The sequence below is a fragment of the Arthrobacter sp. GW460-12-1-14-TSB2 genome, assembly GCF_059423525.1.
The window spans coordinates 54727-112397 of sequence record NZ_JBWKYC010000009.1; the positions used below are offsets into that span (position 1 = coordinate 54727).

Genomic DNA, 57671 nt, shown 5'->3' on the forward strand with positions numbered 1-57671 from the left:
GTGGCGCCCTACGGCATCCCCGTGGCCAAGGGCAGCGAATTTACGCCGGCCCTCCAGAAGGCGCTGCAGACGCTGATCGACGACGGCACCTACACCAAGATCCTGTCCAAGTGGGGAGTGGAAGCCGGCGGAATCAAAACGGCGGACCTCAACGTGGCAGCCAAGGGGTGATACAGCATGAGCGAGCCGGAATCCGGCCGGATGATTGAGGCGGACCCCGCCAGGAATGCGGACCCCGGCAGGAAGCCGGATCCCGCCAGGAAGCCGCGGGCCGGCAGGGCAGGGGACGACGACGGCGCGCCGCCGGAAGCGATCGTGGCCATCCCGCTGCGCCACCCCTGGCGGAATGTGGTGGCGGTGCTCCTCATCATCGGGCTGGCAGTCTTTGTGCTGGATGCCGCCCAGCGCCCGGACTACGGCTGGGCGGACGTGGGCAAGTACATCTTCGACCGCCGGATCAGCCAGGCTGCGTGGGTCACGCTGTGGCTGACCATCTACGCGATGATCGGCGCGATCGTGATCGGGCTGCTGCTGGCGATCATGCGGCTTTCGCCCAACCCTGTGCTGAAGAGCATCGCCTGGCTGTACATCTGGATTTTCCGCGGAACCCCGGTGTACGTGCAGCTGGTGTTCTGGGGCATCGTGGCGCTCATCTATCCGGTATTCACGCTGGGCATCCCGTTCATGGACCCGTGGGTCACCATCCCGAATGAGGTGTTCACCAACCTCTTCATCACCGCGGTGATCGGGTTGGCCCTCAACGAGGCCGCCTATATGTCCGAGATTGTGCGGGCCGGGCTGCTGTCAGTGGACGAGGGGCAGGCGGAGGCGTCGACGGCGCTGGCCATGTCCTGGGGGCAGACCATGCGGTACGTGGTGGTTCCGCAGGCCATGAAGATCATCATTCCGCCCACCGGCAACGAGGTGATCTCGATGCTCAAGACCACCTCGCTGGTGGCGGCGATCCCGTTGAGCGTTGACCTCTACGGGGTGTCCCGCGGTATCTCCGCCGTGACGTTCACGCCTGTGCCGCTGCTGATTGTGGCTTCGCTCTGGTATCTGCTCTTCACCTCAGTGCTGATGGTGGGCCAGCACTTCATTGAAAAACGGTTCTCGCGGGGAACCGGACGCGCCAAGACGGGCAAGGAAGGCACGACGCCGGAACCGGCACCTGCCGCGCTTCCCGGCGGCCCCGGCGTTCCCGGCGGGCCGCTCGGCAATGACTTTGGAGGAAAAGGATGACGGACGCGCCGATGGTGCTCGCGGAGAAGGTCTCCAAGAATTTCGGCACCAATAGGGTGCTGCGCGGAATCAACCTCAAGGTCAATCCGGGGGAGGTTCTCTGCATGGTGGGACCCAGCGGTTCGGGCAAGTCGACGTTCCTGCGCTGCATCAACCATCTGGAACGGGTTGACGGCGGCCGGCTCTCGGTGGACGGCCAGCTGGTTGGCTACCGCCAGAAGGGGGACAAGCTCTACGAACTGAAGCTCAAGGAAGCAGCCTTCCAGCGCCAGGAAATCGGGATGGTGTTCCAGCGGTTCAACCTGTTTCCGCACCTGACCGCGGTGGAGAACATCATTCTGGCCCCCATGCGGGTCAAAGGCATTTCCAAGGCTAAAGCCACCGCGCGGGCCAAGGAACTGCTGGAGCGCGTGGGACTGGCGGACAAGGGCGATGCCTATCCGGCGCACCTGTCCGGCGGCCAACAGCAGCGCGTGGCCATCGCCCGCGCACTGGCCATGGACCCGAAGCTGATGCTCTTCGATGAGCCCACCAGTGCCCTGGACCCGGAACTGGTGGGCGAGGTGCTGGACGTCATGAAGGAACTGGCCAAGAGCGGCATGACCATGATCGTGGTGACCCACGAGATGGGGTTCGCCCGGGAAGTGGCGGACACCCTGGTCTTCATGGATGAAGGCGTGGTGGTGGAGGCCGGGCCGCCCCGGCAGGTCCTCAGCGATCCACAGCATGAAAGGACCAAGGCGTTCCTGTCCAAGGTCCTCTGACAGCGTTTTGTAGCCTTCCTGCTCGAACAGCACCGTGATCGTGTCCTCCTCATGCGGCGTCGTCGTAATCCTCTGCGTAGCCGAGCATCATCTCGATAACGTGCGCAGGTCATTGAGGAGGGCGGGCAGCGGTGGGAAAATGGTCGGAGCACCGCACGTGAGCCGCAGTGGCTCCTCTCGACAGTTCGGCACGCTTGCCGGGCACCTGGGTTTGGCCGTTTCGTGGAAGGGCCGCAGCTATGACCGTTCAACGCCCGAAAAAGCGCCGCCTCCGCGTCACGGACGTCAACGTCGTTCACCATCCCACCCTGAGGAAGGCGCTGGGCGGCACCATCGTCGGCAACACCATGGAGTGGTACGACGTCGGGGTGTTCGGTTATCTGATCACCACCATGGGCCCGGTGTTCCTGCCCGAAGCGGACAAGGCCGTGCAGAACCTTTTCCTGCTGGGTACCTTCGGCGCCACGTTTATTGCCCGGCCCCTGGGCGGCGTCTTCTTCGGCTGGCTGGGTGACAAGATTGGCCGCCAGAAGGTGCTGGCCATGACCCTGATGCTGATGGCGGCCGCGACGTTCGCCGTCGGCCTCCTCCCGGGCTACGCGGTGCTAGGCATCTGGGCCGCCGTCCTGCTTGTGGTCACCAAACTGGTGCAGGGCTTCTCCACCGGCGGCGAGTACTCCGGAGCCACCACGTTCGTGTGTGAGCATTCCCCGGACAAGCGCCGCGGCTTCTTCGCCAGTTTCCTGGACATGGGCAGCTACCTGGGCTTTGCCCTGGGAGCGGCGCTGGTCTCGGTCCTGCAGCTGACCCTGGGCCAGGACCAGATGGAGGATTGGGGCTGGCGCATTCCCTTCCTGATCGCCGGTCCGCTCGGCATTGTGGGGATTTACTTCCGGATGAAGATCGAGGAATCGCCCGTGTTCCAGGCAACCCTGGAAGCGGAACAGGAATCAGCCCGGCACCCTGAGACGGGGGAGGTGCTCGGCGCCATGGGCCCGGCAGGAATTTTCAGGGCCTACTGGCGCAGGATCGTGCTGGCCATGATCCTCGTGGCGGCCGCCAATACGGTGGGCTACGCGCTCACCTCCTACATGCCGACGTACCTGACCAGCAACAAGGGGTACGACGAGATCCACGGAACGCTGCTCACCATCCCTGTCCTGGTGGTCATGTCGCTGTGCATCCCGCTCACCGGCCATCTCTCGGACAGGATCGGACGCCGCCCCGTGCTGTGGATCGGCGCGGTCAGCACCGTGGTCCTGGCCATCCCCGCGTTCAGCCTGATCGCGGTGGGAACCGTCCCGGCCACCCTCGCGGGCCTGGCCCTGGTGGCCTTCCCCGTCACGTTCTACGTGGCCAACCTCGCGTCTGCCTTGCCGGCACTGTTCCCCACGGCCCACCGTTACGGGGCCATGGGCATCGCCTACAACTTCGCCGTCGCCATCTTCGGCGGCACCACCCCGTTCATCATTGCCTCCCTCATCCAGGCGACCGGCAATGACATGATGCCCGCCTACTACCTGATGGCCACCTCGGCGATCGCCGTGGTCACCATCTACTTCCTGCCGGAATCCGCCCGCCGGCACCTGCCCGGGTCGATGCCCAGCGTGGACTCGGACGAGGCAGCCCGCGAGCTGGTGGCCACCCAGGACGAGAACCCGCTGCTGGACATGGACACTTTGCCTTTTGACAGCAGCTACGAGGCTGCGCGGGCGTCGCACGCGGGCCACACGGGAACGACGCCGGGCGGTTGAGCTGAGGGGACTATATGGCCATGCGGGGACTTTCGACTCTTCCCCGCACGGGCCGCGCAGGCGAGGGTTGGACGCATGCAGGAACCCAGCGCCGAACCTCAGGGCCGGCGGGACCGGAGCAATGACGATCCGTTCCTCCGGTATGCCAGACGCTTCGACCGGCCGATCGGCGACGTTCCGGACGCGCTGCGTTCCTCCCGTGCCGCCCCCGCTGACATTGCCCGCACGCTGGGCCTGCCCGCGGCAGCGGTCGAAGGTCCGGCAACCTTCTTCGCCGACTTCACCGCGACCCGCGGAGCCCGCCACGTCCGGGTCTGCGCAGCGGCAGCCTGCTTCGCGGCCACCGCTGGAACGCACGTCGCGGAGGTAGAGGCGGCACTCGGAGTGCACGCCGGGAGCCGGAGCGAGGACGGCTCCGTCTCGCTCCAGGCAGTGCGCTGCCTGGGCTACTGCTTCTCCGGTCCCGCAGCCCTGGACGGCGTCGACGCGCTGGCCGGGCCCGGCCTGGCAGCACAACTGAGTGGATCCGCCCCGCGGACGGCCCCGCCCATCCCGGTGGCCTGCGACACCCGAGCCCCTGTGGTGACCGCCGGGCTACTCGGAGGCTCACAGCCGTGGTCGGTATGGCCCGGCGTCGCTGCCTCGGCAAACCCCGAGGACGTTCTGGCCGAAGTCGAGGCCGCGCAACTGCGGGGACGGGGCGGGGCAGGATTCCGTGCCGCCGCCAAATGGCGGGCCGCGCTTGAGCACCCTGCGCCCCGGGTGGTGGTGGCCAACGGTGACGAGGGGGACCCCGGGTCCTATGCCGACCGGCTGCTCATGGAGGAGGACCCGCACCGTGTGCTTGAGGGCCTGGCCCTGGCCTGCTTCGCCGTCGGTGCGGCCACCGGCATCGTGTTTGTCCGCTCGGAGTATCCTCGCGCGGCCGCCCGGCTGCGGGAGGCCGTGGCGCAGGCGCGCACCGCCGGGCATCTCGGCCCGGACGCGGCGGGCAGTGGTTTCAGCCTGGGCCTGCACGTGGTTGAAGGTGCAGGCTCTTACGTCTCCGGTGAGGAAACGGCCCTGCTGAACGGGCTCGCGGGACTGCGCGGCGTCGTGCGTTCCAGGCCGCCGTTCCCCACCGGCCGCGGACTCCACGGCCGGCCTACTGTGGTCAACAACGTGGAAACGCTGAGTGCTGTTCCGTGGATCGTTCAGCATGGCGGAGCGGCGTACGCCGCCTTGGGGACCGCGGACGAGGCCGGTACCGTGCTCGCGTGCCTGTCGGAGAGGTTCCGTCGGCCCGGCGCCTACGAGGTGGAGATCGGCACGCCGGTCCGGCGGATCGTCGATGACCTCGGGGGCGGGCTTCGCGACGGGGCGACACTGCGGGCCCTTCAAATCGGCGGGCCCCTGGGCGGCTTCCTCGGCCCCGAAGACCTCGACATTCCGCTCAGCGATGACGCGCTGTCCAAGCACGGGGCAGCCCTCGGCCACGCAGGGATCGTCGGCTTCGATGACAGGCTCACAGGCGGGCAGGTGCTGCAGAACCTGTGGGACTTTGCCGCGGAAGAGAGTTGCGGACAGTGCTCGCCCTGCCGGGTAGGGTCGTGGCGCGGCCGTGGCTTGGCGGAGCGGCCGGATGGCCCTGCCGTCAGCCGTGAGCGCGGCGAGGTGCTGCGCACCATGGCGGCGGGCAGCCTGTGCGCCTTCGGCCGGCGGGTGCCGGCGGCGGTGCAAAGCCTCGCCCGCGTGTACGGGCTGGCGGGGTGGACGCCATGAAGCTCCAGGTTGACGGCCGCGAGGTCGAGGTCCCGGCCGGAGCCACACTGCTCGAGGCTGTGCGGGCGGCCGGCCTCGCCCTTCCAACGTTGTGCCATGACGACCGGCTCAGCACCGTGGCCTCCTGCCGGACGTGCCTGGTGGACATCTCCGGCCGGGGCCCGGCCGCCGCCTGCAGCACCCCGGCCGAGGACGGGCTGCGCATCGGCGTTGAGACGTCCCGGGAGATCCGGCGTGATGCCCTGCAGGCCATCGTCGCGGGGCTGCCGGCCCGGGCGCTGGATGTTCCGGCCGACCGCAGCGAACTGGCCAGGCAATGCGCCGAGTACGGGGTGGCTGCCGCCGCTGGTTCCGTCCTGCCGCCGGAGCGCGGCGTTGACCACTCCCATCCGTACGTCAAGCTCGACCGAGATCTTTGTATTGCCTGCGGCCGGTGCGTGCGCGCCTGCGCGGAAATCCAGGGCACATTCGCCCTCACGCTGGTGGGCCGCGGAGCCGGGACGGTGGTGGCGCCCGGGACGGGCGGTCCCTGGGCGGAATCCGATTGCGTCTCGTGCGGGGCGTGCGTGGACACCTGCCCCACCGCGGCACTGTCTGAACCCGGGCTGCTGAATCTGCTGCCGATCGAACGGCAGACCCTAACCACGTGCGGCTACTGCGGCGTCGGCTGCAGCCTCGAGGTCTCCACCCGCGACAACGAGATCATGACCATCCGGCCCGCCGGTGAGGGCTCGGTGAACCGTGGACACGCCTGTGTCAAGGGACGGTTTGCCCACGGGTTCCTCGGTTCCGCCGAACGCCTGACAACCCCGCTGATCCGCCGGAACGGGACGCTCGCCCCGGCCACCTGGGACGAGGCCGCCGGGTACGTGGCCGCAAGGCTCACCGGGATCCGGGACGCGGACCCGGACGGATTCGCCGTGATCTCCTCGGCCCGGGCCACCAATGAGGAGAACTACCTGGCCCAGAAGTTCGCCCGGGCCGTCATGGGGACCAACAATGTGGACAACTGCTCCCGGCTCTGCCATGCCCCCTCCGCGGCCGGTCTGGCCGCCACGTTCGGCCTGGGCGGCGGGACGAACCCGTTCGACGACCTGGACCGGAGTGACGCGATCCTCCTGGTCGGCGCGAACCCGACGGCCGCCCACCCGGTGGTGGGCTCCCGCATCTTCCAGCGGGTCATGGACGGCGGCCGCCTGGTGGTGGTTGATCCCCGGTTAACCTCGCTGGCCCGGCACGCGGACGTCCACCTTAGGCCCCGGCCGGGAACCAACGTGGCTGTGTTCAACGGCCTGGCGCACGTCCTGGTCCGGGAGGGGCTGGTGGACGAGGCCTTCCTTGACGCGCACACCAGCGGCTACGGGGAGCTGCTGGGGCTGCTCGGGGACTACCCGCCGGAGCGCGTAGCCGGGATCTCCGGTGTCCCGGCAGACGATCTGGTGCGGGCCGCCGTCGTGTACGGGCAAGCAGTGGCTCCGGCCATTTTCTACGGCCTCGGCGTGACCGAACACCGGCACGGAACGGACGGTGTCCGGACCTTGTCCAACCTGGCACTCCTGCGTGGCGCCGTGGGGCCGGGCACCGGCGGAGGGGTGAACCCGCTGCGCGGGCAGAACAACGTCCAGGGCGCCTCGGACATGGGGGCGCTGCCCGACCTGCTGCCCGGGTACCAGAAGGTCCTGGACCCTGCAGCGCGTGCCCGGTGCACCGAGGCCTGGCGGGCCGATGTGCCCCCGCGGCCCGGGCTGCGCATCCCGCAGATGTTTGCGGCCGCCCGCGGCGGGACATTGAAGGCGCTGTGGGTCATCGGCGAGGATGTGCTCACCACCGACCCGGACAGCACGTCGGTGCGGGCGGCACTGGCGGCCTGCCCGCTGGTGATCTGCAACGATTTGTTCCTCTCCGCGACGGCTGCCGCCGCGGACGTCGTCTTCCCGGTGGCCGCGTGGCTGGAAAAGGACGGCACGTTCGTCAATTTCGACCGGCGCTTCCAACGGGTCCGGGAGGCGGTGGCGCCCCCTGCCGGTGTCCGCACCGACTTCGCGGTGCTGCACGCCGTCGCGGCCCGGATGGGGGCGGACCTTGGGTGCGCCACACCGGCGGAGGCTATGGCGGAATGCGCGTCGCTGGCGCCGCTTTTTGGTGGTATCTCGCACCCGCGTCTGGACCGGGAGGGGCCGCTGCACTGGCCGTGCGGATCCGTCGATTCCCCCGGGACGCCACGCCTTTACCAGGACCGCTTCGCCACGCCGGACGGCCTGGCGCACCTGGCCGCCAGGCCCTACCTACCTCCGGGCGAGCAATGCGACGCGGACTTCCCGTTTTTGCTGATCACCGGGCGCCGGGCAGAGCACTACAATTCCGGCAGTATGACCCGCCGCACCGACAACCTGCGCCTGCTCGCCCGGGAGACGGTCGACGTCGAACGCGGGGACGCTGCTGCACTGGGACTGCACGACGGCGACTTCGTCCGGTTGGGCAGCCGGCACGGGACGGCCATCCTGCAGGCCAGGATCACGGACGAGGTGGAACCGGGCCAGGTCTTCGCTGGCTTCCACTTCCCTGGTGCCGCGGTCAACGGTCTCACCTCCCCGGTGGAGGATGAGGTCACGGGGTGCCCCGAATACAAGCTGACTGCGGTCCGCCTGTCCGGAGCCGCTGACGGCGTCCACACGGCAGGCGGTCACTAGTCCGAGGACAGCCCAACTGTCTTCCCGTCCGCCGGCGTCACCCTGATCCTCGCGATGCGGAGCCGGTCCATCGCCAGGACCGTCAGCACGTGGCCCGGCACCTCCACCCGGTCCCCAACCCGCGGCAGCCGGCCCAGGCGGTCGATTACGAACCCGGCCACTGTCTCGTAGTGTCCTTCCGGGAGGGCGATGCCGGACGCCGTCGCGAACTCCTGGAGGATCAGGCCGCCGTCGACGTCGAGGGAACCGTCGGCCAGGGTGACGCGGTCCTCGTGGTCGGCGCCGGTGTCGTACTCGTCGTAGATTTCGCCCACCAGTTCCTCCACCAGGTCCTCCAGGGTGACGATGCCGTCCGTGCCGCCGTACTCGTCCACTACCAGCGCTATGTGATGGCCAAGCCGGCGCATCCGGGACAGGGTGGGCAGCACCCTGTTCGTCCCGGGAAGCGGGAGGATCTCGCGGACGATGTCCTTCACCAGGCCCCGGTCAAAATCACCCTCACGGGGCATCAGGTCACGGATGTGGACGAAGCCGAGGACGTCGTCCGGAGTCCGGCCGATGACGGGAAAACGTGAAAACGGGCCGTCCCGCACCATGCTGCGTGCGTCCGCAATAGTCATGGTGCCGTCGATGAAGGTCACCTCGGTGCGGGGGCGCATGACCTCCTGCAGCGTGCGGTCCCCGGCGCCGAAGACGTCGCTCAGGATGTTGCGGCTGTGTTCTTCCAGCATGTCGCTCTCCGCCACCATGTCCCAGAGTTCCTCGGAGCTGACGCTTTCCTGTTTGGCGTGGGGATCACCGCCGAACAGCCGCACCAGTGCATCGGTGGACACGGACAGCAGCCAGATGACCGGGCGCATGATCTGTGAGAGGACGATCAGCGGCGGGGCGAGGACCTTCGTGAAGCCGACGGCGCTCTGCATGGCAAGCCGCTTGGGCACCAGTTCGCCCAGCACCAGGGAAAGATAGGCCACCAGCAGCGTCATGCCGATGAAGGCCGCCGGTTGGGCAGCGGCGCCGAAGCCCGCGCCTTCCAGGATGGGCTCGACGTCGGGCGCAATGGTGGACGCGCCGTAGGCGGCGGAGAAGAAGCCGGACAGGGTCACGCCGATCTGGACAGTGGACAGGAACCGGTTGGGGTTCCGGGCCAGTTCGGCGGTCCGGGGCCCGCCTTTCCCTGACTTTTCGATCTGGCGCACCTGGCTCTCGCGCAACGAAACGAGCGCCATCTCGGTACCGGCAAAGACGCCGCCCAGCAGCACAAAAAAGAGGACCAACAGGAAATTGACCAACGTGACGCTGTCCATGACCCGACCCTACCGAACAGCGCCTTTATCTGACCGGCCCCGTCACGTCGCCAGCGTCAGCAGCTTCCCGTCCGTCACGGCCTGGCGGGACAGCGTTTTGTAGCCCTCCTGCTCGAACAGCACCGTGATCGTGTCCTCCTCATGCCGCATCACCAGGCCCGGCCCCCATTCCTTATGCACAACTGAGGCCTGGAGCGGAAAAGGGTCACCGCCCGCGGCGGCCGCGGCGGCGTCGTCGTAATCCTCTGCGTAGGCGGAGCCGTCGCTGCAGGTATCGCAGTTGCCGCACGGCTCGGGGAGGTCCTCGCCGAAGTAGCCCAGCAGGAACTGGCGCCGGCAGGCGTCCGTCTCGGCGTAGGCGCGCATCATCTCGATGCGGGAGCGGTCCACCCGCTGGCGTGCTTCGGCATGTTCGACGGCGCGTTCCACCACCGCGGGCAGCTTGGCGCCCGCGTCCAGCCGGACGCCGCGCTTGCCGGTGCGGATGGCGCGGGTTTCCTGCAGCTGGTTCAGCACTCCGGTGAGCCGCCGCGGGGAGAAGCCGGTCTGCTCGGTGAGGGCCTTCTGCTTGACCGGCCCGCCGGCGGCGCGGAGTGCCTCAAGGACAGTCATGAGCGATTCCTCGTCCGGGGTGTGGGTGCCGAAGAATGTGCGCAGGCCCAGGTCCTCGGAGCGGTAGTGGAGGACGGCGGCGGCCTCTTGCCCGTCTCGCCCGGAGCGGCCGATCTCCTGGTAGTAGCTGTCCAGCGAATCAGGGATGTCCGCGTGGATGACGAAGCGGACGTTGGGTTTGTCGATGCCCATGCCGAAGGCGGTGGTCGCCACCACCACGTCGAGCCCGTCGTCGAGGAACTGCTCGTGGACGCGGTCGCGCTCGCTCTGTTTCCGGCCGGCGTGGTACGCGTCGGCGCGCAGGCCCAGGGCGGTGAGTTTGGCGGCGTAGGCCTCGGTGTCCTTGCGGGTGGCCGCGTACAGGAGTCCGGGACGCTTGAGCTCGGCCACCTGCGTGATCACGGCCCGGCGCTTGTCCTTGTCTTTGTGGTGGCGGATGACCTCCAGCCGGATGTTGGGCCGGTCGAAGCCGTGCACCAGGACCAAGGGGTCTTTCATGCGCAGGCGCTGCTGGATTTCGTCGCGCACCGGGGGAGAAGCGGTGGCGGTGAGGCCGACGACGGGCGGGTTGCCCAGCTGCTCGCGGACCTCGCCGAGGCGCAGGTAGTCGGGGCGGAAGTCGTGGCCCCAGGAGGAAACGCAGTGTGCCTCGTCCACCACGAACAGCGGGACGTCCAGGGCCGCGAGCCGTTCGACGGTTTCGGGCTTGGCGAGCTGTTCGGGGGCGAGGAAGACGAAAACGGCGTCGCCGTTCTCTGCGGCTTTCCAGGCGTCGTTGATTTGGGCATCGCTGTGGCCGGAGTTGATGGCGACGGCGGCCTTCCCGCCGAGCGTTTCCAGCAGGCCGTCCAGCTGGTCCTCCTGCAGGGCGATGAGCGGGGAAACCACGACGGCGGGACCGCGCCCTGGGCCGTTTCGGTGCAGTTGGAGTGCGGCCACCTGGTAGATGGCGGACTTGCCGTAGCCGGTGGGCATCACGGCGAGCACATCCCGGCCGGACACGAGGGCTCGCATTCCGGCCAGCTGGCCGGCGCGGAGGCAGGCGAGTCCGAAGGTGTCGGCCGCGAGCTGGCGGAGGCCGGCGTCGGGATCCGCGGTGGTGTCGGTGCCCGGGACGGTGTCGGTGGGGACTGTGTCAGTGGGGACTGCGGGGGCAGGGGCCTCGGTCATGATGGCAGCTCCGTGGGTGCGATCCGGCGGCCGGGCGTCTTCAGCCGAGGGTGCCAGCATAACGCTTGCCCATTGAGGAGGGCGGCCAGGCGCCGTCGATCCCGGTGTTCCTTCTGATCTCGGCCGGAACCGCCCGGCCACGCTCACGGGGCTCGGATGAGGCAGCCCGCGAGTTGGTGGCCACCCAGGACGGGAACCCGTTGCTGGACATGGACACAATGCCGTTCGACAGCAGTTACGAGGCTGCGCGGGCGTCTCACGTGGGACATGCGGGGACGACGCCGGGCGGGTAACGCGCGGGGCACCGTCGTCATCGCCGGGCGGCTACTGCGCCGCTTGGCTGGTGGTCACCACCTTGGTCCACGGTCCGGCGGGCGGCGAGTCCACGAACCGCCAGGACACGTGGTCGTTGTCGCCGTCGAGGTCGGCAAAGCCGAGGCAACCGTTCAGGGCCGGCGATACATCCATTCCTGCCCCCTGGGAGGCGTCTCCGCTGAACTGCGTGTTGGCAGGGCGGGCGTTGTTGCTGCCGAAGACGTAGCCGGCGTCGTGGTAAAGCGAGCCGCTGGACGGTCCGGCGTCCTCGATCTGCCCGTAGCAAACGTTCCCGTTCGGGCCCGTGAGCTGGACCCAGCGGTTCTTCATGTAGCTGTAATTGCTGTTGGCGCAGTTGTTTACCCCGGAGGTGGCGTTGTCCGCGGCGGCCCACGGGATGTCCGTGCAGCGGCGGGCGAAGGCAGTGGGGTCGTTCACGTCGTCGTACGGCAGGTCCAGGTAAAACGGGTTCTGCTTCGGCGTGGGCTGCCTGGTGGGGAAGTACCCGTTCGCCGCGGTCCGGCGTTCCGTAGTGCAGACGAAGGTAGCAGCCGTAGTCCCGGAGCTCACACCGTCGCAGCCGCCGTAACTGCTGCCCGGGCACGCCGACGCTGTGGATGGCGTCAGGTAGGGCTTGACCCCGGTGTGGCGGTACGCCCACTGGGAATCGTAGGTGGAACAGACCTGCGACCCGTCCGAGACGCTGGCGTTGAAAATCTCGCCCACCCAGAACGTGGTGGCGACGATGTTCGTGTGGACCGGGTATTTGCCGCTATTGGCCAACGACGCCGACGACGGCTGGCCGATGCCACTGCCGGCGGACCACGTGAGCGACCCGCCCTGGAAGTCCTGCCGGATGCTGCCCGCACCGTTCGCGTACTCGTTGCTGACGGGGTAGCCGAGCTTCCCGTTTTCCCAACCTTGCGCGGCCCACGCGGTGCCGATCGCGCCGGTGGTGGGGTGGGCACCGGTGGCCGGGGACCAATGGATCTGGCCGCGCTCGTAGGCCTGGTACGCGCCGCCGCCGGTGAGGCCTGTGGCTTCGTTGCTGACGGGGTAGCCGAGCTTCCCGTTTTCCCAACCTTGCGCGGCCCACGCGGTACCGATCGCGCCGGTGGTGGGGTGGGCGCCGGTTGCAGGGGACCAATGGATCTGGCCGCGCTGGTAGGTCTGGTACGCGCCGCCGCCTGCCAGTCCCTTGGCCTCGTTGGAGGCAGGGTAGGCCAATGGCCCGTTTTCCCAGCCCTGCGCTTCCCACGCGGTACCGATGGCCCCAGTGGAGATGTGGGCGCCTGTGGCTGGGGACCAGTGGATCTTGCCGTACTGGTAGTTCTGGTAACAGCCGCCGTTGGCGAGGCCGCAGAGGACGGCGGAGGTCGCCGGGCCGAGGCCGGAGCCGATGGCCGCCGACTGGATGTCCGCTGTGGCCGCTGGGGGAACGCTGGTTGCGGCAGGTGCCTGCAGCTTCGGGGCTTGGGGATGTGCGGCCTGTGCGCCCGTGGCCGGCAGCAGCACGAGTGTTGAAAATACCGCCACCAGGGCGCGCGCGGCGAACCTGCTCCGGACTGACGTGGGAGTGCGGCTAATCATTGACGGTCATCTCGTGTCGCCTGGACTTCCCGGCCCGGCCCCGGTGCGGTGGCAACACTGGGAATCGTGTTGGGCCCGCCCGAGGCAGATCTCCCGCTGTGGCGCATGACACACCTAGGCGCTAATGATGGCCATGTTACCAAAGTGACTAAATAACTATTACGGTGCTTCTGTGCGGGATGTTATGGCGTCATGAATTTTCAGTTCGGGTCATTCCGTGAGCTGGGGCCTTGGGAAGGGACCGACTGGCACCGGGAGTGACCGGGTCCTAGACCAAGGTGCTGAGGGCTGAACCGTAGCTGGGACGCTAATTTAGGTCCGGGTTCCCCGGCCGCCGGTGCCTGTGGTGCAACTCGTAGCTGTCGAACACATCGGCGGACGTGGTTCCTGCATGGCCGAATTTGCCGCGAAGGACGTCGGCGAGTCCGTCCAGGGCCGCGTGGAGCATCCGTCCGGCGAACTGGAGTTCAGGGCTCTCGCTGCTCTGGGCCTGGGATGCCAGCTCCTGGGCGTAGGCCACCGTGGCGGGTAAGGAGCCGCGCTGCTCGATTTCGCGGAAGTAGTAGGTTTCATGGAACGCGAGCAGGTCTATGCTCACCGAAGCCACGTTTCCGGCAATTGACTCCAGCAGCCCGGCTGCGTGACCGGGATCCAGTGCCAGCACACCTGCCGGACCTGCGGCCTCCCGGAACAGGGTCAGCTGGTGGGCAAGCGCCCGGCGGCGGTTCAGGGCCGGGAACGTCTGCAGGATCCAGGTGACCGTTGCTGTCAGCAAGCCGAAACCGGTGACGGCTTGGAGGGCAACAACCAGCCTTAGCACCGGATGCGCTGCCACGATGTCGCCGAACCCCACGGTGGAAAGCGTGACCAGGGAGATGTAGAGGGCTTCGGCAAAGTCGGCCCGGAGCGGAACCCCGGCTCCGTAAACAAAACCGTCGGTTAGATGGGGCAGGTAAAGCAGGGCCCACCCGATGGCCGCCAAGGCCGCCCAGGTGCCAATGACTGCGGCCATCGCCAAGGGCGCTGCGATGAAGGAGCCCCGCCCCCGCAGTTTTCTCGAGACAAGCCAGAATCCGCGCATGATCGCCCGGCCCAGAGGACCGGAACCATGCGGGTAAAGGAGCGTGCGAAAGACGTCGACGAGCATCAGTAGAACCAGCCCGGCGCCCAGAACCGTCCAGAGCGTGTCCTCGATGTCCATGGCCTCATCTTAGGGGCGAGTGCTTCCTGAGGAGCAGTTTGCATGCAACCATCAAAGTGCCGGCAACCCGTGCAGCGGCGGAGGCTTCGGGGTGGCCACCGGGTCCGAATGGATGGCGGTCATCCTCAGCGTCGTCAACGGCGTCATCCTGGCGGTGGCCGTGTTCGCCGTGCGCTGGCTGTATCCCGCCCGGAACCGTGCCCTCATTGCCCTGGCGGCCGGGGCACTTTTCGGCCTGCTGGGTGCCGCGATCACCCACGGGTAGTCACCCCGGCAGCGCACCGCCGTCGGGAATTACGACGGCGGTGCGCTGCTTTGCCGCGGGCCCGGGCTCAGCAGCTAGATGGGGCTGCCGAACTCCCGGATCGTAATGCCGGTGAAGCTGGCCGGGCCGCCGTCGGCGTAGAACGAGATCCCGGTGTCGCCGTCGGCGAAATGAACTTGCTGTGAGAGCACCGTGTGACCGCCGTTCACGAACACTTCGACGCTCTGTGTGTCGACGAAGATGCGCAGGTGCACCGATCGCGCGTTGGCGTCGATGGGCGCGGCAGCACGGGTGTAAGGCGCGAGCGCGTAGCGGCTCTGGTCCGAGGGTGCGCGGTCGACATACAGCTCGTCGCCGTACTTGCCAACGTTCGTGTGGCGCAGGCCGTCTGGGGAGCGGCCTACCGAGACCCCAACGTTCGCAGCCGCGTCCCAGAAGATGTCGAGTTCGAGCTCGTAGGCGCGCCCCCTCCATGGCAGCACGGAGCTGCCGTTGACCGTGCGGTTTGGGAGTGTGGTGGTCGCGGTGACGTAGCCCGAAAGCGCTTCGACTGGGGTGCTGAGCAAGCTGTACCAGCCGCCGGATTGGCGCTCCAGCCGCAGTTCCCGCACGATCGAGTTCTGCCCGTTGTACCCGTCGGACGCATCGGTGGGCACGTCGCGGGCCGCATACTTCCAGTTGTTCATCCAGGCGATGGCGAGGCGCTTTGTTTCCGGCGCCTGGACCGACGGCCACGTCACGGCGGCGTACCAGTCCCAGCCCCAGTCGAGCCACTGCGGTGTGAGGTTGCCGGCAATGAACGCTGTGCCGTTCCAGGTGCCCGTCCAATACGCATAAGTCATCGGCAGGCTCACACTGTAGGCATCCATGCTCGCGCCGAGCACGCAATGCCGTGTACCGTCGCCGGCGGTCATCTCGAACAAATCGGGGCACTCGATCCCGCCGAGGGCATGGTTCGGGTAGTCGAAGTTTGATTTCCACTGCCAGTCCCGCAGGTTCGGCGAGGTGTAGAACGCCGCGTAGCGCGCCCGGCCGATCACGCACACCCATTCGGTGCGAACCGCGTCCCAGTGGATTTTGGGGTCGCGGAACCACTCTGCGTTTTCGATCTCTGCGGGTGTGGTGGCCGTGCGGCCGTCGGTGTTGACGATCACCGGGTCGGGGAGGGCCGTGAAGGTGTAGCCGCCGTCGGCGGACCAGTAGAGGTACTGCTCCTGGTACTTGCGGATTCCGCCGGTCGGTTGTGTTGCGAGTGCGATCACCGCTCCGGCGCCGAAGCCGGCGGTGTTGTCGGCGTCGACGACGGCGGATCCGGACCACACCGGGAAATCGGGCTGCAAGGGCATGACCGTGCCGTGATGGGTGAACGACACGCCATCGCTGGTGGTCGCATGGTCCCATCCGCCCGGGCCGTTATTCTGCCCGGAGTGCAGGTAGTAAAGCTGGTGGGCGCCGTTGGTATAGACGGGGCGCTGCGGGTCGCACAGCCAGCCGGACGGGGGAGTCATATGAAAGACGGCCCGCAGGGATGACCGGGCGTGCGCTGCAGCGGGGACGGCGCTGCCGGCGAAAAGCGTAAGGGCTCCGATGCCTGCGCCGTGCAGGGCAGAGCGTCGTGAAATGTGGTGCGTCATCAGGTGGTTCCTCTCAACGTTGAGGGGCGCGGACTCTTACCGGCTACGCAGACGATAGTGCGATTCACAGATAGTGGTCAAGCGTTTAATCAAAATGAGTTTGGGGCTGGCCCGGAGCGAAGCGGGTTGCCGTCGGACGAAAAAATAAACATTGCTAAAACGCTTGATCACCGCGAATAATGACGCTAAGTTCATGGTGATCAAACGCTTTAGCAGAATGGACATCAGCGCAGATGAAACGCTCAGTCTTCTTCCAGCCCACCGATGGATGGGTTGGTGACCTCATCCCCTTCGAGAAGGACGGAGAGTTCTGGCTCTTCTACCTCCACGAAGTACGCTCGGACCCGAAACCGGGCACGTCATGGAACCTCGTCACCACCAAGGACCTCACGCAGTTCGAGGACCACGGCGTTGCCCTGCAGCACGGCGCCGAGGACGACCTGGACTTCAATGCCTACACGGGCAGCGTCGTCGTCGATGAAACCGGCATCCACCACCTGTTCTACACCGGGCAAAACCCGCGCAACCTGGGAGCGGACGGTGCACCCCTCCAGTTGGTCATGCACGCCACGAGCACCGACGGAATGCAGACCTGGACCAAGCATCCCGAACTCACCTTCGGCGCTCCCGATGGCTTCGAGTCCGGGGACTGGCGGGATCCGTTCGTGTTCCGGGATGAAAGCAATGGCCGGTGGAGGATGCTGCTGGCGGCCCGGCACTCCACCGGACCGGAACGGCGCCGCGGCGTCATTGCCCAGTGCGTCTCCACGGACCTGATGACCTGGGAGTATTCGGAACCTTTCTGGGATCCGCGCCGGTACATCACGCACGAATGCCCGGACGTCTTCGCCTGGGGCGGCTGGTGGTACATGGTCTACTCCGAGTTCTCCGAATCATTTACCACGCGGTACCGCATGGCCAAGAGCCCCGACGGGCCGTGGACCGTCCCGGACCTGGACAGCATCGACGGCCGGGCTTTCTACGCCTCAAAGACTGCCGAACGCGACGGCCGACGCTTCTTCTTCGGCTGGATCGCCAGCAAGGAAGGCAACACCGACGACGGGCCCTGGCAGTGGGCCGGCACCATGTCCGTCCTGGAAGCCCGCCAAAACCCGGACGGGACACTCGCGTTCAGCTTCGCTGACGAACTCGTGGACAGTTTCTGGGACGACGTCGCCGTTTCACTGACGAGCGGGCTGCCCACACGGCTGGACGTGCCGGACGGGTACACCGCCGTCGTATCCGAGGAAGAACTGCCCAGCCAGTTCTATGCCAAGGCTGTGCTGGACATCGCCCCCGACACCACCGAATGCGGGCTGCTGTTGCGTTCCAGCCAGGACGGGGACCACTCGTACGTTCTGCGCCTGGAACCGAAACGTGGCCGGCTCGTCTTCGACCGCTGGCCCCGGGCCATCACCGGAGACGCCCAATGGCACGTGTCGGGGGACGTTCCGTTCGACATTGAACTGGAGCGCCCCTGTGATCTCAGCCCCGGCCAGCACACCCTGGAGGTCATCGTCGACGGCGACCTGTGCGTCGCCGTCCTCGACCGGCAGGTGGCGCTCAGCACCCGGATCTACGACCTGCCCACGGGACGGATCGGGCTTTTCGCCGGCGAAGGATCCATCACCGTCACCGAGCTTGAAATACGCCAGCGCACCGACAACTGACCATCCCCACCCCAACCTCTGTTCCAATCAAGGGAGATTGCCGCAATGAAAAAACTATTCCGTGCTGCCGCCGTCGCAGCCGCCGCAGCCCTGGCTTTGTCAGCCTGCGCCGGCGTAGGAGCCTCCAGCGACCCGGCCAATGTCAGCCCCACCGGGGAGATCAAACCCCGTGAAATCTCGTGGCTGCTGTCACGTCCCGCCGACGGGGCAGTCATCAACATCATGAAGAAGCTCGCCGACGACTATGCCAAGGACCACCCGGGCTTCGCACTGAACCTCATCACCACCCCGGACCGGCCCTCCTACATCCAGAAGCTGGAGACCCTGGCCGCGGCCAACAAGCTCCCGGAGCTCTTCGACACGGACGCCACGCCCTTCGCCCAGCAGCTGGCAAAGCAGGGCAAAATGGTTGACGCCGAGAAGCTCCTGAAGTCACTGGACATCTACGATGACTACCGGCCCGGGGCCCTGGACTACCAGCGCTTTGACGACGGGTCCTTGTACATGATCCCGTTCCAGTTCGAGCTGGAATATTTCTGGTACAACAAGGCACTGCTGGAAAAGGCCGGCGTCACGGTGCCGAAGTCCCTCGACGACCTCCCGGCAATGTGCACGGCGCTGCGTAGTGCGGGGATTACGCCGATCGCCATTGACGGGCAGGACCAGTGGCCGCTGGAACGCTACGTGGCCTATCAGCCGTTCCGGGAAGCCGGTCCGGAGTTCGTCCAGAAGCTGAAGAAGGGCGAGGCGACGTTCGCCGATCCCGCCGGGCAGAAGACCGTTGAATGGATGGCCGGGCTCGGCAAGGCCAAGTGCTTCCAGGATGGCTTCTCCGCCCAGGGGTACTCCGACGCGCAGAACCAGTTCACGTCCGGCCAGGCGGCGATGTACAACATCGGCACGTGGGAGCTGCCAAGCCTGGCTACCGACAAACTGAACTCCGCAGTCCGGGACGACATCGACTTCTTCACCCTGCCAACCACAGACGGTTCGGTGACGTCGGCCAACGAGTTCGTCTCCCCGTCCGGCATCGGAATGGCGGTCAACTCCAAGACCTACGATCCGCTGGTGAGCGACTTCCTGAAGTTTGCCCTGGAGAAGTACCCGGCCGAGTACGCGGCCACCGGTGCACTCTCACCCACCACCAACGTGCAGACGACGGTCCCGGCCAACGCCACCCCGCTGTATAAGAAGGCGCTGGAAACGGCGGACACCCTCGGGGCAAAGCAGGCCATGCCGTGGGACACCCAGCTGGACCCCACCACCAACGGCAGGCTCCAGCAGGAACTCGTGCTCCTGGTGCAGGGCAACATCACGCCTGAGCAATTCACCAGCACCATGGACAGCACCATCAAGCAGAACGCCCCCAAGTTCTTCAAGTAAACCGCAGCGGCGGGGGGCCGGAAGGCCCCCCGCCCGAAAGGCCCAGCCATGCTTCCCAACAGGTCAAGGACCTCAGTCCTGGTTTTCCTGCTTCCACCATTGCTGCTCTACTGCGCAGCGGTACTCTTCCCGATTCTTCAGTCGTTGTTCCTCAGCTTCTTCTCCTGGAACGGCATCAGCGACATGGAGTTCGTCGGGCTGGATAACTACGTCCGGATGCTTACCGCCGATGACATCTTCTGGCGTTCGTTCTTCAACGCGCTCCTGTACCTGGCCATCTGCCTGGTCCTGCAGCTCGGCGGCGCCCTGGCCGTAGCCAGCCTGCTCACGTCCCTGCGCCGGGGACGGGAGCTCATCAAGACCCTGTACCTGCTGCCCGCCGTGATCTCCACGGTGGCGATCGCGTTCCTCTTCGTGCGCATCTACTCCATCGACCCCGTGGGACTGCTCAACCAGCTGCTGCATTGGATCGGGCTCGGCAGCTTCGAACGCGCGTGGCTGTCTGACGTCAACACGGTGCTCGCTGCGGTCTCCGCTCCCGAGGGCTGGCGGTTCACGGGGCTGTACATGCTCATCATCTACGCCGCGCTGATCGCCGTTCCCAAGGAACTGGAGGAAGCTGCGGTGCTGGACGGCGCCTCAAAGTGGACGCTCTTTACGAAGATCCGTTTCCCTTACATCCGGCCGGTGTGGATCACGACGACCATCATGGCCACCACCTACGGCCTGCGCGGCTTCGACATCCCCTACCTCATGACCAACGGCGGCCCGGGCCAGTCCTCTGAACTGCTCACCACGTACATGTACAAAACGGCGTTCACCAGTACCGACTTCGGGTACGCCAGCACCATCTCCGTGTTCATCGTGATCGAGTGCCTGGTCGCCGTCGGCCTCATCCTGTTCATGCTCAAGCGGAAGGCAGACTCATGATCACCCAAACGGCCCCGGCTACTCCACCCACCGCCGTCGTTCCCCCAAAGCCCGCCATCACAAGGCGACGCCGGAAGCCCAGCCTGTACCGGACCCTGTCGCGGGTGCTGATCATGCTGATCGTGATCGTCCAGGTCTACCCTCTCGCCTGGCTGTTCCTGACCAGCCTGCGCACCGAGCACGACTTCGCCACCGGTGACCCGTTCGCACTGCCGAGCTCGCTGACGTGGGAGAACTATGCGCGGGCGTTCGAAACGGGCGATCTTGGCAGGAACATCCTGAACAGCTTCATCGTCACGATGGGTGCCAACGTCCTGATCGTCCTGTTTGGCATGATGGCCGCCTACGCCATCCAGGTCCTTGGTTTCCGCCTGAGCAAGTTTGTCCGCGGGCTGTTCCTGATCGGAATCATTGTTCCCGTCCAGATCGCCCTGGTTCCGCTGTTCATCGACTACTCAACGGTGAACCTGCTGGACACCTACCAGTCGATGATCATCCCCCTGGCCGGCTTCGCGCTGCCCATGTCCATCTACCTGTTCTCCTCGTTCTTCGAGTACATCCCGCGCGAAACCTACGAAGCCGCCTCCCTTGACGGCGCCGGCCCGTACCGGATCTTCGGACTGATCACGCTGCCGCTGTCGCTGAATACCGTGGTCACCGTGGTGCTGGTCAACAGCATCTTCATCTGGAATGACTTCATCTTCGCCAACACGTTCGTCCTCTCCGAGGATCTGAAGACAATCCCCTTGGGCCTGCAGAACTACATCGGTGCCATGGGCAAGGTGGATTGGACTGCCACCTTCGCTGCTGTGTGCGTCACCATCACGCCCCTGCTCCTGGTCTTCCTTGTACTCAACAAGGCCATGATCCAAGGCTTGGAAAGCGGGGCGACGAAGGGATGACGGCTATGGCAGATGGATATACTCCTGATGGAGGACAGATGATTTCGAAGGAGAAAGACTCAGGCAACGCGGCCACCCCCGACGTTCCTGTGAGTAAAAGCCGTGCCCAGCCGGTGACTCTCCGCGAAGTTGCTGAAGCAGCCGGTGTGTCCACTGCCACGGTGTCTCTTGTGATCAACAAGAAGAAGAACGCCCGCATTGCAGAGCAGACGCGCCAGCGCGTCAAGGATGCGATCCGGCAGCTCGGGTACCGCCCCAACGCCATGGCGAAGACGCTGGTCAGCGGCACCTCACGGTTCATCGGGCTCGTGGCCGATGGTGTGGCTACGACGCCGTTCGCGGGTCAGATCATCCATGGGGCGCAGGACGAAGCCTGGAAACACGGCTATGCGCTGCTGATCGCCAACACCGAGGGTAACCGCGATCTGGAAACGGATGCGATCGCCATGATGCTGGAGTACAAGGTGCGCGGCATCCTGTACTCGACGTGGTTCCACCGTCCCACTGTCGTGCCGGAAACACTGCGCGAGGCGGACTTCGTCCTGGTCAACTGCTTCTCGCCGGAGCCCGGCGCTGCCCGTGCTGTTGTGCCCGACGAAGAGCAAGGCGGGCGGTCCGCGACGGAAATCCTGCTCCGCGGCGGCCACCGGCGCATCGCCTTCATCAACGCCACCACCCCCGCGCCCGCCAGGGACGGACGGCTTCAGGGTTACAAGGATGCGCTGGAGGCTGCCGGCATTCCGTTCGACCCGGAGTTGGTGCTGGAAGCCTATCCGGACCAGGAAGGCGGATACGGCGCCACCGAAGAGTTGCTCAAGCGCAACGTCGCCGCTGTGTACTGCTACAACGACCGGATGGCCATGGGGCTTTACGACGGCCTGCGGGAAAACGGGCTCTCCATTCCGGATGACATGGCTGTCGTGGGTTTTGACAACCAGGAAGTTATCGCCGCCCACCTTCGGCCTCCGCTGTCCACAGTGTCCCTGCCCCACTACGAACTCGGGGCGGCAGGAGTCCGCATGCTGCTGGGCCTTGACGAGGCCTCCAACGACGCCGCCGTGAAGATCATGTGCCCCGTCGTTGAACGGGCATCCGTGGCTGTGCATTCGCCGGCTTAGGTTGCCGGGGCGCCGGGTACGGCGTAGAGAGATAAAGTACGACGGCGGCACCCGGGTTGGGTGCCGCCGTCCCGCTCACACTGAGGCGCGAAGCCTGTTGAATGCCAGCGCAGCCAGGAACCGTGCCTGATCCGGCAGCACACCGTCGTCAAAAATCGCCCGCGCCGAATGGATCGGTGCCCAGTCTTTCGGGTCCATGTCCGGTGAGCCTGCGCCCAAGTGACCGAACGCTCCCGGGACCTGCAGGAGAACGCAGGAGAAGTCCTCGGAGCCGGCCTTCGGATGGGCGAGGAGTTCAAAACGGTCCTGCCCGTAGAGCGAGGCGGCTGTTTGCTCCCAGAACATGGCCTCTTCGTTGTGGTTGATGGTGGCAGGCAGCTTGGGCGTGAAAGAAACATTCGCCGTGAGCTGGTGTGCCTCGGCAAGCCCTCGAAGCATGTCCGGAAGTTCCTGCTGCAGGCGCTTTCCCACGGCCGGGCTGAAGGACCGCACTCCAGCCGTGAAGGCAGCGGTGTCGGGAATGATGTTTGCCGCCGTTCCACCGTGGAACTTTCCTACGGTGAGGATCACGGGATCGAAAACGTTGAACCTGCGCGTCACGAAGGTCTGCAGGGCGCCTACCATTTCGGCTGCAACTTGCACAGGATCAAGCGTCTGGAAGGGGCGCGATCCGTGTCCTCCCCGTCCCAGGACTTCCACCTGCAGTTCGCCCATCGCCGCCATGTACGGACCCGGTCGAGTGGTGAACAGGCCCGCCGGGGCGTCGGAGGCCATATGGACGCCGTAGGCCGCGATAGGACGCGGGCCCGCCGCGTCCAGGACACCTTCGGCGATCATGATCTCGGCGCCGCCGTGCCCCTCCTCGCCCGGCTGGAACATGAAAATGACATCGCCGGGGAGCTGGTCCTTGACGGCGTGCAGGAGTCGGGCGGCCCCGATGAGTCCCGCGGTGTGCAGGTCGTGCCCGCAGGCGTGCATGGCACCGTTGGCGGAGGCGAAGGACACCCCGGTCTTCTCGGTGATGGGGAGTCCGTCCATGTCGCCGCGCAGGAGGACTGACGGTCTCGCAATGCCGGGTTCGGTGGGAAGTCCGCCGCGCAGCACGGCGACTACCGATGTGGAGTTACTGCCGAGGGTGATCTCGAGGTCCATGCCGCGCAGGGCTTCGAGTACGCGGCCCTGGGTGCGTGGCAGTTCCAGTCCGAGTTCGGGATCGGCGTGCATCTCCCGCCGGAACGCAACCAGGTCGCCGGCCAGCGATGTGTCTCGCCCTAGCGCCGCTCCGATGACATCTGTGGGCGTGGGTGTAGCAATGGTGCTGGTCATGGGGATATTCTCCGGTCTGATCTTGACGCTGATCGATCTACAGGAAGCGCGCCAGGAAGCTGCGCGTCCGTTCGTGTTGCGGGTTGCCGATCACTTGCTCAGGCGTCCCCTGCTCCACCACCACGCCGCCGTCCATGAAGACCACCCGGTCGGCCGCCTCGCGGGCGAAGCTGATCTCGTGGGTGACCACCACCATGGTCAGGCCGGTGGCTGAGAGTTCGCGCATGGTAGCGAGAACCTCGCCGACCAGTTCCGGGTCCAAGGCGGAGGTGGGCTCATCGAACAGCATGAGCTTGGGGCGCATTGCGAGTGCACGTGCGATGGCCACTCGCTGCTGTTGGCCGCCGGAGAGCTGTCGGGGATATGCGTCTTCCTTGCCCGCCAGGTTGACCTGCGCCAGCAGCTTCCTGGCTCGCCCTGTCGCCTCGGCCCGGGATTCCTTTTTGATGCCCACGGGGGCTTCAATGATGTTTTGCAGAACGGTCATGTGGGCGAAGAGGTTGAACTGCTGGAACACCATACCGATGTCCTGGCGTCGGCGGGCTACCTGGCTTGGTGCAAGTTCGTGGAGCCGGCCGTGCTTGACCTCGAAGCCCACATCTTTGCCGTCCACCAGGATCCGGCCGCCGTTCAGGTCCTCCAGCAGGTTGATGCACCGCAGGAAAGTGGACTTGCCGGATCCTGAGGGGCCCAGGATGACCACGGTTTCACCTTGGGTGACTTCCAGGTCGATGCCGGAGAGGACCTCGGTGTGGCCGAAACTCTTCCGCACACCCTTCGCGACGAGGACCGGGCCGTTGGTCAGGGCTGCTGTTTCATTGGGGGCTGTAGCTGTCTGGGTCACAGTGTTTCTCCATGGTCTTTGGCGGGAGCCTGCACGCTTCCAGCGGCGGGGACAGCTGCGGGCTTTGCAGGACGCTTGAACCCGCCGGTGAGGAACTGGAAGAACCCCGGTTCGTCTCGCTTGGAACTGCGGGAATAGTGCCGTTCGATAAAGGACTGGCCGATGTTGAGCAACGTGGTCAGGACGAGGTACCAGATCACGGAGACAAGCAGCAGCGGAATGGTTTCGAACGTCCGGTTGTAGATGGACTGCGCGGTGTAGAACAGGTCCGCCATCGCGATGACGCTTACCAGCGAGGTTGCCTTCAACATGCTGATGACCTGGTTGCCCGTGGGCGGAATGATGAACCTCATGGCCTGGGGAAGGATCACCCGCCGCATGACCCGGTAGTTGGTCATTCCCACTGAATAGCCGGCTTCCCGCTGGCCGGGGTCGACTGAAAGCAGTCCGCCACGCACAATTTCTGCCATGTAGGCGGCCTCGTGGAGGCCCAGGCCGAGGATTGCCACGAGCATCGGGGTGACAACGCTGTTGGTTTCCGTGGACCACATCGGCGGTGCGAACGGGATGCCGAAGGAGAGCTCAGGAACCAGAGCCGAGAGGTTGTAGAAGAAGATCAGCTGGACCAGGAGGGGTGTTCCGCGGAAGAACCAGATGTAGCCTGCTGCGAAGCCACTCAAGACCGGGTTTTTGGAGATGCGGCAGATGGCCAGGAGGACGCCGAGGACGGTGCCCAGGAGCATCGCCACCACGGTGAGTCCGAGCGTCATGAGCAGTCCCTTGAAGATGACGTCGGAGAAGAGGTACTTGCCAACCGTTCCCCATGCGAACCGCTCGTTGGTGATGAACAGCTGGAGCAGTTGGGCTGCGAGGATGGCGATGATGCCGACGGCGACGAGTCGCCAGGGGTGTTTGCGGCGGGAAGCCTGGGAAACGTCGAGCTGGGGTTCGGTCACGGGGGACGCTTTTGTCAGTGTCGTCATCAGGAGACACCCAGATTCAGTCCGGGCTCGTCAATCATGTTGCCCTCGAGCTTGTGGTCTTTCATGATCTTTTCGTAGGTGCCGTTTTCATACAGGATGTTGAAGGCCTTGAGGAGCACGTCAGCCATCGGTGAGTCAACGGGTACAACCGCGCCCTGGAAGAGGTCGTTGAAGCCGTTCTTTTGGCCGGTCCCGGTCAGCTCGAGGGCGCCGTTGGCCTGCTCCACGAAATAAGTCAGCGGTGCCTGGGACGAGAAGAAGGCATCGGCGCGGCTGGACTGTACGGACAGGATCGCGGTGGGCTGGTCTTTATAGGACTGCACGTCGATGGCGGGGTTTCCGGCGGCGGTGCATTTCTCCGAGTGGGCCTTGATGACCTTCTCGGCTGAACCGCTGGCCATCACGGCGATTTTCTTTCCACACGTCGATTCGAGGTCCGAAATTCCCGCAGGGTTTCCCTTCCTGACAGCGAAGACCACGTATTCCTGGACCCAGTCAACGAACGTTCCCTGTTTCTGGCGCTCTTTGAAATCGCCCACGGGGCCGAGGTCCACGTCATAGCGGTTCGCGGCCATTCCGCCCAGGACGCTGGCAAGGCCATCCACGGTGACGTGTTCGATCTCTACGCCCAGCAGCTCTCCCATGGCGTCGGAGATATCCGCTGTGGCGCCGTCCATTTCACCGTTGGCTCCGACCACTGTGTACGGGGGGAAGGACCCGTTGTTGACGGCCACGATCTTCTTGGCCGCCTTGATCTTTTCGGGCAGGGCATCATGCAGTTCCTGGTTGAAGGCCTGCGGTGCAGCTGAGCTTTCAGAGGAACCGGTGGTCGAGCCTGCCGGGCTGGAGTCGACGGCACACCCGGTCAGGGCGAAGGCGACGACGGCGGCTGCGGCACCGAGTTTGCTTGATGTTTTCATTTTCATACCTGTCTGCCGTGGGGGATTCATGGGAGTAAACGGGCGGCACGGAGGGTTGCCGCCGGAGGTTGGTCAGGACAAAACGTCGGAGGGTTCGGGCTTGAAGGGGAAGAGGGCATCATCGGCCAGATGGCTTGCCAGCAGACCCTGCGCGATCATCTCGGTCTGGAGGCCATTGATCATAGGTTGGTTGTGTTTCCAGCCGGTTGCCATCCAGTTAGCACCAAACACCCGGGTGGTCTCCGCCAGGGCTTCGTTCTGCCAGGGCGTGATGTCCTGGAGTTTCCCTCGGCGGCTGTCGCTCAGGATCCGGGAGGACTCGAAAAGGTCCACCAGTTCCTGCGCCGCCCCCGGGTTTGCCTCGAGGACGCGGGTTTGAACGGCCAGCAGGTGGATCCCGGGTACATAGCCCGTTGACCGGTAGTAGTCCTCTTCCGCGGCGCGGGAGTCCCGGAACAAAGTGCGCAAAGGAGAGCCGGGCTCGTAGAATCCTGCCGGCATGAAGGGCGTCATAATGGCGTCCAGCGCCCCGCGGAGGAGCATGTCCACCATGGGTTCCTCGTTTTCACACGGCTGCACATTGTCCGGGACCGCGATGGCGCCGATCCGGTCCTGGATGGGGTGGCCTGCGGTGAGCCGGCCGACGCGCCATTCGGCGTCCTCGATGCCGACACCCGCTTGGCGGAGGATGGCCCGGGTCCAGGTGTTGCCGGTGTCCACCCAGCCTGTCAGCCCTATCCGGGCGCCGCGGAGGTCCGCCGCCGATTCAAAGGGCGATTCGGTCCGGGTGATGATGCACCGGTGCCGGAACCCGCGCATGATGAAGACGGGCAGGGCGGTGACCGAAAAGTCGCCGGCTGCGCGGGCCCTGATGTAGCGGCTGAACGAGGTTTCGCCGCCGTCGAGCCCTGGCTCGGACCAGAGGTCCGGGGTGATCTCCCGGCGCTCAAATGCATAGCGTTCCTGGGGCACATCGCCCAAGGCCAACGGGATGACGTGATCCCAATTCCGGGTGGCCAACTGAATTCGTTTCACTGAAGTTCCTAACTGCGATCTCTGCTGCCGACCAGACCGGTTGTGATGTGGGCTACGGACAACACCGTATGTTCAGTTGCAGAAACTGCACAAGAGGGTATATGTTACTGAACATAACTAGGGGGTTGGGATGGAATCTGTAGAGGTGACCGCCGAAGGAACACACCTGTCGGCGGCGTGGCTCAGCGCCCAAATTTCGGAGGCGTCGGCCACGGGCATAGCCACCACTGTCACGCAGCTGATCCGGGCAGGCGAGGTGGCAGCCGGAGTCCAGCTCCCAACGGTCCGGGCCCTGGCGGCCCGGCTGGCGGTGAGCCCTGGAACGGTCTCCGCGGCGTGGAACATTCTCCGAAAGCAGCGGGTGATTGAGGGATCCGGACGGCAGGGGATCCGTGTCCTCGAGCGTCCTGCCCTGCTCGCCCCGCAGAGGTTTGAGAATGTCTCCAGGTACTGGCAGGGGGACGTGCTGGACCTGACGCTGGCCGCGCCGGATCCCCTTCTGCTCCCCGATCTGGCGGCAGCCATAGCCAACGCGGGCCCTGATCCGGACATGAATTCCTACCGCCGGCCCGGGATCACCCCGGCACTGGTGGACGCCGTGAAGCCCGGCTGGGGCTGGGAACCCGACAGCTGGCTCGCTGTGAACGGCGGCTACGAAGGCATTCTCCTGCTCGTGTCGTCCAGCATCCTGCCGGGGCAGCACGTCGCGGTGGCGGACCCGGCCACCCCTCGGCTGTTGGACATCCTTGAGCTGGCCGGCGTCGTGGTTGTTCCCGTGGCGACGGACGCGGACGGTCCCGTCCCGGAGTCTCTGAAACAGGCCCTCACCAAGAACCCTGTCGCGTTCATCTACGAACCGTGCGCAAACTCCCGGTCGGGCACGAACATGACGCCCGCGCGTCGGGACCTGGTTGCTGAGGTATTGCGGGAATCCAAAGTGCTCATCATCGAGGATGACGGCTTGGGCGATCTTGCCGTAGGCCCTTATGCCGGCATGGGTGCACTTCTTCCGGCGCAGACGGTGCAAGTCCGCAGTTACTCCAAGTCCCACGGGCCAGATCTCCGGATTGCCGTTATCGGTGGTCCCGCCGAGCCGCTGGAGAGGGCCAGGCTGTACAGGCAGTTTGGGGCGGGCTGGACCAGCCGGATCCTGCAGAACGCGCTTGCATGGATGCTGACCAGCGAAGCCGTCAAGGCGCAGGTACAGCATGCGCGCAACGAATACGCCAAGCGCCGGACGCACATAGCTTCGCTGCTCGCCGACCGCGGCGTAACGGTGGAAAGCCACGACGACGGGCTGGCGCTATGGGTGCCGGTGCTGAATGAACAGCAGGCGCTGCTGGTATTGGCCTCGCACGGCGTGGCAGCGGGCGGCGCCTCAGGCGGCGCCATCCGGGGCGGCCAACCTCAGAGCATCCGCCTGGCCATAGGCCGGCAATTGGAGCATCCTGAGGAAGTCGCCGACCTGTATGCCATGGCGTCCCGCGCCATCTAGGCCCACCGGCGGCCCGCCGGCGTCGGGAGTTCCGACGGCGGCACCCGGTTTGGGCGGCGAATTCACCTTGGTCCGCCCACGCTAAGTTTGACGGGCGGCCAGGACTTCCTTGATCCGGGTCAGGTAGGGCCTCATTAGGGTTTCCCACCATTGGTCGGGGTCCTCTGCAAGCACTTCGTTTGCAGGGAGTTCAATGACTGTTCCAAGAGTGAGAGTGCATCCAGTTGAGGTCGGTTCCAGGCGATAGGTCGAGCGACTATTCATCTCGCCCGGCGATATGGGCCTCGTCGTTGCCCACCGTGGGCTCTCTTCACCGATGACCTCGATGATGGAAACCGAACCGTCGCGGCGAATGAAGCACTGCTGTTCCCCGACGCCAATAGGTGTCCCCGGCACTGTGAAGGCCCGCTGTGCGTCAGAGAGCAACACGGCGCTCTCGGCCGGTCGGATCAGCGACCAAACAGTGTCGGCATCATGTTCGTAGGATTCAGAGGCGTGCGCGCTGTAGGTCTTGGTGTGTCCGGCCGTGCCAGCGGCCTCCGCATTCCGGGCACACTGCACAGCCCGCTTGTGTCTGTGGTTGACCACACCGGAGGCGATGAGGAGCGTCACCAACATGGCGGTTGCGGTCAAGATGATGCCGAGCCCTAGCTCCGGCCTGCCGTAGTAGCTGATCACTGAGGCGAGCACGGCGATGGACAGGTAGCCAGCACCGAAGAGGACGTTGTGGAGGACCTTGATGAACGTGATCACGTGGTCATTATCAACTGCGTCCGCCTTTGGCTGTGAGAAGCCGCTACCGCGCGGCGGAGTCCGGCACCGAACCCGCCGAGTCCACCGAACCCGCCGGACCCCAGGAGGCGAGGAAGGCGAGGCCCGCGGCCACCGCGGCGCTGAGTACCACTGCGCCCAGCCAGAGCGAGACGGGCCAGCGGATCGCGTCCGTCACCGCGAACGCCACGAGCTGTCCCGTCCACAGGACAGCCGCGATTCCTCCCATGACCGCCGGCAGCCGCCTGCGCAGCCAGGTTGCCGGAAGCCGGGCCAGCAACAGGTCAGAGACGACGGCGGCAATAGTGGCGCCAGCGGCTCCAGCAATCGAATACGTGTGGAAGCCCAGCATCGCGACGGGCAGCCATGCTGCAGCGGCCACCAGCAGGGTGACAACCCCGCGGACCGGACGCCTCGCCGCGGAGAGCGTGAAGAGCAACGGGGCGATGATCAGCAAGGTGGTCAGCAGGTAGCTGGCCAGGGTGACGACCACAGGCATCTCCGACTGGACCCGCCCGGGGCTGCCGAACGGCGTCGGAACAAAGAGGGCCGTTGGCCCCGGCCGGACGAAGGCGGAGACGTAGATGAGGAAGAACGCACCCAGCCCGGTCATAAGTACGACGGCGAACAGCGCCGCCGGGGTCAGGGCCGGGTGGTCGTCGGGGCCGGCTGAGTGACTCGCCCGGGCGCTCCGGACCGCGGTGCCGAGGATGAGGAAGAGGCTGAAGCCCAGGAGCAGGTGGGTGGGGCTGACCAGGGCGTCCAGCGAGACCTCGATGCCCAGGAGCTCGTGCCACAGCAGGTCCAGACCGCCGGCGATGGCAAAGAGGATGAGCCCCGTCACAGTTCCCCGGTAGCCGGGCGGGATGGACTGCACCAGCGGCTGCCCCGGTGTCCGGTTCCGCCGGATCACGACGGCGGTCCACGCCGCCGTCGCCAGCATGCCGGAGTAGAGGGCGGCGTGCCACGGGGTGAAGAACGTCTCCAGGCTGGGCAGGTTCAGGTGCGCCCAGCCGTCCAGGAAGACGGCCAGCACCAGCCACAGGCCCAGGAGTTCGGTGACCAGGTCGCGGCGTCCGCCGGTCCTGGTGTTGCGCGCGATTTCAAGCATCGTTGGCCACTTCCACGAAGGTGTTCGGTGAGGGATGGTGCCCTTACGGCACGAGCACGATTTTTCCCGTGGCAGCCGAGGACTCCAGCATTTCGTGAGCGCGACGGGCATCGGACAGCGGCAGGCGCTCAGCCACGACCGGGTGGATCTCGCTGCGACGGAGCATCTCGAGCAGGACGCGGAAGTCCTCCCGGAACCAGTCCTGGTGGCGGATGCGCAGCTTCTGGATCCGGTAGGAGAGCACCCGCCGCCGGGGCGAGAGCAGGCCCCAGAGCGCGACGCTGATGGTGGCCGCCCACCACTCGACCCACCCCCGCCAGCTCTTCCGCCCGCGAACCAGGGTGGAATAATGCCCGAACACGACGAGCCTCCCACCGGGTCGCAGCGTGCGGAAGGAGCGTAGCGACAGGGCGCCGCCAAGCCCGTCAAGGGCAACGTCGACGCCTTCGCCGGTCAATTCGCGCACCAGCGTGACGAAATCCTCGCGCTGGTAGTCGATCGCAACCGCGCCGAGCCGCTCCACGGCGGGGCGGTCGCTGGCTGAAGCGGTGCCGTAGAGGCGAAGACCGGCCAGCGTTCCCAGCTCGAGGACTGCGGTGCCGACCCTGCCGGCTGCGCCGTGCACGAGCAAAGTTTCCCCGCTCTTGGCCATTGCCACGCGGTGAATCAGCTGGTAGGCGGTCATATAGGGGAAGACGAGGCTCACAACCTCCGCCGGGTCGAGGTCCTCGGGCACTTCCACCGCGTACGCCTCGGGCACGCAGACAAGCTCCGCGTTCGCGCCCCATACGGTCAGTGCTCCGACGCGTTGTCCCCCACGCAGCCTGTTGCAGCCCTCGCCCAGCTGGTCGACGACACCGACCAGTTCGTAGCCGGGCGTGAACGGCGGCTTCGGGACGCCGAAATAGGTGCCGGCGCGCAGTTGGGAGTCAGTGAATGACACGCCGGACGCCAGAACCCTGATCCGAACCTCGCCCGGACCCGGCCGGGGATCGTCGGCGTCCACCACCTTCAGGACCTCTGGACCGCCGAAATGGTCGACGACGACACGCTTCATGCGGCCAGCGTACGCCCGGCGCTGGTGGTCAGGTCAGGGACTTTGGTCCGGTCTCGGAAAGGAATATCCGGAGGAGCTGAAGTGAGGGCCCGGCGTCTAAACCTGGGATGTTCTGGCAGTAGCAGGTCGCTTCCACAGCGCGACCGCGAGGACAGCTACCCAGAGCAGGAACGCTCCAATGCTGATTCTTTCGCCGATGCCCAGCACGAGATTCGGTCCCGGGGCCGCCATGAAGGCAACTATGCCCATCACCGCGGAAACAGCGAGCGAGGCGATGGAGTACGCGCGCATTCGGCCGTGGAACCCCGCAGCCACGAAGCACATTGCCGAAACCATAAGGGCGAGCTGGACGTTGGTGGCGAGGATATGCATGGGAATGGAAGCATCGTCCCCCAGCGTCAGCGGGTAGAGGGCGCCCACGATGTTCCACAGCCCGTACCCGATGAGCAGGCCGCCGCCGATGCGCAGGGCGCGGTTGCCGCGTACGGAGTTCCAGACGCCCACCCCGAACGCGGTAAACAGCACAGTGTAGAGCCACGTGAAGGGCACCAGGACGTCCCGGCCGGGGGATCCGACGGCGAACAGTTCGCTCACCATCTGTTCGGTGCGGCGGTATCCGTCCCACGCAGACGCGGCCACGACGTCGGTGGCGACCACGTAGAGCAGCGAAGACAGCGCTCCTGCCGCGAGAAGGGCCTTGCGAGTGACGTCACGGCGCTGGCTTTCCTGCGTCGCGGCCCGCCCGCGCACCGGGAGCCGGTGCTTGTCGATTGACATGTCCGGATGTCCTCAGTGCCCGCGGTCTGGCAAGGCTCGGTGCAGGGGCCCGCGGGCGTCCGCCCCAGCGCCTTTCTGTTTAAAGCTTTAGGCCGGTTGCCGCAGGTTGATAGGGCCGAACGGCCTTGCCCTTCGCCCGTAAGTACCGACACATGCCCCGGGGTGGCTGGTATAGGCTCCCTTGGGACCTGAACAGGCATTGCTTGGGACCGCAACAAGCATCAACTGCAAAGGGTGGGGAATACCTTGGATCTGCTGGGCGGCCTGAGCCGCGACGAACTTCGCACTTTTTCTTGGATTGCGGCCGCCGTCTTCGCACTTGTGGCCGGCCTCTGGCGTTGGCGCAGACTCCATTGGACTGCGCTTGGTGCCGTCCTGCTCTTCGCGGCCCTCAATGCGGGTGCCGGGATCTACGTCCTGAACACCTTCCGTGATTCGCGCTGGTCGGCGGGGGGAGAACCGCCGTTGAGCGCTCCGTCGTTTTCCGAGACGCCTATCGTGGGGCAGTACTTTGGCCCCCTGGACTCCGCCCTGCAGGGAATGGTCGGTGGGGTGAACGATTTCCTGGCATTCAAGCAGGCGCTTCCCGTAGCCCTGGACTTCCTTGCCGTGTCCGGCTGGGCCCTGCTGCTCTCGTTCCCGCTTGCCGTTCTCGCCGCGGTCATCAGTTTCGCCATGGCCAGGCGCCGGGCGGCGGAATTCGAAAAATACCGTACCAAAGTTGACCTGCTCGAAGATGAGCTTGAGCAGGTCAAGCGGCAGATCTCTGCAGCGGCGGGCGGCGGCCACGGCACACCTGTATCCTGACAATGTAGGTTGAAGGGCCCCAGTGGCCATCGACCAAGCTCAGTTCGTGGCCGGATGACGGCCGGAAACTTGGGCCGTGGCCTTGGACGTCGTGGAATCACCGCCGCAATCGTCAGTCGCCGATCGGCTCCTCTGACGCTTGGAATGGATCTTTATCACTACCGACACGCCAGCTCCCGCGGGAATCCCGACGTCGGTCCTCAACCACTCGCGCGCAGCTGCGGTGGATGAGCGTGCCCTCGTGACCTGGGTTGAGGCTGGTGAGAGCATGAGCGCGCGATGGCGTTCGGCGAACGGCAGGCCGGCGCCGACGCGCGTCGAAGTGGTCTCCGACTCCCTCACGGCCGATCAGGCGAACCGGATGGCGTCACAGGGGATCGCGATGCTCTGGCATGGTGACTTCCACAACGCACGGCAGATCCTCAACGCCCTGGACCGCCGGGTAAGCGCCGGAAAGAAGACCGCAGGCACTCCGGCCGATAAGTTCTATCGGCACCGCCAGTCCCGCTCGCACCGTGCACGCGTTCTCGGCCTGCTGCTGATTCCTCTTGATCCGGGCCCGGTGGTGCCGCTGCGCCGCGCACCGGACATCCGGCAGGCCGCCGCTGAAGCGTACGGCGAAATCGGCGAAAATTCCGTTGTGTCCCTGCACGAGCTTGTCGGGGCAATTGGCGCCCACGAGTGGCGGCGGAATGGCGTCCACGTCGATGCGCTGCAGGGCCGCATCCACCCGCACTATGGCACGTTCTTCCCCACCCGGAGTGAGTATGTGGATCTCGTGGCCGCCGCTGCGCTGCCCTCTGACACGCTGGCGTTCGACGTCGGAACCGGCACCGGGGTGCTCGCTGCGGTCCTCGCGCGCCGTGGTGTCCACCGTGTGGTGGCGACGGACAATGAACCGCGCGCAATCGCCTGCGCCGCTGAGAATTTCCGCAACCTCGGAGTCCAGGACCGTGCTGAGGCCGTCCTGGCCGACATGTTCCCGCCCGGACGGGCGCCGCTGATCGTGTGCAACCCGCCCTGGATTCCGGCCACGCCGCATTCCAGCCTGGACAGCGCAGTCTACGACCCCGGGAGCCGGATGCTGTTCCGCTTCCTGAACGAACTCTCCGACCATCTTGAGCCGGGCGGGGAGGGCTGGCTGGTCCTCTCCGACCTGGCCGAGCACCTTGGCCTGCGGTCGCGTGGGGATCTGCTGGCCGCCATCGAGGCGGCCGGGCTGAAGGTGACGGAGCGGCTGGACACTAAGCCAACGCATCCGAAGGCGTCGGACCGGGACGATCCCCTGTTCGAGGCGCGCGCGGCCGAGGTCACGTCGCTGTGGCGGCTAGTTCCCCGATAGTCAGAACCTTCCGCCGTCGGGGCATCACGACGGCGGCCCGCCCGCGGCGCCCGGTCCGTCGAACAGCGCGCTGGTGCTGCTCTGGGGCACCACCACGTGGACGGCGTTGCGCTGGACGGTGAAGTCGGCTGGCGTGACCGTCGCGATTTCGCCGTCGAGGTTTACCGGCAGCGGCTGGTCGGTGACCAGCCGGACGTGCCGGCTGGTCAGGTGGTACACCTTGTCGTGTTCGATGAAGCTGCCGTCCTTGAGCAGCCGCGCGATGCTCACGTGCTCCCGGAGCGGGCCCGCCAGGATGGCGTAGATGTCCAGGAGGTGGTCATCGATCCCTGCGGTGGGGGAGACCGTGTTGCCGCCGCCGTAATGCCGGCCGTTGCCGACGGCCACCTGAAGCAGGTTGTCCAGTTCCATCGGCTCGTGGTCCCCCTCGGGGAACTCGAGACGGGCCCGGAACGGCTTGTGCCGGGCATAGGCCCGAAGCGTGGCGATGCTGTACGCCAATGGCCCGATGTACCGCTTCAAGCGGGGGCTCAGAGCCTCCGTCACAGCTACCGACAGGCCCACGGACGCGACGTTGAGGAACGGCTCACCGTTGGCCCGGCCGAGGTCGATGTCCACCACCTTTCCCTCGGCGACGGTGGCGCACGCCTCGGCAAGGTTGTTCGGTATCTCCAGCGTCCGGGCGAAGTCGTTGGCGGTGCCCAGCGGAAGAACTCCGAGCACCACGCTGGTGCCGGCAACCCGACCGGCGGCGTAGGACACGGTCCCGTCGCCGCCGCCCACAACCACCAGGTCGTGCCCGTCCGCAAGCACGCGGTCAAACGTCTCGGCCAGATCACCCCCGGACAGCACTGGGTGCACGGCGGAGACGGGCACACCTGCCTTGCGCATGGCGTCCACCGCAAGTTCGTGTGCCGTCCCTCGGCGTGATCCGGCGTTGATCACCACGGCGGCAGAGCGGGCGTCCCGGGCAGCTTTCATGTTGGACATGCTAGGTCGTGGACCTGAGGGTTTCCTATGGCGACGGCGCCGTTCTTGGAATCCGTGTTAAGGCGCTACTCGTAATCGTCGTTGTCGGGGCGGTTGAAAGCTGGCCTGCGTGTTCTGGGATTATCGCCCAATAATTGGGTTAGTGTCGCGACAAGATAGCCATGTCCTGACGAGGGAGAACCTACTTGGAAACTTCATTCACCGCGTCCAGTTCAATTGTTGGAAAGCTCCTTGAGGAAATTTCGTGGGAGAAAGCCAGGGACTATAGAGCCGGCGGGCAGGGGCGCGAAAATGTCTTAACCGCGGAGGTGCTTGTCGGCCTGGACTTCTTGCCCAGGACCCACTTCCTCGGCGCTGTCATCCAAGCGGCGCAAGGTGCCGATGACGCCCGGAAGAAACTTGTCTCAGAAGCCGAGGAACTGCAGATGCACTTTCTGCCGGGGGATTTTAGCCCCGGTGCAGACGGTCACAAGGCCAAATTGGTGGTCCAGCCCGACGCCATCTTTGAGACCCCTACGACATACACGCTGGTTGAAGCCAAACGAATACGATATGGCAGTTTTCAGCCCGAACAACTGGCCCGGGAATACGTCACTCTTATGTCCAAAGCCGGTACCGCTACGCCCATTCTCTTCCTCTTGGGTGTTACCCCGCCCGTTCGGGTCAAAGGCAACGGCCAACTAGGAATTGCCGAAGCTGTGGGACGTTTCCTCAGCCCCGTTTAGGAGCGGGTGGGCGATCAAACACTTCCCTCTGAGTCCGAACTTATGGCGCGCATACCGGAGGTCTTCTGCTGGCTATCTTGGCCGGAACTGGACCGATGTATCCGCGAAGCGGCGAACGCGTATGTGAGTGGCCATGATTCTGGAGATGCTTCCGTCCGGCGCATCGCCTCCTTTATCCAGAACGCGGTCGCCTGGCATGCGTGATTCTTTCGCGGCTCGCCAGAACTAGCTACCCCGCCACCGCCGCCTTAGCCGCTTGCGAGGCCGCCATCCACTCGCTCAGCCACGGGGCCCGGACGCTCGACGTGATCCGGCAGTCGGCCACGAAGGTTCCCTTGGCGCCGGCGTCGATCCAGTCCTGAAGGGCGGAAAGGTCCGCCAGTGAGCGGATGATCGCGGACTCAGCCCCCAAAGCGCGGGCGACGCCGCTGAAGTCCACCTCGGGGATCAGCATGGGCTTTTCGGTCAGGCCCTTGGAGCCGTACTGGTGGATCTCCGCTCCGTAGGCGGCATCGTTGTAGATAACGACGACGGCGCTGCTTGCCGCGCCAATCAGCGATTCGAGGTCGGACAGGCCCATCAGGAAACCGCCGTCGCCGGAGGCCAGCACCAAGGTACGGCCGTCCTCCACTGCGCGGGCTGCCCCGACGGCGCTGGCAAGCCCCAGCCCGATGGTCTGGAAGGCCGTGCCCACCATCACCAGGTCCTGCGGCCGCGGGATGTTCCAGTACATGGGGGCCCAGCCGAGGAAGTGCCCGCCGTCCTGGACCACGGTGCGGCGCTCCGGCAACACGGCGTCCAACGCGACGGCAAGGGCGCGCGGGTCCAGCCGGCCATCCGCGGTCTCGTCGGAGCCGGGATGGTGGGCCGGTCCTTCGGCCAGACGCTTGCGCGCTTGCGCCCGCCACGCTTCTGCTGAAGCCTCGCCGTCCAGCAGTTGGAGGATGCGTCCGGCGGCGGACTTGGCGTCTGCGCTGACGAACAGGTCCACCCGCGGGTGCGTGGGCTGCAGGGCGGAGTCGATCTGGATGACAGTGCTGTCCAGGCCGAGCAGGTGCCCGAACCGCAGGGTGAAGGGGCTCAGGCTGGCCCCGGCCACGAGGACCACATCCGCTTCGCCCATGAGCCCGGCGGCGGTGTCCGTGCCGAAGCCGCCCGCCACGCCGAGGTACCCATCGCCCTGGAGCAGGTTGAGCGCCAGGGCGGTTCCGGCGGTCAGCGCGCCCAGCCGGTCGGCAAGCTCCCGGAGCTCCGGGCCGGCGCCTGCGAGGTGTGCACCGCGGCCGGCGAGGATCAGCGGCCGCTTTGCCCCGGCGAGCAGGCGGGCCACCTGCCCGAGGCCGGTGCCGCCGTCGTCCGTTACCTGGGGTGCCAGCGGCGCCGGAAGCTCTTCATCTGCCGCCTCGAGTGCCGCGAGGTCGTACGGAATGGCAATCACGACGGCGGTGCGCCTGGTGAGTGCGTACTCCACCGCCTGCCGGGTGATGGAGCCCGCGGCGTCGCGGGTGACGGTGAAGGTGGCCGCGCCGAGGCCTGCGGCGATGGCTGCCTGGTCCACGTCCTGGGGCCGGGCGCCGGTGCTCGGAGCATCCCCGGTGACCAGCACCACCGGGATCTGCGCCTGGACCGCCTCGGCCAGGGCGGTGAGCGCGTTGGTGTAGCCGGGGCCGTAGGTGGTGGTGCCGGCTGCGAGGCGTCCGGACGCACGGTAGTAGGCGTCGGCCGCGGCGATGGCGGCGCCCTCGTGCCGGACGGGGGAGAAGCGGAGGCCCAGCTTCTCCGCGGCGTCCAGGAAGTAGACGTTTCCGTTGCCCATGACACCAAAGAGATCGGTGAGGTAGCTGCTGAGAACCTGCGCCACGCGGCCTGAGACGGTAAGAGTAGTCATGCAGGAATCTTGTGGGCTAAGTCACGGATCGGCAAGAGAGTGTGTTTTGGCTGGGATATTTGGCAGCCAGAGCTAGCTCAGAGTGAAAATTTGCACGCTTGTGGCGTGTGTCACCCGTATCTAGTTGGAAGGGCGGGATTCCTGCTCGGAGAGTCGGGCCAGGAGGCCGTCGTACCGCGGCGGCATGAGTTCCAGCACGGAAATGGCGGTGCTGGTTCGCTGGATCCCCTCGATTTCCAGGATCTCGTTGGTGATGCGGTAGAGATCGGCCGTACTGCGTGCCACCACCTTGGCCATGAGGTCCGCGTCCCCGGTGGTGGCGTGCACCTCGATGACTTCCGGTATCGCGGCCAGGCCGTCTTCCACCGCACCTGTCCGGGTCTGGCTGATGGACAGCGAGAGGAAGGCCATCAGGTCATAGCCCAGCGCGGCGGGATCCAGCCTCCGGCTGAAGGAGCGGAGGGCGCCGCTGCGCTCGAGCCGTGCCAGCCGGGCGTGGACCGTGTTCCGTGCGACGCCGAGCGTGCGGGAGAGTGCCAGGGCGCTGGCTTCCGGATCCTTGTCGAGGGCCAGAATGATCCTGCCGTCGAGGGAATCCAGGGTGCGAGGGGTCGGGATGGTCATATTTTCACCACAGTTACTAGAAGTTGAGCAGAAGTCCCAATGGCTTGAGGGTATCTTGCATTGTGGGGCGGGTCACAACCATGATCGGTCCTCATGACCAGTGATCAGCTCCTGACCGCACCGGACACCGCGCTCCCCACCCTTCGCGGCGCTGTGGCCGGACTTCCGTCCTACGTCCCGGGCCGCCGCGGCGCCGGCGCAGACATCGCAGCCCTTGCCAGCAACGAAAGCCACTACGCTCCGCTGCCTGCTGCCGCGGCTGCGGTGGCAGAAGCGGCCGGCACCATGAACCGCTACCCGGACAGTGCCGCCGTCGAACTCCGCGAACGGCTCGCCGGGCACCTGGGCGTCACCGCCGCGGAGGTCGCGGTGGGGCCCGGCAGTGTGGGCGTCCTCCAGCAGATCATCACCGGACTGTGCGACGCTGGCGATGAAGTGATCTTCGCCTGGCGCTCCTTCGAGGCGTACCCCATCCTGGTTGAGCTGGCAGGCGCCCGGCCGGTCCGCATCCCGCTGGACGACGCCGAGGGCCACGACCTCGGCGCCATGGCCGCGGCCGTCACTGACCGCACCAAGGTGATCCTGCTCTGCACCCCCAACAACCCCACCGGCGTGCCGATCAGCCACGAGCGCATCGTGGCCTTCCTGCAATCCGTCCGTTCGGACATCCTCGTGGTGATCGACGAGGCCTACGTGGAGTACGCCGAAGCGGGCAGCGGCCCCGATTCCCTGGCGCTCTACCGCCAGTACCCGAACGTCTGCGTCCTCCGCACCTTCTCGAAGGCCTACGGACTGGCCGGCCTGCGCGTGGGCTACGCCGTGGCTGCGCCGGCCATCGCCGAGGGTCTGCGCCGCACCGCCCTTCCCTTCGCCGTGAGCGGGATGGCCCAGAAGGCGGCCATCGCGTCGCTGGACGCGGGGGAGGAAATGGAAGCCCGGGTCGCCGCCGTCAGGCAGGAGCGCGCCCGAATGGCCGCGCAGCTCGAAGCCCAGGGCTGGAAACTGCAGCCGAGCCAGGGCAATTTCCTATGGATCCGCGCGGATGACAGCCTCCGGGCGAGGCTGGTGGACGCGTTCGACCGCGCAGACATCCTGGTCCGGGCGTACCAGGGCGACGGCGTGCGGATCACCGTTGCCGATCCCGCCTCCAACGACCGCGTGCTCCGGCTCCTCGAAGCCCACGCAGCCTGACAACCGACTGACCTTTTACCAACCCGTTCCACCTACAACCAGAGGAATTCCCATGGAACAACAGACAAAGACGTCTGCCCGCGCCCTCGGCGCGGCCCTTAAACCCCGCCAGCTCACCATGATGGGCCTGGGAAGCGCCATCGGCGCCGGCCTGTTCATCGGCTCCGGTGCGGGCATTCAGGCTGCCGGCCCGGCGGTGCTGATCTCCTACCTCGTGGCCGGCACCCTCATCATCCTGGTGATGTGGGCCCTCGGCGAGATGGCCGCCGCCAACCCGGACAGCGGCGCGTTCTCCGTCTACACCGCCAAGGCCTACGGGCCGGTGGCTGGTGCCACCGTGGGTTGGCTCTGGTGGCTGCAGCTCGTGGTGGTCATCGCGGCCGAGGCGCTCGGTGCGGCAGGCCTGCTGGCCACCATCTTCCCGGCCCTGCCGGTGTGGCTGATGGCCTTCGTGTTCATCGTGGTGCTCACCGCCGTGAACCTCACCAGCGTGAAGAACTTCGGCGAGTTCGAGTTCTGGTTTGCGCTGCTCAAGGTGGCGGCCATCATCGGGTTCCTCCTGGTGGGCGCTGCCCTGCTCTTCGGCTGGCTTCCGGGCGTCCAGTCGCCGGGCCTGACCAACTTCACGGGTACCGGATTCGCACCCAGCGGTTTTGCCGGGATCGCCACGGCACTCTTCGTGGTGGCCTTCGCGTTCGGCGGCACCGAGATCGTGTCCGTGGCCGCAGCCGAGACCGCGGAACCCGCCCGCAGCGTGAAGAAGGCAGTCCGGACCGTGCTGTGGCGCATCCTGGTGTTCTACATCGGTGCGATCTTCGTGATCGCGGCAGTGGTTCCCGTGGGTTCGGCGGGGCTGAAGAGCCCGTTCGCAGCGGTGCTGGATGCGGCCGGCATGCCCGGTGCGGCCACCGCCATCACCCTTGTGGCCGTCGCAGCGCTGCTCTCCGCACTCAACGCCAACCTCTACGGTGCTTCCCGGATGGCGTACTCCCTTGCTGAGCGCGGTGAAGCGCCGCGCCTGCTTGCCTCCGTGTCCAAGGCCCGGGTTCCGGTTGTCGCAGTCCTGGCCAGCGTCGCCTTCGGTGTAGTCACAGTTGTGCTGGAGCTGGCTTTCCCAGAAAAGGTCCTTCCCGTCCTGCTTAACATCGTGGGCTCGACGTGCCTGCTGGTGTGGACATCCGCGCTCCTGGCCCAGCTCGCGCTGCGCCTCCGCGCCGACCGCGAGGGGACGGATCTTCCCCTGAGGATGCCCGGCTTCCCGTGGCTCACGGGCTTTGGTCTGGTGATCCTCGCTGCGATCTTCACGGTGGGCTTCATCGGTGAGGATTCCCGTCCCCAGCTCCTGAGCACGTTTGCGCTCGTAGCTCTTCTGGCGGTGGCGTGTTGGGTGCACCACCGGAACGGGAAGGTTTCGCCCATGGTCGAATCGACTAGCGAAGCCAAGCAGCGGGTGCTCGTCGACTGAACCAAGCGCAGCGAGTCACTTCGTGGGTTCGCTGCACGCATAGGGCGCGTCCGGCTTTGGCCGGGCGCGCCCTTCGCCATGCATACCGCGTTCTGTGAGATCTGCTGTTACTCACTTGACTCCACGCGAGTTCTCCAGATGGCTGCGGAGGCTAGCAAGTGTTATCCCGCGCTCCCGATCAACCAGCCAGAACTTCCAACCATTGGTGGCGCCTCCTCTTAGTCGCTTGGCCGCGCCCGACGGCGTTTCAAAGGGAACTCCCTGCACCAAAATGGAGCCATCGGCAAGAACGGTGGCCGATTCCGTCGCTTCTGTTCCTCGGGTGTAAATTTCTTGCCCAGCCGCAAGCAAGCCTGCCTTTATTAGATCCGCTACGGACACATCATGGACGACATCTCCACCGAACTCGCCCTTGCTTACGCCAAGGGCTCGCTCGGGTACGGGCCAGATAGTGAAAATGTCTTCAAGTAAGGCTGATGTCCTTTTGTCGATCGAATGTTCATGCCACCCGTCGGCGCCGAGCAGCCTGAGCTGCTGATTCATAAGCAAGACGCTGTGCTCATTAAGTGCTTCTAGCTTGCCCCCGGGCCCAGCCCACGAGCCGTTGGAAACTTTGCTATTCAAACCGCCTGCCACCAAGGTCAGGTTGCCAAGCCGATGGATGTGCTTGTCCCGTTCCATTTGCTTTAGGACGTCGTCGCCGACGCCCCAGTTACGACGCCAGCTCTGCGGCAACAGGTGCTCAATGGAGTGCACTCCTCGGTGGACCCTGCCCTCTGCGAATGACGATCTCGACGTCCCGTAGCCTCTGTAACGATCTTCTACGGATTCCAGCACCATCTGCAGGAGTGATCTCCTGAATCTCCGGTAGACGGGGGCATCAAGAAGCTCGACTCTCAGATCCTTGTCGGACGGCCAAGCCAGGTTCGGTGCGCTTGACTCCGTAAGTATGTCGGTGAGTACGTCTCCTGCGAAGTCACGTGAGGAATCCTCGAGTCTGGTAATCAGCGCCGCCACGAATTGACCGATGCCGGCATTCCCCGACCGCATAAGCGCACGTCTGACGAGCCAGCTCTCTAGGGAGACCAGAAACCGAGTGAGCTGTGCGTGCGGGATCGGGGCCTTCCGAGGGTCTAAGGCCCATATGAGGAGTGGTCCAGCGCTTTGTGTTCCCAATACCGAAGTTCTGTAGGCCAAGAGTTCTAGCCGGTTCAGATCGCTCGATTTGTCCTCGGCTGCTTCCGTCCAGGACCGGTAGGCAACCGCACACGAGTCGACGTGAGAAAGCATGTCTAAGGTCGCGTGGCCCGACTTTTGGTCCGCAAACTGCTTAAACTTCCGAAAGACCTCGCCGATTGGCACCTCTGACCCCGTTTGGGAGATGAGCCATTGGCTTAGGTAGATGGAGATTCGGGGAGTTGAAACGCGCCCTACGCTTACTTCCTTCTCCCAGAAGGCCGTTTCGAAGTGCGCCCAGTACTTCTGATACATAGATTCAGTCTCCGGCTGGTCGAGATCGAGCCGCTGAAAGACGAAATTTTTGATGAGGTCGGCTCCGGTGAGCGGCGTGCCGCGTGCGTTCAGGGTCTCAAAGATCTGCTGGGAGTCTTCGTTATGCTCTAGCTCGATCGCCACGAGAGTGAGTTTGTGGATTAGAGTTCGCGTGAGAATTTTGGCCCGTTCCATCGCGTTTCCGAGCTCAAGCCAGGAACGAATCCGTTCTAAGAAAAAGGAATGCCCCGCGGTCAATAGACCGTGTGAACCAGCTGTTACCGACACCGACACCGACGGTTCTACTTCTCCAGCTGTGATGATGGCCAGATATTCTTGCTGGTCCCGGGTCGTGGGGGTCAATTTGTATCTGTCAGCCGGTCCTAAGAAGGTTTCGCTGTTTCGAAAATGAGCTCTGAGATACTCGGCCTCTTGAATCCCATACTCACTGATAGCGCGGAACGCGGCGTGGAAGATTAATTGGAGCGTAGTCAGACGCTGCTGCCCGTCAATGACTGATCGCGTTTGGACCGCTGCGGCTCCCGAGACCTTTTGCAAGACGACCGCACCCATAAAGTGCGGTTCGACGCCGTCGCCTTCTGCTGCAACTCTGCCAGTTAGCCTTTCAATGTCTTCCCATAATGGTGCCCATTGTTTTTCTTCATTCCACACATAAGGTCGTTGAAAGAGCGGCACGAGGATACGCTGACCAGCCTGAAATACTTCCTGAAGGTTCTTAACATTCGTGTCCATATAGACCTCTCTTCAGATCAAGTTTCAGCGCATCTTCCGGGTTCTGGCTTCGGAACAACGGTGTCCTGCACTCTTGAGGTTAGCGGCGAAACCGTGGGATGGGCCTCAAGCCGTGACGGTCAGCGATTCCAGAGCTGAGCCCGGTATTCGCTGATGAGCTGAGCTTCTAGCTGAAGAGCTTGAGCTCTTGTCTCGACCGTCTGCCAACGAACCTCGAGACCTGCGTGATCAATTGCTGAGCGGGCCGCGGCCTTTGCCCTCATGGGTCTACCCGCAAGAGCTTCATCTAGGCGTGCTTGGAGCCACTTCGGATCCTCCAGGGCTCTGTCAAACGCATGTTCTCCCAAACCGGAACCGGCTCCTTTGCCGCTGGCGTAAATGGCTAGGCGGCCACGTAGGCCGTTGCCTTTCCGTTCTCCTGCCATCCCAATATAAACGGGGCCGCGCTGGGGCTCTTCTGCAATCCGGAACATGTAAACGCCGGGGAATCGCGGTGCGACTTTGAGGGAATCGTCAAACGGGATCCACTCGGACCAAGTGCCATGAGTGGTGTTAACGACTGCACGGGCGAGAGCGGGTCGAAGACTGGGTCTTTCAACTGTTGGCCGATGGGTTGGATTGGGTGGGTCAGCGAGAGGTGCCAGCGGTTTCGGTATATGCAGTCCGCGCTGGGCGGCGAGTTGTTCAACGTAACTCGGCCTGAGAAACCAGTTTCCTCCATGCTGGTGAGGAATCTGCCGGGCACCTGGAGGCCGTTCGTCACGGAGCCTTTGTCGTAATGTTTTCGGATTCATTCCAATATTGGCAGCAGCTTCTTCAGCGCTGATTATGAAGTCGTCCACGGTGCCATCTTGCCGTACATGCTTGCTTTTTATCGCGAGGCACGGGGACGATTGAGCGACGCATAGGGCAGGCCACGTGCTAGAGGTTGCTTCATTCCTCCATGGGGGACTATGGCCTTCCGCCCTCCGCAAGCCCCATGAACATCGTCCGATGAAGCACGTCCACGTGCTTGCGCGAGACCTCCACTGCTTCCTGGACGTCACCGTTACGCAGGGCCGCCACCAAGGCCACATGGTCGCAGTTCGATTTGTGCAGCAGTTCGATCGGGTAGGGGATGAAGTAGGCGTAGAGCTCAGTCAGCGTCTCGTGGTACGCCTCGACGGCGGTGCCCAGCCCCGATGCGGTTCCCACCAGCTGATGGAACTGCTCGTCTGCCTGGTGGTAGTCGGACCAGTCCGAGGACTCGGCCATGTCGCGGGTCAGCCGCTCGAGCTCATTCAGCTGTTCGGCCGTGGCGTTGAGCGTCGCATAGTGCGTCACAGCGCATTCGAACAGCAGCCTCCGGTCCACCAACCGGTTCACAGCCTGGGACTCGGCCGGTGACGCCGAGAGCTCGGCCAGCACGCTCTGCGGAGGCTCGTCCGCCACGAAGGTTCCGCCCGCCCGGCCGCGACGGCGGACCACCACGCCCTGCTCCGCCAGGCTCGCTAGCGCGCGACGAGCCGTGATCGGGCTGACGGAGAGACCGAGCGCCACGTCCTCCTGGTCGGGGAGACGCTCACCTGGTTTCAGTAGGCCCAGCGAAATCGCCATGCCGATGCGCAGTCGGACGGCGTCGATGGCACTGCGGCGGTCGATGCCGGCCAGCCTGCCGGCACCGATGGGCGAAGAGCCGGCGGTGTCCTCCAACTGACGTGTCATATCCGCTACTTTACGGCCCATACCCACCCCTTCCCATAATTGGATCATTCTGATCTAATATAACTCAGATCACATCCCCAACGTGGAGATAACCATGCAACGCACTCTTCCCCTCATCGCAGCCCAGGCCCGGCCGCGGCTCATCGGTGAACCCGTCTCTGCCTTCGCGGACGAGGCAAAAGCCGCCCTCGCCGTCCAGCCCCACAGCCGGCTGGTGGTCTTCCCCGAGCTGCATCTCTTCGGCGACGGGGAGCCTGACCAGCAGCGCACCGAAATGCTCCAGGCCTCGGCCGAACCGCTGGACGGTCCCCGGGTCAAAGAGCTCCGGCAGATCGCCGCGGACCTCGGCATCTGGCTGGTACCGGGCAGTGTGTGCGAACGCGGCCCGGAGGGGCAGCTGTTCAACACCCAGCTGGTCCTGTCCCCGGAGGGAGAGCTCGCCGGCTACTACCGGAAGGTCTTCCCCTGGCGCCCGTTCGAGCCCTACGACCCCGGCGACCGGTTCACCACGGTGGACCTGGCCGGCATCGGCAGGGTGGGCCTGAACATCTGCTACGACGCGTGGTTCCCGGAGGTGTCCCGCCAGCTCGCCTGGATGGGCGCTGAAGTCATCCTCAACGTCGTCAAAACCACGACGCCGGACCGCCGGCAGGAGCTGGTGCTCGCCAAGGCCAACGCCATCGTGAACCAGGTCTTTGTGGTCAGCGTCAACTGTGCCGGCCCCACCGGCAAGGGCCTGAGCATCATCGTGGACCCCGAGGGAAACACCCTGGCCTTGGCCCCCGACGACGCACCGGTGCTTCTCACCGCGGAACTGGACCTTGCCGCCGTCGAGCACGTCAGAACGCATGGAACCGAAAACCTCAACCGCCCCTGGTCCCAGTTCCGCGACGGCGAGGACGCCGTCGAACTGCCCGTCTACCAGGGCCGCATCAGCCCGGCCACCTGGGCTCCCCAGTCCTTCAACGCCTAAGGAAACACCGTGACAACAACACTTACCCGCACGCTGAAACTGCCCAGCCTGGTCCTGTTCGGCCTGGCGTACCTGACCCCGCTGATCGTCCTGGGGATCTTCGGCATCATCGCCGAAACCACCGGCGGGGCTTCCCCGTCCGCGTACCTGGTGGCGCTCGTCGCCATGCTTTTTACGGCCCACAGCTACGGCCGGATGGCCGTCGCGTACCCCGTCGCCGGTTCCGCCTACACGTACGTCCGCCAATCCATCGATCCCCGGGTGGGCTTCTTGGTGGGCTGGGCCATCCTGCTGGACTACCTGTTCCTGCCCATGGTCATCTGGCTGATCGGCGGCTCGTACCTGACGGCGCAGTTCCCCGGCATCCCCATCGGGGTCTGGATCGTGGGCTTCATCCTCATCACCACGCTGCTGAACATCCTGGGCATCAAGGTGGCGGACAAGGCCAACTACGTGCTGATGGCGTTCCAGCTGCTGGTCATCGTGTTTTTTGTGGCGCTGTCCATCGGCAATGTGGTGTCCACCCAGGGCGCCGGCGGCCTGGCCAGCACCCAGCCGTTCTTCAACGACACCTCCAGCTTCGCCACCATCTCCGCCGGTGCCGCCATCGCCGCGTACTCGTTCCTTGGCTTCGACGCCGTCACCACCCTCACCGAGGAGACCATCGAACCTCGGAAGAACATGCCCCGCGCCATCATGCTCATCGCCCTGATCGGCGGCGGCATCTTCGTGACCGTGTCCTACGTGACCCAGCTGGTCCACCCCGGCGGGGTGTTCGAGGACTCGGCCTCCGCGGCCAGCTCCATCGCCCTGCAGATCGGCGGGCAGCTGTTCGGGGCCGTGTTCCTCGCCGGCCTGGTGGTGGCGCAGTTCGCCTCCGGCCTCGCCGCGCAGGCCAGTGCCTCCCGCCTGCTGTACGCGATGGGCCGGGACTCGGTCCTGCCCAAGGCCGTCTTTGGCCGGCTCAGCGCCAAGTTCCACACCCCGGTGGTGAACCTGATCGTCACCGGCATCATCGGGCTCATCGCGATCTTCCTGGACGTGGCCACCTCCACCTCGTTCATCAACTTCGGCGCCTTCACCGCCTTCACACTGGTGAATGCCTCGGTGGTGTTCCACTACGTGCGCCAGCGCCGTGCGGGGCACCAGCTGAACCCCGTGTCCTACGTGGTGGTCCCGGTGGTGGGAGCCATCATCTGCGCCTACCTGCTCTCCCAGCTGGACAGCAACGCGATTACGCTGGGACTGTCCTGGCTGGTGCTGGGCATCGTGGTCCTGGCCCTGATCACGCGCGGCTTCAAGGCGCCACCGCCGGAAATGACGGCCACGGAAAAGGCGACCGTTGAGGCGGCCGCCTGAGCTGGATGCATGAGTTTGGGCTGCCGCCCGAGCGGGGCCGGCTGACACAAGGGAAGGAATAGCCGTGAGGATAGCGCTCGGGCAGCTGGAGTCGGGTACCGACATCCAGGCCAACCTCGCTGTGATCGACCGGTTCGCCGCCGAGGCCGCGCTCGACGGCGCCACCCTGGTCGCCTTCCCGGAATACGCCACCTACGAGAAAAAGAAGGTGGACGCCACATTCCCCGAGGTGGCCGAGCCACTGGACGGCCCCGTCTGCCAGGAGCTCGCCGCCACCGCCCGCCGCCACCGCATCGCGCTGGTGGCGGGCGTGGTGGAAACCTCGAACGAGCCGGGCAAGGCGTACAACACGCTGGTGGCGTTCGGGCCGGAGGGTAAGCGGCTGGCCGTCTACCGGAAGATCCACCTCTTCGATGCGCAGGGTTTCGGGGAGTCGACATTCATCAAGCCTGGCCCGTCCACCAGCCCCGTGGTGTTCGAACACGGGGGAGCGCGGTTCGGCCTGATGACGTGTTACGACCTGCGGTTCCCGGAGCTGGCCAGGTCACTGGCCGACGCCGGCGCGAAGGTGCTGCTGGTCTGCTCGTCATGGGTGCCGGGCACCCACAAGACAGAGCAGTGGCTGGCCCTGAATGCGGCGCGCGCCATCGAGAACAGCGTGTACGTGGCCGGGGTGTGCCAGGCCCCGCCTGTTTCGGTCGGGCGGAGCGTGCTGGTGGACCCGATGGGGGTGGTGGAAGCTGATCTTGGTCTGGAGCCTGGGGTGCGGGCGGTGGACGTGTCGCTTGAGACGGTGACTCGGGTTCGGGAGTTGTTCCCGATGTTCCGGCAGCGGCGGCTGTAGTCCAGGACCCCTGCGCTACTGCGTGGTCCCGTATGCGTCGAGCAGCTTCAGGCTCCGTTCCTCCATTAGGGTGCTCAGGGGGTGGGGTGGCCGGCGATGATTCCGTCCACGCCCAGGTCCATCCGGCGCGCCATGTCCGCGGTGGTGTTCACGGTCCACGGGATGACGGGCAGCCCAGTGCGTAGGCTCCGGGATCATCGCGGCGTTGTCCACTTCGAGGGTGGTGACGTAGCGTGAGGCAGTTTCGCAACGCGACCTAGGACTCCTCAATCCATTGCCCTGGCCACCGCGGTGCGACTGCAGGTCGAATGACCCGTTGCGCTCGTTCACCTTCAGGTCGGATGTGGAGGGCGCTGGTCACGTTCGTCGACGACGACGGCGAGCAGGACCTGACGGTCAGGTCAGCGCTGTTGGGCGGCGACGGCGGGGTCGCCAAAGCCCCGATGAGGGCGGCGGCTGCGGCTGCAGTCAGGACTGTGCGCATCGGAGTTGTTCGTCTGGGCGAGCTGTTCCTGGGTGACCCGTCAACGCTACAGAGGGCACACGGCGCGTTAAATGCGGGCGGTGGGAGATTAGAAGGCCCTCCGGGCGCTGGTACCAGAGGGCTTTTCTAGATCTAATTAGTGCTTCTACACTGCTTCGGAGGCAGGCCACTGGGAATTGTCAAAACCGGCAATGAATCCACCATTGCGAGAGTCATTAATAAGAATGCGCGTCCGGTACGGTGTCTGAACATGCACGTATTCATTGCCTTCCCACCAGCCCCTCAATTCTTCGAGGACTGCCATGCCACCGGTTGCGCTCGGCCCGATTTGCACGGCTACCCAGTCGTGGCCGGTAACTTTCTCAGGATCGGGGATGCTGCTGGGGCGCTTCTTGGTAGTGGAAGGAGAGCTAAGAGCGTCAAAGCTGCCCTGAATAGTTTCTGAGGCCACGGTTTATCCATTCGGTAGAAGTTGTAAATACTCAAGGAGTCTACAGAGTGGAGCGACGCAGGTCGACGGTCGTGTTTTCGTGGATTATTGCGAAGTCTGGAATTCATTAGGCCAGCTGAAAACAGCGTCCTCCTGGATCCTCAGGTGGTGAGGCCTTCAGTGCTCTTGGATCCTCAGGTGGTGGGGCCTTCAGTGCTCCTGGATCCTCAAGTGGTGGGGCCTTCAGTGCTCCTGGATCCTCAGGTGGTGGGGCCTTCAGTGGTCTAGGAACTGACGGGGCAAGCGACATCGAACTCTTAATCTCAGTTGGCAGTAGAACGAGTGTCCGCCATCGAAGTGGAGCGTGAGATCTGGCGTGAAGGGGACTCAAAACGCTCGGCCGCTCAGCCCCAGGTGCATGAAGGCGGGGCTTTTTTGCAAAACGCTGGCGACGCCAAGATGACTTTGGTCTTCTGAGACGATTCGCACGGGCCGGCGGGTGGGCCCCCTCCTGCCGGCGTACGGGATGCCCGTGGGCTGCGATGACCGGGAACGGCGCTGCGGCGGATACCCAGCAGCGGACTGGCCAGTACAAACGGCTGAGCCGTACAGGCGCCCGCGGTGACGCCGGCTGGATGGTCAGGACTCGTGAGCCCGGTCGTAGCGTCCTTGTTTGGGGGCCCGTGCGCCGTATGGCCGACTAGTTATAGGTGGCGACGGCGCCCAGACCGGCTCCCAACCGTCATTAGCACGAAAGCAACACGAAGGTTGCCACCCACGAACGGCGACAGCAGCATCGAAATGGCGATCGCCGCTGCCGTAATCAGCAGCGAACGGCGCGGGTGGCGATGGTGAGGCTTGCGATAGAGATGCCTAGCAAGCCGGAGATGCCCAATGCGGTGAGGGGGGCAGTCGGGCAGCATTCGGAGCAGCCGAATGCAGACACTGCAATGCGAATGCGTCAGGTGCGCGCTGGGACAGCAGCTGTGTAATAGTGATGCCATGATTTCAGCTGACCACCGACCTGCCTGGCTACTCCTGGCCGTCGGCGAAAACCGCGCCTTCGGAAGTAACGACGGCTACCGGGATGAACCGGAAAGTCATTATCGGTGGGATAGTACCGTACCCAATCACGCAAAGCTCGAAGCGGGCCAGAGGATCGTCCTGTGGGACAAAAAATCCAGCCTAGGTATGTCGGTAATCGAATCGATAGATCATGGGTTGTCAGTAAAGACTGTCTACAGTTGCCCGTCTTGCGGAAAAGCCCACATCAAGGCCCGAAAGAACAAGGCCCCCCGCTACAAGTGTTTCGCATGCCAAACCAACTTCGAGACGCCGGCTTCAAAGACGATTGAAGTCACGGAGTACACGTCGCATCATGGAGATGCGTGGGTAGATTTGAGTGGGTTACTCCCTGGGGGCACGCTTCGGAGCGTCTGTGAGAGTCCGAAGTCGCAACTGAGTCTGCGGCCGCTGAAGTGGGAAGCGTTTAAGGCTGCGGCGTCCGCGGCCGGGGGACCGGAGCTTGTGACAGTAGTCGAAGCAGCGTCCAAGATGGCTGCCGGCGGTCACAGCACAGCCAACGTCCGCGTGCGGCTCGGTCAGTCCGCGTTCCGGAAGTCCCTGCTCGACTCCAACGGCCCCGTCTGCATTTTCACCGGTGAATGCCCCCCAGCAGTGTTGGAGGCCGCGCACCTTTACAGCTTCGCGAAGATAGGGCAGCATCACGAGCACGGCGGCTTTCTCATGCGCAGGGACCTTCATCGGCTTTTCGATTTGGGACTCCTCGCCGTTCACCCGAAAACTCTGACCGTGGATGTGAGCCCTACGCTGGCTGGTTATCCCCCATACAGCGGGCTGGCGGGACAGTCCCTGAGCGGCAAGGTGAAAGAGGTTCAGGCCCAATGGATTCGGGAGCACTGGCAGGAGCACAGGGACCCGAGCGCCGGCAACGTCGAGCCCTCTGACTAGCGTCTCTTCGCCTTTGCAGCGCACAGACGCTGTCGCATTGTCGGTGGCAAATCAAAGCTGCGGAGATACGAGTTAGCTTGCTGCGAGTCGCAGGGGTGAGGGGCTCAGCTGCGTTAGCCATGTGGGCGCCCTAGGCTAGGTAATATCTGATAAGTGACAGGGCCAGCAAGAGACGGCTTGAGAATTCGAGGGGGATGGCCGATGGTGGCTGGGACAGATGTTGAGTCGTTTGATGAAGAGCTGAACGAGCACCAAACCGCCGTGCGGGAAGTGGCCGATCATTTGGAGGGCCTAGTGCGAGGGGGCAAAAGCATAGCCGCGGCTGTCCTAGCCCTTTCCAATGGCTTCTTCAAAGTCGAGGATTCGCTGCTGAACGCTGGCCGCGCAGAATACGAACGTCGGCGCAGGATTATCCAGGAGTGGGACGACGTCGAGGGCACCGATGTCTTGCATAATGGCGGCGAGGGAGGCTGGTACGGGGGGCCTAAGGATGGCGATTTTTTTTGGCCACCTCTTCGCAATCGACTGAAGTCCGAGCTTCCGGACGCCTTTGAGGATGTGGACAGATCCTCCTCCCGGGTAATCGACCTGGGGGAGCGACCGGGTGAAGAGACCATTGACACGCGTGGGCTCGTGCTGGGATACGTCCAAAGTGGCAAGACCACTAACTTCATGTCGGTCATCGCCAAGGCAGCCGACGTCGGGTACCGGCTGATCATTGTGCTATCGGGGATCACCGACAACCTTCGGCAACAGACACAAGAACGACTCCACGATTATCTTGTTGACCCGTGCCAAACCCGTGTGCACCTTCTGACTACGCAGGATCAGGATTTCTCCGAGATCACCCCGTCTGAGGCTCTCTTCAGCCAAGATGATCTGCGGCTGCTCGCCATTGTCAAGAAGAACCCAGCCAGGCTGAGGCGACTAAACGCCTGGATCAAGAAGGCATCGGCAACCACTCTTGCCAACTGCCCGATCCTCATCATCGACGACGAGGCGGATCAGGCTTCGATCGATGTCGGGGGCAAGCGCCAGTCGACTATCAACAAGCTCATCCAGGAATTGCTGTCCCATCCAAAGGCTGCGTACATCGCCTACACTGCAACCCCGTTTGCTAACTTGTTGATTGACCCCATCGACGAAGCGGGCCTATACCCCCGAAATTTCGTTGTCACGCTGCCCCGGTCCGAGGCGTACTTTGGTCCGGAGCGAATCTTCGGCACCCTGGAGGCCGAAGAAGGAGTCGCACCAGACGACGGTCTGGACATAGTCCGCGAAGTACCTCCAGAAGACGCCGCTATCGTCAAACCGCCGACGAACAAAGACAAACTCGAACAGTGGACTGCCGACGTCCCGCCCTCGCTTCGATGCGCCATCCTCTGGTTCGTTTTGGCCACTACCGCCCGGAGACTGCGGTCGACTGAGATTCGTCATTCCTCGATGCTCGTTCACACTTCAATGCGCGCCGTGGCGCATCAAGCAACGAAGGAAGCTGTCGAAGCCGAACTTGTTGCCCTCCGTAGGGACGTTGAAATGCAGGACCCAACAGTCATCGGCGAACTGAGGGACCTATGGTACACAGAGACCCAACGTGTGGACCCCGCTCTTTTTGATAACCTGCCGGTTCTCATCGATGATGTGATAGAAGAGCTCCCGCGGACCCTCGGTGCTGTGAACGTGCTTACGGATAACTACTTATCCAGCGAACGACTCAAGTACACAAAAGCAAAAGCTGAGACCGTGATTGTTGTGGGAGGCAACACGCTCTCCCGAGGTCTTACTCTCGAAGGACTGATTTCAAGCTATTTTGTTCGGGCCGCGTCAGCCTACGACACCCTGCTGCAGATGGGCCGGTGGTTCGGCTACCGAAAAGGCTATGAGGACCTGGTCCGTGTCTGGATGACCGTCGAACTTCGTGAATGGTTCGTTGCGCTTGCAACGGTCGAGGCGGAGATCCGGGAGGAAATCGACACTTACGCCAAAGAAGGAAAGAAACCATCCCAGCTGCCGGTGCGCATTCGTTCCCACCCGCAGATGACGATTACCGCCGCAGCGAAGATGCGCAGCGCGATTAAGGTGAACGTTAGCTACTCGGGCACCAAGGTCCAGACCATCCTCTTCAACGATGACGACAAGAACTGGCTGGATGGAAACATCGCGGCCACGGTCGCCCTTGTATCAGCCGCTCGTGCCGCCGGCCATACCGAAGATGAATTGCCCAGCAAGAACGTAAGAGGCTTTACAGGTATCTCCAATGACCTGATTGTCGACTTCTTGTCCGATTACAAGGTCCACCAGGATGCGCGGACTATTCAAACCGACACGGTCCGCGAATACATCCGCGCCCAGGCGGATAAGGGATCCTTGGACTCGTGGAACGTTGTTTTTATTGAGCGCCAGAACACCGCAGAGTCGGACTTGCAGCTAGGCCTTGACAAACCCCTGAAGCTCTTGCGCCGTCGAAAGATGGCCTCGGGGAGCAAGAGTGGCGTGGCGAATCTCAAAGCGATCTCGTCACGGTGGGACCGGTTCGCGGACTTGGAGTACAACAAGAAATCCATTGTCGACTCCCACGGGCTGTCCGGCGAAGGCCAGGTTCGGGACTACCACTTGCGAGACTTGAGGAAGAAACGGGGGCTGGACAAGGTTGGCCTCTTGGCTATCTACGCCATAAATAAGGATTCCGAAGTTGCAGAAGCTGCCTCCGCGGATGCCCTCAACGCTCTCGAGAGCGATCCTACGGAATCGAAGTCCGAACGTGCTCCCCTGACAGCAGCGAACCACATGATCGGCATTACACTTATGTTCCCCGAGGCTCGTGACCTGTCCGACACCGTGGATTACTACAGTGCCAATGTAAATCCTGACGACGTCGAAGATGTAGAGGCAGAGCTAGCTGCAGCCGATGACTTCGACGAGAAGCACGCGATCCAAGAAGAGGCTGCCTCGAAATGATGGACGCTAAGGAATCATCAAGCTCCATTTTTTCGTTTCTTCAGGGGCAGGTGCTTGCTCCTCAGAAGCTCACGGTCAGGAACACTGACGTGCAAACCGCGCATGGACCCATCGTTCATGCCATCGACGGCAATGGGCACCCAACACTCCTCGTCCCGGTCGCCTCCCACCCGGAGAACAGCATCGACTGGCAGAACAAACTGGTCACCTTCGGCTACCGCACCATAACTGTCGCCGGCAAACCGCAATCGTTCTTGGCACTCCAGTGCCTGGCTGAGCGTGTGCGGCCACAGTTCAGCTTGCTGGCAGACGACATCTTGGACGCAGTGGCAACCAATCCCAGCGGGGCTGACTTGCTTACAAGGCAAACTGTCGAGCGCTGGAAGGAGCTGCTGCGCGATGACAGGCCGCGTCTCTTGGGTCAGCCCCAACTTTCCGGTCTTTATGGAGAACTTCTGTTCTTGGAACAACTCACTTTTCACCACGGTCCATGGGCGCTGCGGTCGTGGACCGGACCCCAAGGAAACAGGCATGACTTTGAGTTTGAGAATGCTTCCGTCGAGGTCAAGACCACATTGAACAACAACAACATGGTTGTTGCCTTCCACGGTGCACGCCAACTCCAAGCCACCAGCGGTCAGCCACTGTATGTATGCGCCTATCAAATTGAGAACACGCCGCAAGGCGAATCCATCCCAACTGTTCTCGAGCGTCTCTACGATGCTGGTATCAACCGCCTGGATATGTTGCGAATGCTGGAGAAGGTCGGCTATTTCGAGTCGGATTCCGGGCACTACGCCGCGCATCGTTTCTCGGTCCTTCTTACCAAAACACTGGCCGTGGACAACGCCTTTCCCCGCATAACCCACGAGACAATGCCTATGCCCGGAATGCTGGACGGGATCTCCGCGCTGCAGTACTCCGTTGATTTGGGACCTCTGGATGCTGCCGACGTCGCCCTGGAGGAATTGAAAGAGGCCGCGTCGCTGTGAGCGGGACGTTCAGACTCTTCCGACATCCGTGGGAACCCACCGGCAGTGGCGACGCCAAGTCTATTCAAAAGGCCATGGGCAAGACGACCTTGGACCTATGGAGCGTCCTGCTTAGAGAGTCACTCCAGAACAGTTGGGATGCGAGACAAGACCGCCACATCGAGTTTCATGTTGCCGACACCCTACTCTCCGAAGAGCAAACCGGCGTACTTGTGCACGACCTTTTCTGGGAACTGCCGCCTCAAGGCGCCTCACGGCAAATTCCTCAAAAGGTGAGCGGCGGGCGTCTGCGGGTCCTAACCATCTCCGACTATGGAACGACCGGTCTGGGCGGTCCCATCCGTGCCAATATCGAACCTGCCGAGGGCGAACGCGCTGACTTCGCTGACTTCGTGCGAAACTTCGGCCGCGATGACGGCAAAGGACTCAGAGGCGGAACTTATGGCTACGGGAAAGGTGTGCTGTACCAAGCCAGCAGCGTGGGTGTATGTCTCGTCTACTCTCAGGCGGTTGTGGGGCAAACCATCGAGAACCGCCTGATCGGCGTCTCTGGTGGTGACGGAGGCTATGTCCAAGCAGGCTACAAATTCACGGGTCGAAATTGGTGGGGCGCCATTTCTGCAGACGGAATCGTTGATCCCGTCACGGGCGATACGGCTCGGCTGATAGCTCAATCCGTGGGTATGCCAGTGCCGGCATTGGGACAGACCGGCACCTGCATTATGGTGCTCGCTCCGCAGCATTTCCAAGGCGAAGGCGACAACGTCCTACTAGTGGACCGCATCTCGGCCATCCGGGCGGCCGCCATTAAATGGGCCTGGCCCCATGCCGTTGATACTGGCGACGGGCCGAACGTTCGCTTCGTCTTCACGCTGGACGGGGCACCGCTGCCGGACATCGATCCTATGAAAGATCCGCTTGTTCGCCATTTTGCCCAGGCATATGCCGACAGCGAGCGGTTCGCTGTCCTGAAGAAGGTCCCGATTTCCTCGCAGACCAAGCTCGAGACAATAATGTCTCAGAAGCCGATCCGTCGCCTCGGAGTGTTGGCCATGCGACAGGCCATCAATCACATTTCTGATGATCGAAGTTTGGAGAATTCGGTGGCCCTCATGCGGGCACCTCGGATCATCGTCAAGTACCTGGAAGTCACAGCACCAGCCGATGACTATTCCGTCTACTCGGTGTTCCTAGCCGACGAGACTGTTGATGAAGACTTCGCGTCTTCAGAGCCAGTTACGCATGACGACTGGATAGTCAAAGATGCGATAACCCGCGGGAGCTTTAACTTCGTTCGAATCGCATTGAATCGAATTGAGGGAACCTTCAAACGGATGCATGGTTCTGCGGGTCCTGCTACTGCTGCACAGCAAGCGGCTGGCGCAACTCGGATCGCCACCGCTTTGGGAGGCTTGATTGGGGGCATCAGCGGCCACGGAGCGGGTTCACAGCCGGAGAAGGGCCCGGGTACCCGAGGGCAGATCAAAACAGGGGGCCGTCGCGCCTCTGCGAGGCTAGCTGCGCCTCCACGCCTTCTCATCATTGACGGCTCGGCACATGTTGGTTTTCCATACACAGTGACGGGTGGGAAGGCTGGCGAGTCCTTCGAACTCACAGTAAGCGGACAAGTGGTCACTCTTACCGGCGCCATCGAAGTGGATGCTCCTCTTGGTGCTGACGAGCCCCATTTTATCGGCTGGAAGGTGGAGGGAGAGCTGGTGCGCTCGAAATCCATTCGTGTGGATGTTCCATCTGAGCGAGACTACCTCGCGATATTCACCCAGCCGAAGAACACAGCGGTGACTTCTACAGTGGAACTGGAGCCGGTGGCCGTATGAGGACGATTAGTGTCGGTCATCTCGTCGTCGAGGACGGGGCGATTGATTCTCCCGAATGGGAGTACGCGGTAAATGGGCAAATAACCAAACTTTCAGGGAACACCCTCCCGGATTGGAACTACTTTTCCGACTTGGATGTGTCCTGCGTGGTGACCGTGGATTTGAGCGCTCTGCGCCAGGAGTTGCATATCCCCCCGGATCTCGTGTTGGCGTGG

General features: G+C 64.4%; 49 protein-coding genes (2 of these 49 only partly in view). 28 read left to right on the forward strand and 21 right to left on the reverse strand.

The window, feature by feature from the left end; all coding sequences use genetic code 11:
• The 6 genes from AC07YR_RS12485 to fdhF all read left to right on the forward strand — a co-directional run.
• A protein-coding gene (locus tag AC07YR_RS12485; RefSeq protein ID WP_055799251.1) for an ABC transporter substrate-binding protein crosses the window boundary here: on the forward strand, positions 1 to 171 show its 3' end. 732 nt of this gene lie to the left of the window's left edge; only the last 171 of its 903 coding nucleotides appear in the window; the start codon falls outside the window, past its left edge; it ends in the stop codon at positions 169 to 171.
• Between the two features lie 6 nt (positions 172 to 177).
• Positions 178 to 1242 (forward strand): amino acid ABC transporter permease, encoded by a 1065-nt coding sequence (locus AC07YR_RS12490; RefSeq protein ID WP_494734120.1) that lies wholly within the window; start codon positions 178 to 180, stop codon positions 1240 to 1242.
• Complete coding sequence (locus AC07YR_RS12495) at positions 1239 to 2006, forward strand: amino acid ABC transporter ATP-binding protein (protein ID WP_055799246.1); 768 nt, start codon at positions 1239 to 1241, stop codon at positions 2004 to 2006. Before AC07YR_RS12490 ends, AC07YR_RS12495 begins: the two co-directional genes overlap by 4 nt.
• A gap of 239 nt (positions 2007 to 2245) precedes the next feature.
• Positions 2246 to 3760 (forward strand): MFS transporter, encoded by a 1515-nt coding sequence (locus AC07YR_RS12500; protein WP_494734121.1) that lies wholly within the window; start codon positions 2246 to 2248, stop codon positions 3758 to 3760.
• A 75-nt stretch (positions 3761 to 3835) separates the two neighbouring features.
• The gene (locus AC07YR_RS12505; protein ID WP_494734122.1) at positions 3836 to 5521 is read left to right on the forward strand and encodes an NAD(P)H-dependent oxidoreductase subunit E; all 1686 of its coding nucleotides are present in this window, start codon (positions 3836 to 3838) and stop codon (positions 5519 to 5521) included.
• Positions 5518 to 8211 carry a formate dehydrogenase subunit alpha gene (fdhF, locus tag AC07YR_RS12510; RefSeq protein WP_494734123.1) on the forward strand — a complete coding sequence of 898 codons (2694 nt, stop codon included), beginning with the start codon at positions 5518 to 5520 and terminating at the stop codon, positions 8209 to 8211. The genes AC07YR_RS12505 and fdhF overlap by 4 nt, the downstream gene beginning before the upstream one ends.
• Here fdhF and AC07YR_RS12515 read toward each other — a convergent pair.
• On the reverse strand, positions 8208 to 9518 hold the full coding sequence (locus AC07YR_RS12515; RefSeq protein ID WP_494734124.1) for a hemolysin family protein: 1311 nt from the start codon (positions 9516 to 9518) through the stop codon (positions 8208 to 8210). The two genes, fdhF and AC07YR_RS12515, sit on opposite strands and share 4 nt — an antisense overlap.
• Before the next feature lie 42 nt (positions 9519 to 9560).
• Positions 9561 to 11300, reverse strand: coding sequence for a RecQ family ATP-dependent DNA helicase (locus AC07YR_RS12520; RefSeq protein WP_494734125.1), 1740 nt, complete (start codon positions 11298 to 11300; stop codon positions 9561 to 9563).
• Positions 11301 to 11365: 65 nt separating this feature from the next.
• Here AC07YR_RS12520 and AC07YR_RS12525 point away from each other — a divergent pair, with 65 nt between their 5' ends.
• Complete coding sequence (locus tag AC07YR_RS12525; protein ID WP_494734126.1) at positions 11366 to 11593, forward strand: hypothetical protein; 228 nt, start codon at positions 11366 to 11368, stop codon at positions 11591 to 11593.
• Between the two features lie 31 nt (positions 11594 to 11624).
• On the opposite strand, the gene AC07YR_RS12530 is transcribed toward AC07YR_RS12525, so the two are convergent.
• Together AC07YR_RS12530 and AC07YR_RS12535 are read right to left on the reverse strand one after the other, a co-directional pair.
• Positions 11625 to 13205, reverse strand: coding sequence for an LGFP repeat-containing protein (locus AC07YR_RS12530; protein WP_494734127.1), 1581 nt, complete (start codon positions 13203 to 13205; stop codon positions 11625 to 11627).
• 307 nt (positions 13206 to 13512) lie between these two features.
• Entirely contained in the window at positions 13513 to 14406 is an 894-nt protein-coding gene (locus tag AC07YR_RS12535; protein WP_494734128.1) for a potassium channel family protein, read from the reverse strand.
• A 91-nt stretch (positions 14407 to 14497) separates the two neighbouring features.
• On the opposite strand from AC07YR_RS12535, the gene AC07YR_RS12540 reads away from it, so the two are divergent.
• The gene (locus tag AC07YR_RS12540; protein ID WP_494734129.1) at positions 14498 to 14671 is read left to right on the forward strand and encodes a hypothetical protein; all 174 of its coding nucleotides are present in this window, start codon (positions 14498 to 14500) and stop codon (positions 14669 to 14671) included.
• Positions 14672 to 14745: 74 nt separating this feature from the next.
• Here AC07YR_RS12540 and AC07YR_RS12545 read toward each other — a convergent pair whose 3' ends face one another.
• On the reverse strand, positions 14746 to 16305 hold the full coding sequence (locus AC07YR_RS12545; RefSeq protein WP_494734130.1) for a glycoside hydrolase family 32 protein: 1560 nt from the start codon (positions 16303 to 16305) through the stop codon (positions 14746 to 14748).
• Positions 16306 to 16538: 233 nt separating this feature from the next.
• Between AC07YR_RS12545 and AC07YR_RS12550 the strand changes: the two genes are divergently transcribed.
• The 5 genes from AC07YR_RS12550 to AC07YR_RS12570 are packed head-to-tail and all read left to right on the forward strand — an operon-like array spanning position 16539 to position 22308.
• Positions 16539 to 17975: a glycoside hydrolase gene (locus AC07YR_RS12550; protein WP_494734131.1), complete on the forward strand. Its 1437-nt coding sequence runs from the start codon at positions 16539 to 16541 to the stop codon at positions 17973 to 17975.
• A gap of 45 nt (positions 17976 to 18020) precedes the next feature.
• Positions 18021 to 19358 carry an ABC transporter substrate-binding protein gene (locus tag AC07YR_RS12555; protein WP_494734132.1) on the forward strand — a complete coding sequence of 446 codons (1338 nt, stop codon included), beginning with the start codon at positions 18021 to 18023 and terminating at the stop codon, positions 19356 to 19358.
• A gap of 48 nt (positions 19359 to 19406) precedes the next feature.
• Positions 19407 to 20288 (forward strand): carbohydrate ABC transporter permease, encoded by an 882-nt coding sequence (locus AC07YR_RS12560; protein WP_055799216.1) that lies wholly within the window; start codon positions 19407 to 19409, stop codon positions 20286 to 20288.
• Positions 20285 to 21190 (forward strand): carbohydrate ABC transporter permease, encoded by a 906-nt coding sequence (locus tag AC07YR_RS12565; protein WP_055799213.1) that lies wholly within the window; start codon positions 20285 to 20287, stop codon positions 21188 to 21190. Before AC07YR_RS12560 ends, AC07YR_RS12565 begins: the two co-directional genes overlap by 4 nt.
• A gap of 38 nt (positions 21191 to 21228) precedes the next feature.
• Positions 21229 to 22308: a LacI family DNA-binding transcriptional regulator gene (locus tag AC07YR_RS12570; RefSeq protein ID WP_494734133.1), complete on the forward strand. Its 1080-nt coding sequence runs from the start codon at positions 21229 to 21231 to the stop codon at positions 22306 to 22308.
• A gap of 75 nt (positions 22309 to 22383) precedes the next feature.
• On the opposite strand, the gene AC07YR_RS12575 is transcribed toward AC07YR_RS12570, so the two are convergent.
• The 5 genes from AC07YR_RS12575 to AC07YR_RS12595 all read right to left on the reverse strand — a co-directional run bounded on the left by AC07YR_RS12575 (position 22384) and on the right by AC07YR_RS12595 (position 27416).
• Positions 22384 to 23634, reverse strand: a complete 1251-nt coding sequence (locus AC07YR_RS12575) for a M20 metallopeptidase family protein (RefSeq protein ID WP_494734134.1) — start codon at positions 23632 to 23634, stop codon at positions 22384 to 22386.
• Positions 23635 to 23671: 37 nt separating this feature from the next.
• Positions 23672 to 24478: an amino acid ABC transporter ATP-binding protein gene (locus AC07YR_RS12580; RefSeq protein ID WP_494734135.1), complete on the reverse strand. Its 807-nt coding sequence runs from the start codon at positions 24476 to 24478 to the stop codon at positions 23672 to 23674.
• On the reverse strand, positions 24475 to 25434 hold the full coding sequence (locus AC07YR_RS12585; protein WP_494734136.1) for an amino acid ABC transporter permease: 960 nt from the start codon (positions 25432 to 25434) through the stop codon (positions 24475 to 24477). The genes AC07YR_RS12580 and AC07YR_RS12585 overlap by 4 nt, the downstream gene beginning before the upstream one ends.
• Before the next feature lie 26 nt (positions 25435 to 25460).
• Positions 25461 to 26381, reverse strand: a complete 921-nt coding sequence (locus AC07YR_RS12590) for an ABC transporter substrate-binding protein (RefSeq protein WP_494734137.1) — start codon at positions 26379 to 26381, stop codon at positions 25461 to 25463.
• A 72-nt stretch (positions 26382 to 26453) separates the two neighbouring features.
• Entirely contained in the window at positions 26454 to 27416 is a 963-nt protein-coding gene (locus tag AC07YR_RS12595) for an ABC transporter substrate-binding protein (protein ID WP_494734138.1), read from the reverse strand.
• Between the two features lie 130 nt (positions 27417 to 27546).
• Between AC07YR_RS12595 and AC07YR_RS12600 the strand changes: the two genes are divergently transcribed.
• The gene (locus AC07YR_RS12600; RefSeq protein WP_494734139.1) at positions 27547 to 28911 is read left to right on the forward strand and encodes an aminotransferase class I/II-fold pyridoxal phosphate-dependent enzyme; all 1365 of its coding nucleotides are present in this window, start codon (positions 27547 to 27549) and stop codon (positions 28909 to 28911) included.
• Between the two features lie 81 nt (positions 28912 to 28992).
• On the opposite strand, the gene AC07YR_RS12605 is transcribed toward AC07YR_RS12600, so the two are convergent.
• The 4 genes from AC07YR_RS12605 to AC07YR_RS12620 form a co-directional block, all read right to left on the reverse strand.
• On the reverse strand, positions 28993 to 29664 hold the full coding sequence (locus AC07YR_RS12605) for a hypothetical protein (protein WP_494734140.1): 672 nt from the start codon (positions 29662 to 29664) through the stop codon (positions 28993 to 28995).
• A 43-nt stretch (positions 29665 to 29707) separates the two neighbouring features.
• Positions 29708 to 30793, reverse strand: a complete 1086-nt coding sequence (locus AC07YR_RS12610; protein WP_494734141.1) for a hypothetical protein — start codon at positions 30791 to 30793, stop codon at positions 29708 to 29710.
• 43 nt (positions 30794 to 30836) lie between these two features.
• Complete coding sequence (locus AC07YR_RS12615) at positions 30837 to 31850, reverse strand: medium chain dehydrogenase/reductase family protein (RefSeq protein ID WP_494734142.1); 1014 nt, start codon at positions 31848 to 31850, stop codon at positions 30837 to 30839.
• A 96-nt stretch (positions 31851 to 31946) separates the two neighbouring features.
• A complete protein-coding gene (locus AC07YR_RS12620) occupies positions 31947 to 32627 on the reverse strand; it encodes a DUF998 domain-containing protein (RefSeq protein ID WP_494734143.1) in 681 nt (226 codons plus the stop codon).
• A 246-nt stretch (positions 32628 to 32873) separates the two neighbouring features.
• Here AC07YR_RS12620 and AC07YR_RS12625 point away from each other — a divergent pair, with 246 nt between their 5' ends.
• Positions 32874 to 33434: a hypothetical protein gene (locus AC07YR_RS12625; RefSeq protein WP_494734144.1), complete on the forward strand. Its 561-nt coding sequence runs from the start codon at positions 32874 to 32876 to the stop codon at positions 33432 to 33434.
• 268 nt (positions 33435 to 33702) lie between these two features.
• Entirely contained in the window at positions 33703 to 34776 is a 1074-nt protein-coding gene (locus AC07YR_RS12630; RefSeq protein WP_494734145.1) for a methyltransferase, read from the forward strand.
• Between the two features lie 24 nt (positions 34777 to 34800).
• Here the strand turns inward: AC07YR_RS12630 and AC07YR_RS12635 are convergent, their stop codons facing one another.
• The gene (locus tag AC07YR_RS12635) at positions 34801 to 35757 is read right to left on the reverse strand and encodes a lipid kinase (RefSeq protein ID WP_494734208.1); all 957 of its coding nucleotides are present in this window, start codon (positions 35755 to 35757) and stop codon (positions 34801 to 34803) included.
• 194 nt (positions 35758 to 35951) lie between these two features.
• On the opposite strand from AC07YR_RS12635, the gene AC07YR_RS12640 reads away from it, so the two are divergent.
• A complete protein-coding gene (locus AC07YR_RS12640) occupies positions 35952 to 36491 on the forward strand; it encodes a hypothetical protein (protein WP_494734146.1) in 540 nt (179 codons plus the stop codon).
• A 229-nt stretch (positions 36492 to 36720) separates the two neighbouring features.
• On the opposite strand, the gene AC07YR_RS12645 is transcribed toward AC07YR_RS12640, so the two are convergent.
• Together AC07YR_RS12645 and AC07YR_RS12650 are read right to left on the reverse strand one after the other, a co-directional pair.
• Entirely contained in the window at positions 36721 to 38379 is a 1659-nt protein-coding gene (locus AC07YR_RS12645) for a thiamine pyrophosphate-binding protein (RefSeq protein ID WP_494734147.1), read from the reverse strand.
• A 120-nt stretch (positions 38380 to 38499) separates the two neighbouring features.
• Positions 38500 to 39003, reverse strand: a complete 504-nt coding sequence (locus tag AC07YR_RS12650; protein ID WP_436056891.1) for an Lrp/AsnC family transcriptional regulator — start codon at positions 39001 to 39003, stop codon at positions 38500 to 38502.
• 93 nt (positions 39004 to 39096) lie between these two features.
• Between AC07YR_RS12650 and hisC the strand changes: the two genes are divergently transcribed.
• Positions 39097 to 40194 carry a histidinol-phosphate transaminase gene (gene hisC, locus AC07YR_RS12655; protein ID WP_494734148.1) on the forward strand — a complete coding sequence of 366 codons (1098 nt, stop codon included), beginning with the start codon at positions 39097 to 39099 and terminating at the stop codon, positions 40192 to 40194.
• A 52-nt stretch (positions 40195 to 40246) separates the two neighbouring features.
• A complete protein-coding gene (locus AC07YR_RS12660) occupies positions 40247 to 41659 on the forward strand; it encodes an amino acid permease (protein WP_494734149.1) in 1413 nt (470 codons plus the stop codon).
• A gap of 111 nt (positions 41660 to 41770) precedes the next feature.
• On the opposite strand, the gene AC07YR_RS12665 is transcribed toward AC07YR_RS12660, so the two are convergent.
• Together AC07YR_RS12665 and AC07YR_RS12670 are read right to left on the reverse strand one after the other, a co-directional pair.
• Positions 41771 to 43903 carry a GmrSD restriction endonuclease domain-containing protein gene (locus AC07YR_RS12665; RefSeq protein ID WP_494734150.1) on the reverse strand — a complete coding sequence of 711 codons (2133 nt, stop codon included), beginning with the start codon at positions 43901 to 43903 and terminating at the stop codon, positions 41771 to 41773.
• A gap of 951 nt (positions 43904 to 44854) precedes the next feature.
• Complete coding sequence (locus AC07YR_RS12670; RefSeq protein WP_494734151.1) at positions 44855 to 45607, reverse strand: FadR/GntR family transcriptional regulator; 753 nt, start codon at positions 45605 to 45607, stop codon at positions 44855 to 44857.
• Between the two features lie 94 nt (positions 45608 to 45701).
• On the opposite strand from AC07YR_RS12670, the gene AC07YR_RS12675 reads away from it, so the two are divergent.
• The 3 genes from AC07YR_RS12675 (at position 45702) to AC07YR_RS12685 (ending at position 48783) form a co-directional block, all read left to right on the forward strand.
• Positions 45702 to 46580: a carbon-nitrogen hydrolase family protein gene (locus tag AC07YR_RS12675; RefSeq protein WP_494734152.1), complete on the forward strand. Its 879-nt coding sequence runs from the start codon at positions 45702 to 45704 to the stop codon at positions 46578 to 46580.
• Between the two features lie 9 nt (positions 46581 to 46589).
• Positions 46590 to 47939 (forward strand): APC family permease, encoded by a 1350-nt coding sequence (locus AC07YR_RS12680; protein WP_494734153.1) that lies wholly within the window; start codon positions 46590 to 46592, stop codon positions 47937 to 47939.
• 64 nt (positions 47940 to 48003) lie between these two features.
• The gene (locus AC07YR_RS12685) at positions 48004 to 48783 is read left to right on the forward strand and encodes a carbon-nitrogen hydrolase family protein (protein ID WP_494734154.1); all 780 of its coding nucleotides are present in this window, start codon (positions 48004 to 48006) and stop codon (positions 48781 to 48783) included.
• A 74-nt stretch (positions 48784 to 48857) separates the two neighbouring features.
• Here the strand turns inward: AC07YR_RS12685 and AC07YR_RS12690 are convergent, their stop codons facing one another.
• Both AC07YR_RS12690 and AC07YR_RS12695 read right to left on the reverse strand, forming a co-directional pair.
• Positions 48858 to 48935, reverse strand: a complete 78-nt coding sequence (locus tag AC07YR_RS12690; protein ID WP_494734209.1) for a hypothetical protein — start codon at positions 48933 to 48935, stop codon at positions 48858 to 48860.
• A 477-nt stretch (positions 48936 to 49412) separates the two neighbouring features.
• Positions 49413 to 49718, reverse strand: coding sequence for a hypothetical protein (locus tag AC07YR_RS12695; protein WP_494734155.1), 306 nt, complete (start codon positions 49716 to 49718; stop codon positions 49413 to 49415).
• A gap of 321 nt (positions 49719 to 50039) precedes the next feature.
• On the opposite strand from AC07YR_RS12695, the gene AC07YR_RS12700 reads away from it, so the two are divergent.
• From AC07YR_RS12700 to AC07YR_RS12725, 6 genes are all read left to right on the forward strand, one after another.
• Entirely contained in the window at positions 50040 to 50174 is a 135-nt protein-coding gene (locus AC07YR_RS12700; RefSeq protein ID WP_494734156.1) for a hypothetical protein, read from the forward strand.
• 525 nt (positions 50175 to 50699) lie between these two features.
• Positions 50700 to 51668, forward strand: a complete 969-nt coding sequence (locus AC07YR_RS12705; protein ID WP_494734157.1) for an HNH endonuclease — start codon at positions 50700 to 50702, stop codon at positions 51666 to 51668.
• A 201-nt stretch (positions 51669 to 51869) separates the two neighbouring features.
• The gene (locus tag AC07YR_RS12710) at positions 51870 to 54626 is read left to right on the forward strand and encodes a Z1 domain-containing protein (RefSeq protein WP_494734158.1); all 2757 of its coding nucleotides are present in this window, start codon (positions 51870 to 51872) and stop codon (positions 54624 to 54626) included.
• Positions 54623 to 55618 (forward strand): PD-(D/E)XK motif protein, encoded by a 996-nt coding sequence (locus AC07YR_RS12715; RefSeq protein ID WP_494734159.1) that lies wholly within the window; start codon positions 54623 to 54625, stop codon positions 55616 to 55618. Before AC07YR_RS12710 ends, AC07YR_RS12715 begins: the two co-directional genes overlap by 4 nt.
• The gene (locus tag AC07YR_RS12720) at positions 55615 to 57456 is read left to right on the forward strand and encodes a hypothetical protein (protein ID WP_494734160.1); all 1842 of its coding nucleotides are present in this window, start codon (positions 55615 to 55617) and stop codon (positions 57454 to 57456) included. The genes AC07YR_RS12715 and AC07YR_RS12720 overlap by 4 nt, the downstream gene beginning before the upstream one ends.
• Positions 57453 to 57671, forward strand: the beginning of a protein-coding gene (locus AC07YR_RS12725; protein ID WP_494734161.1) for a hypothetical protein. 669 nt of this gene lie beyond the right edge of the window; 219 of the gene's 888 nt are visible here — the first part of the coding sequence; the start codon lies at positions 57453 to 57455; the stop codon falls past the right edge of the window. The genes AC07YR_RS12720 and AC07YR_RS12725 overlap by 4 nt, the downstream gene beginning before the upstream one ends.

Excerpts from the sequence above, each read along its gene's own strand:
- AC07YR_RS12490 (WP_494734120.1), top strand. The coding sequence starts at position 178 with ATGAGCGAGCCGGAATCCGGCCGGATGATTGAGGCGGACCCCGCCAGG.
- AC07YR_RS12495 (WP_055799246.1), top strand. The coding sequence starts at position 1,239 with ATGACGGACGCGCCGATGGTGCTCGCGGAGAAGGTCTCCAAGAATTTC.
- AC07YR_RS12500 (WP_494734121.1), top strand. The coding sequence starts at position 2,246 with ATGACCGTTCAACGCCCGAAAAAGCGCCGCCTCCGCGTCACGGACGTC.
- AC07YR_RS12505 (WP_494734122.1), top strand. The coding sequence starts at position 3,836 with ATGCAGGAACCCAGCGCCGAACCTCAGGGCCGGCGGGACCGGAGCAAT.
- fdhF (WP_494734123.1), top strand. The coding sequence starts at position 5,518 with ATGAAGCTCCAGGTTGACGGCCGCGAGGTCGAGGTCCCGGCCGGAGCC.
- AC07YR_RS12515 (WP_494734124.1), bottom strand. The coding sequence starts at position 9,518 with ATGGACAGCGTCACGTTGGTCAATTTCCTGTTGGTCCTCTTTTTTGTG.
- AC07YR_RS12520 (WP_494734125.1), bottom strand. The coding sequence starts at position 11,300 with ATGACCGAGGCCCCTGCCCCCGCAGTCCCCACTGACACAGTCCCCACC.
- AC07YR_RS12530 (WP_494734127.1), bottom strand. The coding sequence starts at position 13,205 with ATGATTAGCCGCACTCCCACGTCAGTCCGGAGCAGGTTCGCCGCGCGC.
- AC07YR_RS12535 (WP_494734128.1), bottom strand. The coding sequence starts at position 14,406 with ATGGACATCGAGGACACGCTCTGGACGGTTCTGGGCGCCGGGCTGGTT.
- AC07YR_RS12545 (WP_494734130.1), bottom strand. The coding sequence starts at position 16,305 with ATGACGCACCACATTTCACGACGCTCTGCCCTGCACGGCGCAGGCATC.
- AC07YR_RS12550 (WP_494734131.1), top strand. The coding sequence starts at position 16,539 with ATGAAACGCTCAGTCTTCTTCCAGCCCACCGATGGATGGGTTGGTGAC.
- AC07YR_RS12555 (WP_494734132.1), top strand. The coding sequence starts at position 18,021 with ATGAAAAAACTATTCCGTGCTGCCGCCGTCGCAGCCGCCGCAGCCCTG.
- AC07YR_RS12560 (WP_055799216.1), top strand. The coding sequence starts at position 19,407 with ATGCTTCCCAACAGGTCAAGGACCTCAGTCCTGGTTTTCCTGCTTCCA.
- AC07YR_RS12565 (WP_055799213.1), top strand. The coding sequence starts at position 20,285 with ATGATCACCCAAACGGCCCCGGCTACTCCACCCACCGCCGTCGTTCCC.
- AC07YR_RS12570 (WP_494734133.1), top strand. The coding sequence starts at position 21,229 with ATGATTTCGAAGGAGAAAGACTCAGGCAACGCGGCCACCCCCGACGTT.
- AC07YR_RS12575 (WP_494734134.1), bottom strand. The coding sequence starts at position 23,634 with ATGACCAGCACCATTGCTACACCCACGCCCACAGATGTCATCGGAGCG.
- AC07YR_RS12590 (WP_494734137.1), bottom strand. The coding sequence starts at position 26,381 with ATGAAAACATCAAGCAAACTCGGTGCCGCAGCCGCCGTCGTCGCCTTC.
- AC07YR_RS12600 (WP_494734139.1), top strand. The coding sequence starts at position 27,547 with ATGGAATCTGTAGAGGTGACCGCCGAAGGAACACACCTGTCGGCGGCG.
- AC07YR_RS12610 (WP_494734141.1), bottom strand. The coding sequence starts at position 30,793 with ATGCTTGAAATCGCGCGCAACACCAGGACCGGCGGACGCCGCGACCTG.
- AC07YR_RS12615 (WP_494734142.1), bottom strand. The coding sequence starts at position 31,850 with ATGAAGCGTGTCGTCGTCGACCATTTCGGCGGTCCAGAGGTCCTGAAG.
- AC07YR_RS12620 (WP_494734143.1), bottom strand. The coding sequence starts at position 32,627 with ATGTCAATCGACAAGCACCGGCTCCCGGTGCGCGGGCGGGCCGCGACG.
- AC07YR_RS12630 (WP_494734145.1), top strand. The coding sequence starts at position 33,703 with ATGAGCGCGCGATGGCGTTCGGCGAACGGCAGGCCGGCGCCGACGCGC.
- AC07YR_RS12635 (WP_494734208.1), bottom strand. The coding sequence starts at position 35,757 with ATGAAAGCTGCCCGGGACGCCCGCTCTGCCGCCGTGGTGATCAACGCC.
- AC07YR_RS12645 (WP_494734147.1), bottom strand. The coding sequence starts at position 38,379 with ATGACTACTCTTACCGTCTCAGGCCGCGTGGCGCAGGTTCTCAGCAGC.
- AC07YR_RS12650 (WP_436056891.1), bottom strand. The coding sequence starts at position 39,003 with ATGACCATCCCGACCCCTCGCACCCTGGATTCCCTCGACGGCAGGATC.
- hisC (WP_494734148.1), top strand. The coding sequence starts at position 39,097 with ATGACCAGTGATCAGCTCCTGACCGCACCGGACACCGCGCTCCCCACC.
- AC07YR_RS12660 (WP_494734149.1), top strand. The coding sequence starts at position 40,247 with ATGGAACAACAGACAAAGACGTCTGCCCGCGCCCTCGGCGCGGCCCTT.
- AC07YR_RS12665 (WP_494734150.1), bottom strand. The coding sequence starts at position 43,903 with ATGGACACGAATGTTAAGAACCTTCAGGAAGTATTTCAGGCTGGTCAG.
- AC07YR_RS12670 (WP_494734151.1), bottom strand. The coding sequence starts at position 45,607 with ATGACACGTCAGTTGGAGGACACCGCCGGCTCTTCGCCCATCGGTGCC.
- AC07YR_RS12675 (WP_494734152.1), top strand. The coding sequence starts at position 45,702 with ATGCAACGCACTCTTCCCCTCATCGCAGCCCAGGCCCGGCCGCGGCTC.
- AC07YR_RS12705 (WP_494734157.1), top strand. The coding sequence starts at position 50,700 with ATGATTTCAGCTGACCACCGACCTGCCTGGCTACTCCTGGCCGTCGGC.
- AC07YR_RS12710 (WP_494734158.1), top strand. The coding sequence starts at position 51,870 with ATGGTGGCTGGGACAGATGTTGAGTCGTTTGATGAAGAGCTGAACGAG.
- AC07YR_RS12715 (WP_494734159.1), top strand. The coding sequence starts at position 54,623 with ATGATGGACGCTAAGGAATCATCAAGCTCCATTTTTTCGTTTCTTCAG.